Source organism: Nocardia carnea NBRC 14403, from assembly GCF_000308515.1.
GTDB lineage: Bacteria > Actinomycetota > Actinomycetes > Mycobacteriales > Mycobacteriaceae > Nocardia > Nocardia carnea.
In genome coordinates this window covers 1-57,671 of sequence record NZ_BAFV01000048.1, presented here as the reverse complement: position 1 = coordinate 57,671, position 57,671 = coordinate 1, and the positions used below count along the sequence as shown (strand labels likewise).

The 57,671-nt window shown below is 68.5% G+C and carries 48 protein-coding genes and 1 pseudogene (1 of these 49 running past the window's edge); 24 read left to right on the top strand and 25 right to left on the bottom strand.

Features of this window, described 5'->3' with window-relative positions; all coding sequences use genetic code 11:
• Positions 1-90 carry the 5' end (the start) of a hypothetical protein gene (locus ON22_RS16960; RefSeq protein ID WP_033241471.1) on the bottom strand. Its footprint begins 111 nt before the window's first position, so the window shows 90 of its 201 coding nt (coding positions 1-90); it begins with the start codon at positions 88-90; the stop codon falls past the left edge of the window.
• Positions 91-511: 421 nt separating this feature from the next.
• On the opposite strand from ON22_RS16960, the gene miaB reads away from it, so the two are divergent.
• Positions 512-2,065, top strand: coding sequence for a tRNA (N6-isopentenyl adenosine(37)-C2)-methylthiotransferase MiaB (miaB, locus tag ON22_RS16955; RefSeq protein ID WP_033241472.1), 1,554 nt, complete (start codon positions 512-514; stop codon positions 2,063-2,065).
• A complete protein-coding gene (locus tag ON22_RS16950) occupies positions 2,062-2,769 on the top strand; it encodes an Rv2732c family membrane protein (protein WP_033241473.1) in 708 nt (235 codons plus the stop codon). The genes miaB and ON22_RS16950 overlap by 4 nt, the downstream gene beginning before the upstream one ends.
• Positions 2,770-2,817: 48 nt before the next feature.
• Here ON22_RS16950 and ON22_RS16945 read toward each other — a convergent pair whose 3' ends face one another.
• Positions 2,818-4,206, bottom strand: coding sequence for a DUF349 domain-containing protein (locus tag ON22_RS16945; RefSeq protein ID WP_033241474.1), 1,389 nt, complete (start codon positions 4,204-4,206; stop codon positions 2,818-2,820).
• A gap of 365 nt (positions 4,207-4,571) precedes the next feature.
• Between ON22_RS16945 and ON22_RS16940 the strand changes: the two genes are divergently transcribed.
• The 7 genes and pseudogenes from ON22_RS16940 (at position 4,572) to ON22_RS16910 (ending at position 12,324) form a co-directional block, all read left to right on the top strand.
• A complete protein-coding gene (locus ON22_RS16940) occupies positions 4,572-5,348 on the top strand; it encodes a class III extradiol ring-cleavage dioxygenase family protein (RefSeq protein ID WP_033241475.1) in 777 nt (258 codons plus the stop codon).
• Positions 5,345-6,256 (top strand): annotated as a pseudogene (gene miaA / locus ON22_RS16935) (tRNA (adenosine(37)-N6)-dimethylallyltransferase MiaA); the annotation flags it as partial. The gene ON22_RS16940 and the pseudogene miaA, both read left to right, overlap by 4 nt.
• A gap of 320 nt (positions 6,257-6,576) precedes the next feature.
• A complete protein-coding gene (locus tag ON22_RS16930) occupies positions 6,577-7,413 on the top strand; it encodes a TrmH family RNA methyltransferase (protein WP_033241476.1) in 837 nt (278 codons plus the stop codon).
• A 46-nt stretch (positions 7,414-7,459) separates the two neighbouring features.
• Positions 7,460-8,365, top strand: a complete 906-nt coding sequence (dapF, locus tag ON22_RS16925; protein WP_033241477.1) for a diaminopimelate epimerase — start codon at positions 7,460-7,462, stop codon at positions 8,363-8,365.
• Positions 8,366-8,424: 59 nt separating this feature from the next.
• Positions 8,425-9,987 (top strand): GTPase HflX, encoded by a 1,563-nt coding sequence (gene hflX / locus ON22_RS16920; RefSeq protein ID WP_033241478.1) that lies wholly within the window; start codon positions 8,425-8,427, stop codon positions 9,985-9,987.
• Positions 9,988-10,110: 123 nt separating this feature from the next.
• Positions 10,111-11,010 carry a lysophospholipid acyltransferase family protein gene (locus ON22_RS16915; RefSeq protein WP_081595629.1) on the top strand — a complete coding sequence of 300 codons (900 nt, stop codon included), beginning with the start codon at positions 10,111-10,113 and terminating at the stop codon, positions 11,008-11,010.
• Positions 11,011-11,178: 168 nt separating this feature from the next.
• Complete coding sequence (locus tag ON22_RS16910; RefSeq protein WP_033241479.1) at positions 11,179-12,324, top strand: acyl-CoA dehydrogenase family protein; 1,146 nt, start codon at positions 11,179-11,181, stop codon at positions 12,322-12,324.
• A gap of 134 nt (positions 12,325-12,458) precedes the next feature.
• Here ON22_RS16910 and ON22_RS16905 read toward each other — a convergent pair whose 3' ends face one another.
• From ON22_RS16905 to ON22_RS16895, 3 genes are all read right to left on the bottom strand, one after another.
• Positions 12,459-13,829 carry an alanine/glycine:cation symporter family protein gene (locus ON22_RS16905; protein WP_033241480.1) on the bottom strand — a complete coding sequence of 457 codons (1,371 nt, stop codon included), beginning with the start codon at positions 13,827-13,829 and terminating at the stop codon, positions 12,459-12,461.
• A gap of 291 nt (positions 13,830-14,120) precedes the next feature.
• Positions 14,121-15,206, bottom strand: coding sequence for an NAD(P)H-dependent amine dehydrogenase family protein (locus tag ON22_RS16900; RefSeq protein ID WP_033241481.1), 1,086 nt, complete (start codon positions 15,204-15,206; stop codon positions 14,121-14,123).
• Positions 15,207-15,215: 9 nt separating this feature from the next.
• The gene (locus ON22_RS16895; RefSeq protein WP_033241482.1) at positions 15,216-16,007 is read right to left on the bottom strand and encodes an SDR family oxidoreductase; all 792 of its coding nucleotides are present in this window, start codon (positions 16,005-16,007) and stop codon (positions 15,216-15,218) included.
• Between the two features lie 112 nt (positions 16,008-16,119).
• Here ON22_RS16895 and ON22_RS16890 point away from each other — a divergent pair, with 112 nt between their 5' ends.
• A complete protein-coding gene (locus ON22_RS16890; RefSeq protein WP_033241483.1) occupies positions 16,120-17,007 on the top strand; it encodes a helix-turn-helix domain-containing protein in 888 nt (295 codons plus the stop codon).
• A gap of 88 nt (positions 17,008-17,095) precedes the next feature.
• On the opposite strand, the gene ON22_RS16885 is transcribed toward ON22_RS16890, so the two are convergent.
• Together ON22_RS16885 and lexA are read right to left on the bottom strand one after the other, a co-directional pair.
• The gene (locus ON22_RS16885; RefSeq protein ID WP_033241484.1) at positions 17,096-17,815 is read right to left on the bottom strand and encodes a hypothetical protein; all 720 of its coding nucleotides are present in this window, start codon (positions 17,813-17,815) and stop codon (positions 17,096-17,098) included.
• Positions 17,816-17,988: 173 nt separating this feature from the next.
• Positions 17,989-18,732, bottom strand: coding sequence for a transcriptional repressor LexA (lexA, locus tag ON22_RS16880; RefSeq protein WP_033241485.1), 744 nt, complete (start codon positions 18,730-18,732; stop codon positions 17,989-17,991).
• 259 nt (positions 18,733-18,991) lie between these two features.
• On the opposite strand from lexA, the gene ON22_RS16870 reads away from it, so the two are divergent.
• Positions 18,992-19,468 carry a hypothetical protein gene (locus ON22_RS16870; RefSeq protein ID WP_033241487.1) on the top strand — a complete coding sequence of 159 codons (477 nt, stop codon included), beginning with the start codon at positions 18,992-18,994 and terminating at the stop codon, positions 19,466-19,468.
• Between the two features lie 202 nt (positions 19,469-19,670).
• Positions 19,671-20,138, top strand: coding sequence for a transcriptional regulator NrdR (gene nrdR / locus ON22_RS16865; protein WP_033242242.1), 468 nt, complete (start codon positions 19,671-19,673; stop codon positions 20,136-20,138).
• Between the two features lie 28 nt (positions 20,139-20,166).
• On the opposite strand, the gene hrpA is transcribed toward nrdR, so the two are convergent.
• Positions 20,167-24,489 carry an ATP-dependent RNA helicase HrpA gene (hrpA, locus tag ON22_RS16860; RefSeq protein ID WP_033241488.1) on the bottom strand — a complete coding sequence of 1,441 codons (4,323 nt, stop codon included), beginning with the start codon at positions 24,487-24,489 and terminating at the stop codon, positions 20,167-20,169.
• A gap of 245 nt (positions 24,490-24,734) precedes the next feature.
• Here hrpA and ON22_RS16855 point away from each other — a divergent pair, with 245 nt between their 5' ends.
• Positions 24,735-25,358 (top strand): DUF5134 domain-containing protein, encoded by a 624-nt coding sequence (locus ON22_RS16855; protein ID WP_033241489.1) that lies wholly within the window; start codon positions 24,735-24,737, stop codon positions 25,356-25,358.
• A 268-nt stretch (positions 25,359-25,626) separates the two neighbouring features.
• Here the strand turns inward: ON22_RS16855 and speD are convergent, their stop codons facing one another.
• The 3 genes from speD to ON22_RS16840 all read right to left on the bottom strand — a co-directional run bounded on the left by speD (position 25,627) and on the right by ON22_RS16840 (position 29,559).
• A complete protein-coding gene (speD, locus tag ON22_RS16850) occupies positions 25,627-26,022 on the bottom strand; it encodes an adenosylmethionine decarboxylase (RefSeq protein ID WP_051157724.1) in 396 nt (131 codons plus the stop codon).
• 33 nt (positions 26,023-26,055) lie between these two features.
• Positions 26,056-28,530: a DEAD/DEAH box helicase gene (locus ON22_RS16845; protein WP_373280869.1), complete on the bottom strand. Its 2,475-nt coding sequence runs from the start codon at positions 28,528-28,530 to the stop codon at positions 26,056-26,058.
• A gap of 93 nt (positions 28,531-28,623) precedes the next feature.
• Positions 28,624-29,559, bottom strand: coding sequence for a PAC2 family protein (locus tag ON22_RS16840; RefSeq protein WP_033241491.1), 936 nt, complete (start codon positions 29,557-29,559; stop codon positions 28,624-28,626).
• Positions 29,560-29,973: 414 nt separating this feature from the next.
• Between ON22_RS16840 and ON22_RS16835 the strand changes: the two genes are divergently transcribed.
• Positions 29,974-31,326 (top strand): DUF4192 domain-containing protein, encoded by a 1,353-nt coding sequence (locus ON22_RS16835; RefSeq protein ID WP_051157723.1) that lies wholly within the window; start codon positions 29,974-29,976, stop codon positions 31,324-31,326.
• Positions 31,327-31,340: 14 nt separating this feature from the next.
• Here ON22_RS16835 and galE read toward each other — a convergent pair whose 3' ends face one another.
• On the bottom strand, positions 31,341-32,321 hold the full coding sequence (galE, locus tag ON22_RS16830) for a UDP-glucose 4-epimerase GalE (protein WP_033241492.1): 981 nt from the start codon (positions 32,319-32,321) through the stop codon (positions 31,341-31,343).
• 3 nt (positions 32,322-32,324) lie between these two features.
• Positions 32,325-33,011, bottom strand: coding sequence for an iron-dependent transcriptional repressor DtxR (locus ON22_RS16825; protein ID WP_033241493.1), 687 nt, complete (start codon positions 33,009-33,011; stop codon positions 32,325-32,327).
• Positions 33,012-33,194: 183 nt separating this feature from the next.
• On the opposite strand from ON22_RS16825, the gene ON22_RS16820 reads away from it, so the two are divergent.
• Complete coding sequence (locus tag ON22_RS16820) at positions 33,195-34,460, top strand: acetoin utilization protein AcuC (protein ID WP_033242245.1); 1,266 nt, start codon at positions 33,195-33,197, stop codon at positions 34,458-34,460.
• Complete coding sequence (locus ON22_RS16815) at positions 34,453-37,158, top strand: bifunctional acetate--CoA ligase family protein/GNAT family N-acetyltransferase (protein ID WP_033241494.1); 2,706 nt, start codon at positions 34,453-34,455, stop codon at positions 37,156-37,158. The genes ON22_RS16820 and ON22_RS16815 overlap by 8 nt, the downstream gene beginning before the upstream one ends.
• Positions 37,159-37,511: 353 nt before the next feature.
• Here the strand turns inward: ON22_RS16815 and ON22_RS16810 are convergent, their stop codons facing one another.
• From ON22_RS16810 to ON22_RS16800, 3 genes are all read right to left on the bottom strand, one after another.
• Positions 37,512-38,480, bottom strand: coding sequence for a sigma-70 family RNA polymerase sigma factor (locus ON22_RS16810; protein WP_033241495.1), 969 nt, complete (start codon positions 38,478-38,480; stop codon positions 37,512-37,514).
• Positions 38,481-38,657: 177 nt separating this feature from the next.
• The gene (locus ON22_RS16805; protein WP_051157722.1) at positions 38,658-40,175 is read right to left on the bottom strand and encodes a DUF7782 domain-containing protein; all 1,518 of its coding nucleotides are present in this window, start codon (positions 40,173-40,175) and stop codon (positions 38,658-38,660) included.
• A 52-nt stretch (positions 40,176-40,227) separates the two neighbouring features.
• A complete protein-coding gene (locus ON22_RS16800) occupies positions 40,228-40,668 on the bottom strand; it encodes a DUF3099 domain-containing protein (RefSeq protein ID WP_081595628.1) in 441 nt (146 codons plus the stop codon).
• A 95-nt stretch (positions 40,669-40,763) separates the two neighbouring features.
• On the opposite strand from ON22_RS16800, the gene ON22_RS16795 reads away from it, so the two are divergent.
• Positions 40,764-41,000, top strand: coding sequence for a DUF3039 domain-containing protein (locus ON22_RS16795; RefSeq protein WP_033242248.1), 237 nt, complete (start codon positions 40,764-40,766; stop codon positions 40,998-41,000).
• A gap of 8 nt (positions 41,001-41,008) precedes the next feature.
• On the opposite strand, the gene ON22_RS16790 is transcribed toward ON22_RS16795, so the two are convergent.
• Positions 41,009-42,091 (bottom strand): YihY/virulence factor BrkB family protein, encoded by a 1,083-nt coding sequence (locus ON22_RS16790; protein WP_081595627.1) that lies wholly within the window; start codon positions 42,089-42,091, stop codon positions 41,009-41,011.
• Between the two features lie 176 nt (positions 42,092-42,267).
• Here ON22_RS16790 and ON22_RS16785 point away from each other — a divergent pair, with 176 nt between their 5' ends.
• On the top strand, positions 42,268-44,025 hold the full coding sequence (locus ON22_RS16785) for a DEAD/DEAH box helicase (protein ID WP_033242250.1): 1,758 nt from the start codon (positions 42,268-42,270) through the stop codon (positions 44,023-44,025).
• Positions 44,026-44,288: 263 nt separating this feature from the next.
• Here ON22_RS16785 and ON22_RS16780 read toward each other — a convergent pair whose 3' ends face one another.
• Positions 44,289-44,750, bottom strand: a complete 462-nt coding sequence (locus tag ON22_RS16780; RefSeq protein ID WP_033242251.1) for a DUF6194 family protein — start codon at positions 44,748-44,750, stop codon at positions 44,289-44,291.
• A 63-nt stretch (positions 44,751-44,813) separates the two neighbouring features.
• Between ON22_RS16780 and ON22_RS16775 the strand changes: the two genes are divergently transcribed.
• Positions 44,814-45,551, top strand: a complete 738-nt coding sequence (locus ON22_RS16775; RefSeq protein ID WP_051157721.1) for a MerR family transcriptional regulator — start codon at positions 44,814-44,816, stop codon at positions 45,549-45,551.
• A gap of 135 nt (positions 45,552-45,686) precedes the next feature.
• Here ON22_RS16775 and ON22_RS16770 read toward each other — a convergent pair whose 3' ends face one another.
• Entirely contained in the window at positions 45,687-46,238 is a 552-nt protein-coding gene (locus ON22_RS16770; RefSeq protein ID WP_033241496.1) for an SWIM zinc finger-containing protein, read from the bottom strand.
• Positions 46,238-47,989, bottom strand: coding sequence for a DEAD/DEAH box helicase (locus ON22_RS16765; RefSeq protein WP_033241497.1), 1,752 nt, complete (start codon positions 47,987-47,989; stop codon positions 46,238-46,240). Before ON22_RS16765 ends, ON22_RS16770 begins: the two co-directional genes overlap by 1 nt.
• Positions 47,990-48,597: 608 nt before the next feature.
• Between ON22_RS16765 and ON22_RS16760 the strand changes: the two genes are divergently transcribed.
• On the top strand, positions 48,598-49,239 hold the full coding sequence (locus ON22_RS16760; protein ID WP_306306603.1) for a TetR/AcrR family transcriptional regulator: 642 nt from the start codon (positions 48,598-48,600) through the stop codon (positions 49,237-49,239).
• Between the two features lie 84 nt (positions 49,240-49,323).
• Here ON22_RS16760 and ON22_RS35725 read toward each other — a convergent pair whose 3' ends face one another.
• Positions 49,324-49,518: a DUF7455 domain-containing protein gene (locus tag ON22_RS35725; RefSeq protein ID WP_030521621.1), complete on the bottom strand. Its 195-nt coding sequence runs from the start codon at positions 49,516-49,518 to the stop codon at positions 49,324-49,326.
• A gap of 269 nt (positions 49,519-49,787) precedes the next feature.
• Here ON22_RS35725 and ON22_RS16750 point away from each other — a divergent pair, with 269 nt between their 5' ends.
• The gene (locus ON22_RS16750; protein WP_033241498.1) at positions 49,788-50,147 is read left to right on the top strand and encodes a DUF952 domain-containing protein; all 360 of its coding nucleotides are present in this window, start codon (positions 49,788-49,790) and stop codon (positions 50,145-50,147) included.
• Positions 50,148-50,168: 21 nt separating this feature from the next.
• On the opposite strand, the gene ON22_RS16745 is transcribed toward ON22_RS16750, so the two are convergent.
• Positions 50,169-50,840 carry a response regulator gene (locus ON22_RS16745; RefSeq protein WP_051157728.1) on the bottom strand — a complete coding sequence of 224 codons (672 nt, stop codon included), beginning with the start codon at positions 50,838-50,840 and terminating at the stop codon, positions 50,169-50,171.
• Complete coding sequence (locus ON22_RS16740; protein ID WP_033241499.1) at positions 50,840-52,060, bottom strand: sensor histidine kinase; 1,221 nt, start codon at positions 52,058-52,060, stop codon at positions 50,840-50,842. The genes ON22_RS16745 and ON22_RS16740 overlap by 1 nt, the downstream gene beginning before the upstream one ends.
• A 178-nt stretch (positions 52,061-52,238) precedes the next feature.
• Here ON22_RS16740 and ON22_RS16735 point away from each other — a divergent pair, with 178 nt between their 5' ends.
• Positions 52,239-53,651 carry an ethanolamine ammonia-lyase subunit EutB gene (locus ON22_RS16735; RefSeq protein WP_033241500.1) on the top strand — a complete coding sequence of 471 codons (1,413 nt, stop codon included), beginning with the start codon at positions 52,239-52,241 and terminating at the stop codon, positions 53,649-53,651.
• 184 nt (positions 53,652-53,835) lie between these two features.
• A complete protein-coding gene (gene eutC / locus ON22_RS16730; protein WP_051157727.1) occupies positions 53,836-54,660 on the top strand; it encodes an ethanolamine ammonia-lyase subunit EutC in 825 nt (274 codons plus the stop codon).
• A gap of 96 nt (positions 54,661-54,756) precedes the next feature.
• Here the strand turns inward: eutC and ON22_RS16725 are convergent, their stop codons facing one another.
• Together ON22_RS16725 and ppgK are read right to left on the bottom strand one after the other, a co-directional pair.
• Entirely contained in the window at positions 54,757-56,124 is a 1,368-nt protein-coding gene (locus ON22_RS16725; RefSeq protein ID WP_033241501.1) for an RNA polymerase sigma factor, read from the bottom strand.
• A 168-nt stretch (positions 56,125-56,292) separates the two neighbouring features.
• Positions 56,293-57,051, bottom strand: coding sequence for a polyphosphate--glucose phosphotransferase (gene ppgK, locus ON22_RS16720; protein ID WP_033241502.1), 759 nt, complete (start codon positions 57,049-57,051; stop codon positions 56,293-56,295).
• Between the two features lie 217 nt (positions 57,052-57,268).
• On the opposite strand from ppgK, the gene ON22_RS16715 reads away from it, so the two are divergent.
• Positions 57,269-57,671 (top strand): inositol monophosphatase family protein (locus ON22_RS16715; protein WP_373280868.1); only part of this gene is annotated, 403 nt, incomplete at its 3' end.

Sequence of the window (57,671 nt, the reverse complement as noted above, 5' to 3'; positions counted from 1 at the left end):
CGGGCGCGGGTGGATCGCCGCCGTCACCGGCCGGCTCCCGCCCCGATCGGCGGTAACCCAGTCGTCCAGCCGTGTCCCCCACAGCTCCACCTGTATCGCACCTCAGTTGATGGTCCACCTTCCCCGGGGTGGGGCCCGCCCGGTTCTGGAGCGACGGAGCGGGGGAGCGAAGCGGAGGAGCGCAGGAGTGAAGAACCGGGCCCACCAGGGCCCCACCCCTCGAGACGCGGAGCGTCTCCAAAATTACAGCCCGCCCCTTCACGGATGGTCTCTTACGGGCCGTGTAGTCAACGGGTGGTCTACCTCGAGCCTCATGGTCAACGGTGGTCTACCCCGAGCTCCGTAATCAACAGATGACCCCCCGAGCCCCGTGGTCATCAGGCCATTCCACGCGCCTGGAGCTGCCACCATGACATAGCGATGACCGGCCCGGACGAGTGCAGGGGTTGACAACGCCCCGCCCCTGCGACGCCGGAGGCGCCGACAAAATTACAGCCCGTACCCTGGACGGGTGGATTCGATCGGACAGGTAACGCTTCCTACCAGGGGCGAGGCGGCCGGAACGCGTAGTTACGAGGTCCGCACCTTCGGTTGCCAGATGAACGTGCACGATTCCGAACGCTTGTCCGGTCTGCTCGAGGATGCGGGCTACACCAGGGCCGCGCCCGGCGCGACGCCCGACCTCGTCGTATTCAATACCTGCGCGGTGCGGGAGAACGCCGATAACAAGCTGTACGGCACGCTCGGGCACCTCGCGCCGGTCAAGGCGTCGCGGCCGGGTATGCAGATAGCCGTCGGCGGCTGTCTGGCCCAGAAGGACCGCGATACGGTGGTGCGTAAGGCGCCCTGGGTCGATGTGGTGTTCGGTACGCATAATCTCGGTTCGCTGCCTGTGCTGCTCGAACGTGCCCGGCACAACGACGCCGCCGAGGTGGAGATCCTGGAATCGCTGGAGGCCTTTCCGTCGACCTTGCCGGCGCGGCGGGAATCGGCGTACGCGGGATGGGTCTCGATCTCCGTCGGCTGTAACAACACCTGCACGTTCTGCATCGTGCCGTCGCTGCGCGGTAAGGAAGTCGACCGCCGCCCGGGCGATGTGCTGGCCGAGGTACAGGCACTGGTGGATCAGGGTGTTCTCGAAGTGACGCTGCTCGGGCAGAACGTCAATTCCTACGGAGCGTCCTTCGCCGATCCCGACCAGCCGCGCGATCGTGGCGCGTTCGCGAAGCTGCTGCGGGCATGCGGCGGTATCGACGGGCTGGAACGGGTGCGTTTCACCTCGCCACATCCGGCCGAGTTCACCGATGATGTGATCGAGGCGATGGCCGAGACGCCGAATGTGTGCCCGCAACTGCATATGCCGTTGCAATCGGGTTCGGACCGGGTGCTGAAATCGATGCGGCGCTCGTACCGGCAGGCCCGCTTCCTCGGCATCATCGACAAGGTGCGGGCGGCGATGCCGCACGCCGCGATCACCACCGATATCATCGTCGGCTTCCCGGGGGAGACCGAGGAAGATTTCCAGCAGACTCTCGAGGTCGTGCGGAAAGCCCGGTTCACCAGCGCCTTCACCTTCCAGTATTCGCCGCGTCCGGGAACTCCGGCGGCGGAGATGGCCGATCAGGTCCCCAAACAGGTGGTGCAGGAGCGCTACGACCGGCTCATCGCGTTGCAGGACCAGGTCTGCCTGGAAGCCAATCAGGAGCTGGTCGGGACCGAGGTGGAGTTGCTGGTGGCCGACGGTGCGGGGAAGAAGAATGCCGCGACCGCCCGGATGAGCGGGCGCGCCCGCGACGGCCGGCTGGTGCATTTCCGGCCCGAGGGTGCGGCCGAGCCGATCCGTCCGGGCGATGTGGTCACTGTGGCGGTGACGGGCGCGGCCCCGCATCATCTCGTCGCGGACAGCGGGGTCCGCACGCATCGGCGCACCCGTGCCGGTGACGCGCACGAGGCCGGAACCACACCCAAGACCGCGCCCATCGGGGTGGGTCTCGGGTTGCCGCGGATCGGTGCGCCGGAGCCGGAACCGGTCGGCTCGGGGTGCTCCACGGGGTGCGGAGTATGACCCTGCCGGGTGACGACGATCGGGAGCCGGCGGACGAATCCGGCGCTTCCGGCCCGGTGCAGCCGCCGACCGGCGACCCGGCGGCCCGACACGACGAATCAGCGGATGGAAACGAGGATGCAGTGAATCCGGCCGAGACGACCGAGAAGTTCGAGGAGTACCGCGAGGATCTGGACGCGGTCGAACGCCGGATCGCCGGGGAGATCGACCCCGGGGTGCGCGCCATGGTGGTGGCGGGTGCGGTGTTCGTCCTGCTGGTATCGCTGGTGCTACCGCATGCCGGTGGTGCGCGCGGATTCGATGTGCTGCTCGGTTCGGAGGTGGCGAGTGTCGAGCACATCGGGTTGCCGTCGCGGATTTTCGTCTGGTTCGTGCTGGTGTTCGGGATCGGGTTCTCGCTGCTGGCGCTGATGACCCGGCGCTGGGCACTCGCCTGGCTGGCGGTGGCCGGATCGGCGATCGCCAGCGCGTTCGGTGTTTTCTCGATCTGGCATCGGCAGACACCGGGGATCGACAACTACGTGGGTGCGGGCCCGGGGTTCGGGCTGATTCTGGGCACGATCGCGATCATGGTGCTGACCTTCCACTGGGTGAAGGTCGTATGGAGCCGTACCGCCCTGCAGCTCGCCGCGGAGGAGCAGCGGCGTATCGCCGCGGCCCGCGACGAAGAGCGGGAGTGGCGCCGGCGGCTCGGCGAGGACTGACCCCCGGTGCGGGGCGCGCCGGGAAACGCCGGCGCGCCCCCGCGCTGTTCAGAGGTTGCTGACCGCGCCTTCCGCGGCTTCGGCCCACTCGCGCCACTGGCGGGCCTGTTCGAGTGCCTTCTCCGCATCGCGGGTCTTACCCGCGGCGCTGGCTTTCTCGGCCTGCTCTTCGAACTGCGCAACCCGTTCGCGGAATTGCGCTGCCCGGGCCAGCGCCTCCGGATCGGTCCGGCGCCACTGCGCGTCGGCCGCTTGGCGTACCCGCTTCTCCAGTGCTCGCAGCCGGCTTTCCAGGTCGTGCATCCGTTCGCGGGGCACCTTACCGACCGCATCCCAGCGTTCCTGCAGGTCACGCAGTGCTGTCCGGGCGCCTTCGAGATCGGAGTCGGGGTCTATCAGCGGTTCGTAGCTGCCGAGCAGTTCTTCTTTCGCGGTCGCGTTATCGGCGAATTCGGCGTCGCGTTCGGAGGCCGCGGCATTGCGGGCGGCGAAGAACACATCCTGGGCGCTCTTGAAACGCCGCCACAGCGCTTCGTCGGCCTCCCGGGGAGCCCGGCCGGCGTTCTTCCATTCGACGAGGAGCTCCCGGAACACCGCGGCCGTCGCCGGCCAATCGGTGGAACCGGACAGTTCCTCGGCGCGTACGCACAATTCTTCCTTGCGGGTCTTGGCAGCGGCGCGTTCCCGGTCGAGTTCGGCGAAATGGGCGCCGCGGCGGCGGTTGAACGCCTCGCGCGCCTTCGAGTACCGCCGCCAGAGCGCATCGTCGACCTTGCGGTCGACTCCGCGGATGGTTTTCCATTCGTCGAGGATTTCGCGCAGCCGATCACCGGCGGCCTTCCACTGGGTGGATTCCGCGGCGATCTGCTCGGCCTCGGCGGCGAGCGCCTCTTTGCGTTCGGTGTGCTCGTGCCGGGTGCGCTCTTTCTCCTCCTTGGCGTGGGCTGCCGCTTCGTCGGAGTGTTCGGCGATGGCGCGCAGGCGGGCCGCCAGCCCCTCGATATCGCCGATGACGGCGGCCGTGGGCAGCGTTTCGGCCAGGGCCAGGGCGGCGGCCTTGGTCTTGCGGGCGTCGGTGCCGGCGGCGAGGCGGGCCTCGAGCAGGGCGACCTCGGTGGCGAGATCGTCGAACCGGCGGCCGAAATGCGCGAGCCCTTCGGCGGCGTTACCGGCCTGCCAGGAGCCGACGATCCGTTCCCCGTCGGAGGTCTTCACCCATGCGGTGCCGTCTTCGTCCACCCGGCCCCACCTGCTCGGATCCGTGGTGGTGGGCACGACGACCGGGTGCGGATGCTCGGTGGCGGAACCTGCTGATTTCATCGCCGCCGGCGACGGATGCGGTTCACCGGGTTTGGGACGGTTACCGGGCTTGGGAGCGGGCGACGGGCGACCGGCGGTGCCGGGGCCGGGTTTGGCGGTTCCGTTGCTGTGGGTCATTGCTCCTCGTCCCTGCCGCGCGTCACGGCTGCCTGGTTTACGCGCTGCGCATTATGGCTATGCTCTGCTCATTCTGGCTACGCCCGCTCGATCTGGCCACATCCGCCGCTCGGTACGGCCCGCACGGGCGGGATGCCGGTCGGCCGCCCGCCGGTTGCTCGCGCTCCGGGCCGCCGCCGCGCCGAACCGGCGCATACGGCCCGACCTGCGGATCCGGACCGACCGGTACCACTTCCGGATACCTCGCACCCTAGCAATTAGCACCGGGTTTCCGGGAGAGACACTCGTACCCGTCCCCCGAGCACGGTCGGGCCGGAGCGACCGAGCGCAGCCCTGCTGTGCGGGCACGGGCTACGGTTGACGTCGTGTTCTGTCTTGCGGCTCTCATCCCCTCGCCGCCGGTTCTGGTTCCCGAACTGTGCGGCGGTGCGGCGCCCGCGGGTGCGGCGGCCCCGGTGTCCCCGGGAGAACCTGCCGTGGCCGCGTTGCGGGCTGCCGTTCTCGCCATCGGGCGGGAGCTGGCCGGGGTGGCGTCGCAGTGGACCGTGCTGGGAGTCGGCGCCACCGATCAGGAGTACGACTCCGGCGTCACGGGCACCTTCCGCGGTTTCGGCCCCGAGGTCACGGTATCGCTGGGCGGGTCGCCCGAGATGGCCGGGGCGGATCCCGATCTGCCGCTGGCGGTGCTGATCGCCGGCTGGTTACGCGGGGCGGTGGCCCCGGATGTGCTGGTCCGGGCGCAGTTGCTGGCGGCCGGCAGCGCGCCGGAGCGCTGTGCCGAGGCCGGTGCCGAATTGCGGGCCGAACTCGATTCGATGGACGAACCGCGGGCCGTTCTGGTCGTCGCGGACGGCGCCGCGACCTTGTCGACGGCCGCGCCAGGCTATTTCGACCCCCGCGCGGAGGCCGTGCAGAGCGGATTGGACCGGGCCCTGGCCGCGGGTGACCGGGCCGCGCTACTCGCCCTGGAACCCGCGCTGTGTGCCGAGCTGATGCTGTCCGGACGGGTCGCTTACCAGGCGCTGGCGGGGCTGTTCGCCGGCGACCCCGAGCCGCCGGCGGCAGCCGAGCGGTATCGGGACGCGCCCTATGGGGTCGGCTACTACGCCGGGCTGTGGCGACCGGGCGGGGTGGACCGGTGACCGAGACCGTCCGCCCGGTCGCGGTGGTCGGCCCGACCGCCACCGGGAAATCGGATCTCGCACTCGAACTGGCCGAACGGCTCGGTGGCGAAATCGTCAATATCGACGCCATGCAGCTGTATCGGGGGATGGATATCGGCACGGCGAAACTTCCGCCGGATCAGCGCCGCGGTATCCCGCATCACCAGCTCGATGTGCTCGAGGTGACCGAAACCGCGACGGTCGCCGCCTACCAGGTGGCGGCATCGGCCGATATCGAAGCAATCATGGCGCGCGGACGACTGCCGGTCATCGTGGGCGGTTCGATGATGTACGTGCAGGCACTGCTGGATCAGTGGGAGTTTCCGGCGACCGATCCGCAGGTCCGGGCCAAATGGGAGGCATTGCTGGCGGAGGGGGGTGTCGCCGCGGTGCACGCAGCGTTACGGCAGGCGGACCCGGCCGCCGCGGCCACCATTCTGCCCACCGACGGCCGCCGGATGGTACGCGCGCTGGAGGTTGTCGAACTGACCGGTAAACCCTTCGCGGCGTCCGCGCCGGCGGTCGGGGAACCGCGCTGGGGTACCCGGATTCTGGGTGTGGACCGCGATACCACCGAACTGGACGCGCGGATTGCCCAGCGGACGGCGTCGATGTTCGATACGGGCCTGGTCGAGGAGGTGCGTGGGCTGATCGGCCGCGGTTTGCGGGAGGGACAGACCGCGCGCCGGGCGATCGGATACGCCCAGGTGCTGGCCTTCCTGGATCAGGAGTACGACCTCGACGCGGCCCGGGAGCGAACATTCATCGGCACCCGCCGCTACGTGCGGCGGCAGCGCTCCTGGTTCCGCCGGGATCACCGGGTGCGCTGGGTGGATGCGGCGAACCCGGCAGCCACCGATATCGCGATATCGCTGCTGGACGATTCTGCGGGCCCAGTCACCGTGCGCCCCGGCGTAGGTGCCGGTGCCGGCGCGGGCCCTGCCACGGTGTCCGACGCGTGGCCCGCCACGGTCTCCGATGCGCAGAGCAATGCTGCGCCCGCTGTGCAGCATCCAGGCCTGTCTGCGGCGCACGGTCCTGCCGAATCGTCGTCGCACAATTCCGATGCAACGTCGGCGCACGGCCCTGCAGCATCGGTGCCGTTCGATCCCGCTGTGCCGCCGGTACCCGACTCGAACGAGCCGACGATGCACGATCCCACGGTGTCCCCGGCACAGGAACCCACAACGAAGGAGTCGACCCGGCCGTGACCCGGCAGATACACAGCCGCAATGCCGCCGTCCAGGTATGGACGGCCTACCTGGACAACCGGACCACCCGGAATCGGGACGGCCGGTTCCTGGTGCACGGGGTCCGGCCGATCACGCAGGCGCTGGACTGCGACTGGCCGCTGGAAACCCTGCTGTACCGGCTGGGCGACGATCCCGGACTGTCCTCGTGGGCACGCGATGTCCTCGACAGCAGTCCGGTGCCGGCCGTCGGGCTGGCACCGGAACTGATGGCGGAACTGGGGGAGAAGAGCGCAGGCGCCCCCGAACTGGTCGCGGTCGCCGAGCAGGTCCCTGCCGACCTGGCCGGCTACGAGGCCGGCGATCCCGGTGAAGCTCCCGTTGTCGTCGTGTTCGATCGGCCGAACTCGCCGGGCAACCTGGGCACCCTCATCCGGTCCGCCGATGCGTTCGGTGCCTCGGCGGTGGTGGTCAGCGGGCACGGCGCCGACCAGTACGACCCGCGGTGTGTCCGCGCGTCCACCGGTTCGCTGTTCTCCCTGCCGGTGTTCCGGGTGGCCGACCCGGCGGATGTGCTCGCCTTCCGGGACCGGCAGATCGAGCGGGGAATACCCACGCGGATCGTGGGAACCGACGAGCGCGGCGACCGCGCCGTCTTCGATCAGGATCTGATCGATGCCACGATCCTGGTCCTCGGCAACGAGACCGGCGGTATGAGCGCTGCGTGGTTCGCGGCCTGCGACGATACGGTCACCATTCCGATGGGCGGTACCGCCAGCTCGCTGGGTGCGCCGTCGGCCGCGGCGGTGGCGCTGTACGAAATTTCCCGGCAGCGCCGGACGTTTGCCAAGTGATGATCGCGACCGAGGAGAACCGACCGACGTGCACGGAGGCGAAGACGTGAGCACCCGCAACGGGCAGGCCGTCGAATTCACCAAGGGGCACGGCACCCAGAACGATTTCGTGGTGCTGCCCGACCCGCAGGTGCGGCTGGATCTCACCCCGGCCCGTGTGGCCGCGCTGTGTGACCGGCGTCGCGGGCTGGGCGCCGACGGTGTGCTGCGGGTCGCGCCCGCCGGCCGGCTCCGGGCGGCGGGTGTGCTGGCGGAACTCCCCGCGGGGGTGGGGCCGGACGATTGGTTCATGGATTACCGCAACGCCGACGGTTCGGTCGCCGAAATGTGCGGTAACGGAGTGCGTGTTTTCGCCCACTACCTGGCGTGCCGCGGGCTGGTCGGAAACGACCGGTTCGTGGTGGGCAGCCGGGCGGGCGCGCGCCCGGTCGTGGTGCACTCCGCCGGAGCGGTACTCGGCGAGGTGACCGTGGATATGGGCGCGCTGCGGGTCCTCGGGGAATCGACGGCCACGCTGACCGGTTGGGGTTACAGCGGGCTCGGCGTGGATGTCGGTAATCCGCATCTCGCCTGTGTCGACAGCTCCCTCACGGCCGAATCGCTGGCGAAACTGGATCTCACCGCACCCCCCGGATACGACCCGGATATGTTCCCGCGTGGAGTCAATATCGAGATCCTGACCGGGCTCGATGCCGACGGCGGTGTCGATATGCGGGTGTATGAGCGGGGCGTCGGCGAGACCCGGTCCTGTGGGACCGGCACGGTCGCGGCGGCGGCCGCCGCGCTGGTAGCCGGCGGTTTCGATCTGGCCACCGACAGCGGCGAGGTCACCGTCCGGGTTCCCGGCGGGCAGGTCCGAGTGGGTGTGCGTGACGGTGCGGCGTGGTTGCGCGGCCCGTCCGAACTCGTGGCGAGCGGCGAGCTGGCCGCGGACTGGTGGGACGGGCAGTAAGCCCCCTACCGGGAAAATCGAATGCGCCGACCAGCGCATGGTGGCAGCATGGAAGGTGTATGAGAAGCACTGACACGTCCGGGACCGGCGAATGGTCCCATGCAGCGTTCGACGCGGAATCCGCCGGATACGATCCGGACGATTCCGGGGACGCTGTCGATATCAGCGTCGCGGGTCGCGACGGCAATGATGCCGCGCCCGGTCGCCGGGGCGGCTGGGCAGCCGATCCCACCACCGGTGAGCTCCAGCTGGAGGATCGCAGCGCGCTACGGCGTATTGCCGGTCTGTCGACCGAGCTCACCGATATCACCGAGGTCGAATACCGGCAGCTGCGCCTGGAGCGCGTGGTACTGGTCGGAGTCTGGACCGAGGGCAGCGCCGCGAGCGCGGATGCGAGTATGGCCGAACTGGCCCGGCTCGCCGAAACCGCGGGCTCCGAGGTGCTCGAGGCGCTCATCCAGCGCCGTGACCGTCCCGATCCGGCCACCTATATCGGTTCCGGTAAGGCCGAGGAACTACGTGCGGTGGTGTTGTCCACCGGCGCGGATACCGTTATCTGCGACGGTGAGCTCACACCCGCCCAGCTGACCGCGCTGGAGAAGGTCGTCAAGGTCAAGGTGGTCGATCGGACCGCGCTGATTCTCGATATCTTCGCCCAGCACGCCACCTCACGCGAAGGTAAGGCGCAGGTCGCGCTGGCGCAGATGGAGTACATGCTGCCGCGGCTGCGCGGCTGGGGTGAGTCCATGTCGCGGCAGGCCGGCGGCCGGGCCGGTAGTAACGGCGGCGTGGGTCTGCGCGGCCCCGGTGAGACCAAGATCGAGACCGATCGGCGCCGGATCCGGGAGCGGATGGCCAAACTGCGCCGCGAGATCCGCGAGATGAAAACCGCTCGCGACACCAAACGCGCGCGTCGCACATCGAGTGGTGTGCCGGCCGTGGCGATCGTGGGCTACACCAACGCCGGTAAATCGAGCCTGATGAACGCGCTGACCGGTTCCGGGGTACTGGTGCAGGACGCGTTGTTCGCCACGCTGGATCCGACCACGCGCCGGGCGCAGCTCGAGGACGGCCGCGAGGTGGTGTTCACCGATACGGTCGGGTTCGTTCGGCATCTGCCGACCCAGCTGGTCGAGGCATTCCGCTCGACGCTGGAGGAGGTCACCGGCGCCGATCTGCTGTTGCACGTGGTGGACGGTTCCGATGCGCTGCCGGTCGAGCAGATCAAGGCGGTACGCGAGGTCGTCACCGATGTGGTGCGCGAATCGGGTCTGCCGGCGCCACCGGAGTTGCTCGTGGTCAACAAGATCGACGAGATCGATCCGGTGGAGCTCACGCGGCTGCGCGGGTTGCTGCCCGGTGCCGAATTCGTCTCCGTCCACAAGGATCTCGGTATCGATCGGCTGCGGACCAGGCTGGGCGAGGTGCTCGGCGGGCTGGATGTGGAAGTGAGCGTTTTGCTTCCGTACAGCCGCGGCGATCTGCTGGCCCGGATCCACGCCGACGGCCGGATCTCGCAGTCCGAGCACACCGAGCAAGGCACCCGGGTGCAGGCGCGAGTACCGCAGGCACTTGCGGCTGCGCTGTCCGATTACGCGCATGCGGGGGCCGCTGGAACGTAACGGTTACCGGCGCGCGTCGGGCACGCTGATTCCGGCCGCTGGAGTGTGGTACTTCGCATAACCGGGTGTGAATACCGCTGATGTCGATTCACAATCAATATCGATCGACTTCAGGAGGGATTCATGGGGAACACGGACGTACGCTGCACGGCCGGCCGGGACCGGCAGCACGATGATGCGGCCCTGCCGCGGCTCAGCGACGGGGCACCGTTGTCGGTCGACCTCGGCGGCGCCGATCTCCGGTTCCTGGAGGCACTGCTGGCGCCGGTGCGGGCATGGAGTGACCCCCGGTTCTTCGGATTGTCGAACATCCCCGACTCCGGCCCCGTGCTGCTGGTCGCGAACCACAACCTGCTCGGCCTGATCGACGCTCCGCTGCTGCTGCCGGAGGTACTGCGGCGGCGGGGCAGGCTGATCCGCGGGCTCGCCGAGAATGTGCTGATCCGCGTTCCGGGCGTGCGGCATATGCTGCACTATTACGGTTCGGTGCGTGGCACCCGGGAGAATTGCCGGACGCTGCTCGAACACGGTGAAGCGGTGATCGTTTTCCCCGGCGGCGGCCGCGAGGCGATCCGCCGCAAGGGGGAGAAGTACACGCTGCGCTGGGAGGGTCGCACCGGTTTCGCCCGGATGGCGATCGAATGCGGGGCGCCGATCCTGCCGGTGGCGATGATCGGAATCGACGATGCCTACGACATCCTCGCCGATAAGGACGATCTGCTGTTGCGTCCGTTGCGGCGGGTGGTCGAGGCGCTCGGGATCCACACCGAACTCACCCCGCCGTTGGTGCGTGGGCTGGGGCCTACCCTTATCCCGCGTCCCGAGCGCTTCTATTTCTCGGTCGGTACCGCGATCGATCCGCAGCCGTGGCAGGAGGCGCACGATCTCGACGAGGCCGCACAGCAGCTGTCGCTCATGCTGCAGAAGGCCGTCCGTGAGGAATTGACCTTCCTGCTCGGTGAACGCGACCGTGACCGCGGCCGTACGCTCACCGGGCGGCTGCGCGAACTGCTCCCGGTCTGAGCGCCGCACCCGCCGTGGGTGAATGGTACGGCGGAGCGGAGATCGATCCCGGACTAGGAGCACCAGCGAATTCCAGGCGCGAAGTAAACAACCATTCGCACTCCGGGTACGGTGGATCACAGCGACGGGCCGGTGCGGCCCCGTCGGAGTGTTCACTAGGAGGTAGGTGTGGAGCGCACACTGTTCGAACCCGAGCACGACCTGTTCCGGGAGTCGTACCGCAAGTTTCTCGAGACGCATGTGGCGCCGTTCCACGACCAGTGGGCGGAACAGGGCGCCGTGGACCGTTCGGTCTGGCTCGAAGCCGGTAAGCAGGGCTTTCTCGGTATGGCGATGCCGGAGGAGTACGGCGGCGGCGGGGTGAAAGATTTCCGCTACAACTCGATCATCACCGAGGAGACGGTACGCGGACAGTACTCCGGCCTCGGCTTCTCGTTGCACAACGATGTCATCGCGCCGTATCTGCTGGAACTCTCCAACGAGGAGCAGAAGAAGCGCTGGCTGCCCAAGTTCTGTTCCGGTGAGCTCATCACCGCCATCGCCATGACCGAACCCGGTACCGGTTCGGACCTGCAGGGCATCAAGACCCGCGCGGTCCGCGACGGTGACGACTGGGTCCTCAACGGCGCGAAAACCTTCATCACCAACGGCATCAACTCCGATATCGTCATCGTGGTCGCGCAAACCGACCCGGAGAAGGGCGCCCAGGGCTTCAGCCTGCTGGTGGTCGAGCGCGGTATGCCGGGCTTCGAACGTGGCCGCAACCTCGACAAGCTGGGTCTGAAGGCGCAGGACACCGCCGAACTCAGCTTCACCGATGTCCGGGTGCCCGCCGCGAACCTGCTGGGTCAGGAGGGGATGGGCTTCATCCACCTGATGCAGAACCTGCCGCAGGAGCGGCTCTCGATCGCGGTCATGGCGGCCGCAGCGATGGAAGCCTGCCTGGATATGACCTGCCAGTACGTCCGGGACCGCAAGGCCTTCGGTAAACCGATCGGCGCGCTGCAGAACACCCGCTTCGTGCTGGCCGAGCTGGCCACCAAGACCACCGCGGTGCGGGTGCTGGTGGACCGCTGCATCACGGAACTGAACGCGGGCACCCTGTCGGTCGAGGACGCGGCCATGGCCAAATGGTGGAGCACCGAGGAGCAGGTCGCGCTGATCGATCGCTGCCTGCAGCTGCACGGCGGGTACGGCTATATGCGCGAATACCCGATCGCCCAGGCCTACCTGGATGCGCGCGTGCAGACCATCTACGGCGGCACCACCGAGATCATGAAGGAGATCATCGGGCGCAGCCTGAAGCTCTCCTGACCGGTTCCGGGCAACGCGCCGGGATTCGCCGGCGAATACACCGAGGGGCAAGGTATCCGCGGATACCTTGCCCCTCGCCGTATGGTCAGCGCCGTGCGGCCGGACCCTCGTACCGGGTCACGCTGCGCACCGGCTCATTTCGCTTCGGCCCGGATATCCAGGCTCTGCTTGCGATCGAAATAGGCCCTGGTCTCTCGGTACACCAGGGGGGACAGAATCAGCAGGCCGATGAGGTTCGGCAGTGCCATCAGGCCGTTGGCGACATCGGAGAACAGCCATACGGTCTCCAGTTCCCTGGTCGCGCCGATGAAGACCACCAGGATGAACACGATCCGGTACGGGACTACCAGCGCATTGCCGAACAAGAACTCGATGCAGCGGTCGCCGTAGTAGGACCAGCCGAGGATGGTGGAGAACGCGAAGAAGACGATGCTGACCGTCACGATGACACTGCCCCAAGTTCCGGGCAGCGCATCGGCGAACGCGGTGGCAGTGAAGGTCGCCGGCGAGGCGTCGGTCTTCCAGACTCCGGTCACCACGATCACCAAACCGGTGAAGGAGACCACAACCAGAGTGTCGATGAAGGTCTGGGTCATCGACACCAGGGCCTGGCGCACCGGATGGGTGGTCGCGGCCGCGGCCGCGGCGATACCGCCGGTGCCGAGCCCGGACTCGTTGGAGAAAATACCCCGGGCCACGCCGTACTGGATGGCTGCGGCCACACCGGCTCCGACGAAACCGCCGGTAGCGGCGGTCCCAGTGAAGGCATCGGTGACGATCTCACCGATCGCCGCGGGGAGTTCCTCGATACGGAAGATCAGTACGGCGAGGGCGCCCAGGATGTAGAGCACGATCATCACCGGTACGAAAATGCTGGCGACCCGGCCGATCCCCTTGATGCCGCCGAGGATCACCGCTCCGGCCAAGACGGTGATGATCAGCCCGGTGATCCAGGGCGCCAGGCCCCATTCCGACTCGACGTTCGCCGCAACCGTATTGGCCTGCGTCATATTGCCGATGCCGAACGACGCCAGCACTCCGGCCACCGCGAAGAATCCGCCGAGGAAGATACCCACGGGCCCCTTGATGCCCTGCTTCAGGTAGTGCATCGGGCCACCGGCCTGTTTACCGGCGGCGTCGGTGCGCCGGAACCGGACACCCAGGAATGCCTCGCTGTATTTGGTGGCCATGCCGACAAGCCCGGTCAGCCACATCCACAGGACCGCGCCCGGGCCACCGAGCGAGATCGCGGTGGCGACACCGGCGATATTGCCGACGCCCACCGTTGCCGCCAAGGCGGTCGACAAGGCCTGATAGTGGGAGATATCGCCTTCGGCGCCGGCATCGGTGCGTTCGACGAAGCCGAGGCGGAACGCGAGCGCGAACCGGCGGAACTGTATTCCGCGCAGCAGCACGGTCAGATATAGCCCCGTCAGCAGGAGCAGGGGAATCAGCAACCAGGGGCCCCAGATGAAGCCACTGGCGTTGCCGAGGAACTCTTCCATACGGAAAACAACCGCCTCATGGTACGGACCGCGGCCGGCGCGGCCGTGCAGTCACCGGGTCACCGCTCGCCGGTGACATTCCGGATCGCATTCAACCACTCCGAGCCGATCGGGGTGCGACGAGAGTCCGAGTGGGTGGAATGCGCGTAGCGGAATCCGGTATACCGAAGTACCAGGTGGCCCGGCGTAGAGGCCGGGCGCGCCAGGAGCAACCGGCGATGCGTCAATAGGTCTTGTCACGGCGGGTGAGTGTGCCGGCTGCGGCATGCCTCACCCGCCGTGCGTGCCGAATCATGAACTGGGGGCGCTCATTTCCCGGCCGGGACCGGTGATCAGGGGAAGATCCAGGGTGGTGCGGATACCCGGTGCCGCCGCCACCACCGCTGGAATGGCATTGACCACGCGCATCGCCGTGGCCACTAGTCCGGCGTGGTTGTGATCGCCCTGGTCGCTGGCCAGGCAGATATCCATGCTGTAGTGCGGTTCACCGGTGATCTCCACCCGGTAGGAGCCGCCCTCCTGTGCCGGTTGCGGCCAGTCCGGGGCCAGGTCGGCGCGCAGCCGGGTGACGTGTTCCAGCACCGTGACCACCTCGTCGCCGACCATCCCGCGAACCTCGAACCGCAGTCCGGCGGTGGTGCCGGCCGCTATCGCGCCCGCCGCGATAGTGAAATCCTCCGGCGCGGGGATCCGTTCATGGGTTTCGGTGACGCTGTCCAATTCCACCCCGAGCCCGGCCGCCAACTGCCGCACCACACTGCCCCAGGCCAGCGACAGCACCCCGGGCTGGAGCAGCATGGGGGTTTCGTCCAGGGGTTTCCCGAAGCCCATGATGTCGAACATCACGGCCGCGTTGTCGTAGGTGGCGTAGTCGACGATCTCCATACAGCGGATCCGGTCGACCCGGCGGCAGGTACCGGCGAGCGCCAGGGGCAGGAGATCATTGGCGAACCCCGGGTCGATACCGTTGACGAACAACGAGGCGCCGCCCGCCGCCGCAGCCTCCTCGACGGGGCGCAGCAGGTCGTCCGGCAGGACTTTCCACGGGTACTGCAGGAACACCGGAGCGCTGGCCACGATGTCGATACCCGCCGACAGAATCGTCCGCAGATCGCCGAGAGCCTCCATGAGCCGGTTATCGGTCATGGCGGTGTACACCACCACATCGGGCTTCGCGGCCAGCAGCGCCGCCGTATCGGTGGTCGCCGATATACCGGTCCGGACCTCGAGGCCGGCGAGCTCACCGGCGTCGCGACCCTCCTTCTCGCTGCTGGACACTCGCACGCCGACGAGCTCGAGCCGCGGGTCGCCGATGATGCCGGCCAGGGCGTGTCTGCCGACATTGCCGGTGCCCCAGTGCACTACGCGATAGGTCATGATGTCACCTCACAGATCCGGGATCGGCATATCGAGATTCGGAGCGATCAGTCCGCCATCGGTTTCGATCACCTTGCCGGTCAGGTAACCGCCCGCGGGGGAGGCGAGGAACAAGGCAGTGGCAGCGATATCGGCCGGATCGCCGATCCGGCCCAGCGGGGTCGCCTTCTCCAGCGCGCCACGCAGGTTGTCGTCGTCGGCGACCACCTTCAACGAGGAGGTCGCGATGGAGCCGGGGGCGATGGCGTTGACCCGGATACGCGGGCACAGATCCATCGCGGACAGCCGGGTGTAGTGCGCGAGCGCGGCCTTCGCGGTGCCGTAGGCGGCGAAGGCCCGGCCGGGCAGCCGGCCCATGGTCGAGGTGATGTTGATGATCGAACCGCCGTCGGCGGTATCCAGCATGACCGGTACGGCGGCCCGGATCAGGGCATGGGCATTGGCGACATTGAACTCGAATGCCTCCGTCATGGTTTCCGGGGAGGTATCGAGCAGGGGTTTCGGCATGGCGCCGCCGACATTGTTCACCACGATATCGAGCCGGCCGAATTCTTCCGCAGCGGTGCCGGCCAAGGCGGCGCAGGCGTCGGCATCGGAGAGGTCGGCCACCACGGTATGGGCTCGCCGGCCGAGGTCGCGGATCTGCCCGGCGACCGCGTTCAGGTCGGATTCGGTGCGGGCGGCGATCACTACGTCCGCACCGGCCTCGGCGAAGCCCAGCGCGATCGCGGCGCCGAGACCGCGTCCGGCGCCGGTGACGATGGCGACTCGGTCGTCGAGCCGGAACCTGTCCAGAATCATTGGGCTCCTCCTGAAGGTCTACTACGCTGATGACGACTATTCGACAAATCGATATCGAATAGTCGATGCAGTGTAGGGCCCGCCTGGGCCTGCGACAAGGGAGCAGATCGAGATGGCGGCTTCGGAATCCCCGCCCACCCGGCGGGTGGTGGCGGTGGTCGAACTCCTCGCGGAATCGTCGCGGGCGCTCACGGTAACCGAGATCGTGGACCGGCTCTCGCTGGCGCGGGCGACGGTGACGGCCGTACTCACCGAACTGTGCGCCGCGCAGTGGGTGACCCGCGATGCGAGCCTGGCGTACCGGCCGGGACCGGCCCTGGCGCGGCTGGCCGGCACCGAAGCCGTCGAGGCGGGCGGGGCCGTCGGCGCGGAACTCGCCGCGCTCGCGGAAGCGGCCGGATGCGGGGCGACGCTGAGCCGGATCGCCGGCGACCGGCTCACCATCGTCGCGAAACACTATGCGGGCGAGACGATCGTGCCGGGCCTGTCGGTGGGGCAGTCGATTCCGCTGGCATACCCGGCCGGGGCGGCGGTGATGCCGTGGCGGCCGGCCGGTGAACGGGAACGATGGTTGCGCTCGGCGGCCGGCCGCGAAGGCGCCCGGGATCTGCTCTACTTCGTCACCACACACGGATTCGCGATGTTCCGGCCGAAGGATGACGATGCCGGGCTGGTCGATGTGCTCACCGAACTGTTCGGCGCGCTCGGCGCCGAACTCCTGCAGCCCGCCCTGCGCGCGAAACTGCTGCGCCAGCTTTCCCGGCTGACCTCGCGCGCATACACCGCAGCCGATATCGCGACCCCCCGATCGCTTCCGGTCAGTTACGTCTCCGCGCCGGTGTTCCGCGGCGACGAGGTGCCGTACGAAGTTCAGTTCGGCCCGCTGCGAGCGGAGGTGGGGCCGGCCGACCGGGAGCGCTATGCGCACCTCATCAAGGTGGGAGCCCAGGCGATCTCGGTGGCGCTGGAAGCGCGCGAGCAGGCGAGCCCCGGGTCCTGATCGGTCACAGCGAGGCCGACCCGAGGCCACGCCGGTTCTGTAGAGGGCGGCGTGGCCGGCCTCGTCACGGCAGAACTGCCCGGCCGGGTCAGTCGTCGCGCAGTAATTCGGCAACCATGCGCGGGGTCCAATACCCTGCCGCGCCCGGGCGAGTGGCGAGATAGGCGGCCGTATCGGTATCGGACCAGTGGTGCGCCGCCCGCAGGCCGATGGCGATCCGGCGCAGATAGGCCGGCGCCGGTGGGTTTCCCGGCAGGTCGCGCCAGCGCCGGTCGGCAGTGCAGGTCACGATCGGCACACCCTCGTAGGAACCCGGGCACACCAGGGTTTCGTAGCGGCCGGGTCCGAACCGCGACCGGCCGGTGCGCAGTGCCTCGGTGAGATCCAGATCGGTGCCGGGCGGCCGGTACATCTCCTGCGCGGCGACATCGCTGAACTGGGCGCGGGTGAGCAGATAGGCGCGAGCAGGTGTTTCGGCGGGCGTTGCGGGATCGTAGAAGGCCCGGCCGCCGGTCCAGATCGCCGATTCGGTAGCGAAATAGAGCACTCCGGGTAGGACGATTCCGATCGACCGGGCGGGCGGCGTACTGTCCCGGCAACCGCGAACGGGCGGCCGGTCGGAACCGTCCGCGCTCGATACTGTGCCGGGCGTAGTCATCGCGCCGTCCGGGGTGTCACCGACGAGGTAACAGGTCAGACGGTCCGGGTCCGCATTCGACCCGTAGGCCGCGTACCACACCAGTTCGGGCGGGCCGGTGTCCTCGGTGTCGCAGCGTGGGCGCGCTACCGGAATGCTGTTACCGGCCATCCGCGTTCACCCAGTTCCGTCGCTCACCGAACCCGGTACTCCGTATGCCGGGCCGGCGAGCCCGGCATACGTTCCTGCCGCAGGCCGGGTCCGGCCACTCGAGTGGGAAGGTTTCCGGTGCCGCGACCACATCCCTGCGGGTGATTCGCGACGACCGGCAGGGATATGGGCGCTCAGATCTTGCGGATCACCGTGACGACCTTGCCGAGGATGCGTGCGTCGTTACCCGGGATCGGTTCGAACAGCGGGTTGTGCGGCATCAGCCAGACATCCTCACCGCTGCGTTTGAACGTTTTCACCGTGGCCTCGCCGTCGAGCATCGCGGCGACGATATCGCCGTTGTCGGCCACGTTCTGCTGGCGCACCACCACCCAGTCGCCGTCGCAGATCGCGGCGTCGACCATGGACTCACCGACCACCCGCAACAGGAACAGCGAGCCGTCACCGACCAGTTCGCGCGGGAGCGGGAATACATCCTCCACCGCTTGTTCGGCCAGGATCGGGCCACCGGCGGCGATCCGCCCGAGTACCGGTACGTAGGTGGGGACGGGCTGATCGGCGTTGCCGTCCTCGGTGGCCGGTACCGCACCCGCGGTATCGGCAGGCGCCAAGGTGGTGACCGAACGGACGGCTTCGTCCATACCGCGTACATCCACGGCGCGCGGGCGGTTGGGGTCGCGGCGCAGATAACCCTTGCGTTCCAGGGTGCGCAGCTGGTGGGCGACCGAGGAGGTGGAGTTCAACCCCACCGCGTCACCGATCTCGCGGATGCTGGGCGGGTAGCCGCGCAGGCTCACCGAGGAACGGATCACGTCGAGCACTTTGCGCTGACGCACGGTGAGATCCGCCCCGGTTGCCGCCGGCTCGGGGCCGGCGCCGGTCTCGGCCCCGTCGCCCGTGTCTGATTGGCTCACCACAACCGCCCTTTCTCGTCGGTCTCCGCGCCCGGTGGACCCGTGCCCGGCGGGCGGATCCGCTCCGGACGTACCCGAAGTTCATACCGTGCAGTGAATCTAGTCCGACCGCTGCGATCTATCAAACATCTGTTCGAGGTATGTCCGGCGTTGCTACTGACATCATCCCCCTTCGCGTGGTAGAAATCGAACATCAGTTCGTCGAACATTTGATCGAATACCGCCCGAGGTTCCGCGAGCGACCAGCACGGAGGTCCATCCGATGAACACTGCGATCAGCGTGACCGGCACCGGTGCGTGGGAAGACGTCACCAGCCGGACGGCACCGGTTCCCCGCCCACCGGGGGACACCGGAATGCGCCGTCCGGGTGAGGGCGAGTCACCGGTGCGGCTCTCGCATCCCGGCCGCGCGCCCCGGCCCTGCGCCGCGGTCGCGCGGCCGGGGTCGTGGCCCGGCGGCGGTGCGCCTGTCGCTCTGCGCACCGAAGCCGCCGCTCTGCGCACCGAACCCGCCGCCCGGGGCCGGGCCGTCGTGCCGGAACCTGCCGAACTCGTTCAGTGCGCCCGTGCCGGGTTCGCGGCGACAGCGGCGACGGCCCTGTTCACAGCCGGGGTCGTGGCGGGGTTCCTGGCGCTCGCCCATCTGCGCGCCCCCGAGCCGCCGCCGGCCCCGGAACTGCCCGGAATTCCGGCCGTGGCGGTGCCTGGGGCGCCCGGTGGCCCGGCGGCAGTCCGGTAGGTCGTGCACCCGTCCGTGTGCCGTCCCGGGGTGAGGGAAAGCGCGGCACACCCCATGCCGGTATCCTCGATGTGTTATGCAGATGAGCCGGTGCCTGTCACCGGCCCTCCCGGTACCGGGCAGCCACCCGGTGCCAGCGCTCGCCGGACCCGCGACCGCCGCCGGTTCGGCCGCGAGCGTTCGCAGCGACGAAGGACCCCGGATGCATTGCCCGTACTGCCGACACCCCGACTCCCGGGTCGTCGACTCGCGACTGGCCGACGAGGGCGCCGCCATTCGCCGCAGACGCGCATGCCCGGAATGTGGCCGCCGCTTCACCACCGTGGAAACGGCGATTCTCTCCGTGGTCAAACGCAGCGGAGTCACCGAACCCTTCAGCCGGGAAAAGGTTATTCGCGGCGTGCGCCGTGCCTGTCAGGGCCGCGAGGTCGACGACGATGCACTGAACCTGCTGGCACAACAGGTCGAGGACGCGGTCCGGGCCAAGGGTTCGCCCGAGGTGCCGAGCCATGAGGTCGGGCTGGCGATACTCGGGCCGCTACGCGAACTGGACGAGGTGGCGTATCTGCGCTTCGCCTCGGTGTATCGATCGTTCACCTCGGCCGACGATTTCGAACGCGAGATCCGGGAGATACGCCGGGCGCGTGCGGCGGTCGCCGCGAACGACTGATCCGGTGCGGCCGCACACCTGGCCGCCTTCAGCGCCGGGCGGCGTCGGCTGCTTTCTGGATGCGTTTCACCGAGACCGGATACGGTGTGCCGAGTTTCTGTGCGAACAGGCTCACCCGCAATTCCTGGAGCATCCACCAGATCTCGGCGACCTCGGGTGCCCGCCGCCGCGATTCCGGTGAACCGGCGATCAGGCGATCGTAGACGGCGGACGCCGCATCGAGTTCCGACATGGCCCGGCGGTCGCGATCGGCCGAACCGGGCAGCGCCGCGAGCCGGGCGGCGGCGCCCCGGAGGTAGCGGGGGAGTTCCCGTAACCGCGCCGGGCCCCACTCCGATACGAAACCGTCGAATACCAGTTCCGCCAGCTGCTCTCGCACATCGTCGGCGATATCGGATTCCCGGACCCCCGGCAGAGCGGCCGAAACCTCGTGTGCCGCGGCGAGTACCGGGACCACCAGGCGGACTATCCGGGCCACGACCTCGTTGAACTTCGGCCGGATCCCCGTCACGAGCCGGTCGAACCGATCCGGGTCGCGGACCGGTCCACCGGCGGCGGCGATGAGCTGATCCGCGGCCGCCGCGCGGCAATCCTCCACCAGTGCGTCTACCGATCCGTACGGGTTCTGGCTCAGTACCAACCGGTCCGCCGGCGACAGGCCGGCGGTCACCGCACGGGCGGAGGTCGGGATCGCGGCCAGCACCAGTGCCCGCATTCCGGCGCGCATGGCCCGGGCCTGTTCGCCCGGTGTCTTGAGCACGCGGACCGCGACACCGTCGGCTTCCGGTACCAGCGCGGGATAGCCGGTGATCGGCTGACCGGCGACCTCCCGGCGCACCGTCGCGGGCAGGGTGCCCAGCGATTCCGATGTCCACACCGTGGCGGCGGCCCGTTCGGCTCCGGCCGTCGCCGCTGCCACCGACGCCGAAACCTGATCGGACAGCCGGGTTCTGAGCTCGGCCAGGCTTTTGCTGGTATCCAGGATCCGGCCATCGGTATCGACGGCGGCGAAGGTCATGCGGAGATGGTCCGGGAGCGCGGCGGGGTTCAGATCGGCCGCGGTGATGGGGATTCCCGCCAGCCGGGTGAGCTCCCGGGCCAATCCGGCGCGTAACGGTTCGGCGCGGGCAGTGAGCGCGGCCAGCGCGGCGGTGGCGAAATCCGGGGCGGGTACCACCGTCCGCCGCAACTGTTTGGGCAGGGTTTTGATGAGCGCCGCGGCCAGCTCCGCCCGCAGCCCGGGCACCAGCCAGTCGAATCCGACCGCCCGGACATGGGCCAGCTGCGCGACCGGAATCCGCACCGTCACACCGTCGTCGGCCTGCCCCGGCTCGAACTGGTATGTCAGCGGGAACGATAACTCTCCCTGCCGCCAGGTGTCGGGGAAAGCCGCCGGGTCCAGCCGGTCGGCGCCCTCGTTTACCACGGCGTCGGTGGTGAAATCGAGCTGGTGCGGGTCGCTGCGGCGGGCGGTTTTCCACCATGTGTCGAAATGCCGGACCGAGACGATATCGGCCGGTATCCGCTGATCGTAGAAATCGAACAGCACCTCGTCGTCGACGAGGATATCGCGGCGCCGGGCCCGGTGCTCCAAGTCGGCGATATCGTCGAGCAGGGCGCGGTTGCGGTGGAAGAACTCGTGCCGGGTGTCCCATTCGCCCTGGACCAGCGCATGCCGCAGGAACAGTTCCCGGGTCGTTTCCGGGTCGATCCGGCCGTAGTCGACGAGCCGGCCGGTGACCAGCGGAACCCCGTAGAGCGTTACGCGTTCGTAGGCGCGCGCGGTGCCGCGCCGCGACGACCAGTGTGGTTCCGAGTAGTGGCGTTTCACCAGATCCCCGGCGAGCCGTTCGGCCCACTCGGGTTCGATCCGGGCCGCCATCCGGCCCCACAGCCGGGAGGTTTCCACCAGTTCCGCCGCCATCACCCAGCGCGGCGGTTTTTTGGCCAGCCCGGATCCCGGGAAGATCATGAACTTGGCATTGCGCGCACCCAGGAACTCGCGGGATTCGGCCTCGCGGACACCGATATGCGACAGCATGCCCGCGAGCAGCGCCTGATGGATCGCCGTCGAATCCCAGGGATCGGTATCCGGTGTCATCTCGTCGAGCGTCCGCGGGCCGGACAGGGGGCGAGCGGCGGCGGTATCGCGGCCGCCCTCTGTACGCTCCGGTTTCCTGGTGTGGCGGCCCCGCCGCCGGGAATTGCCGGCCTTGCCGGCTGTTTCCCCCGCGGCGGTGCGCTGCGCCGGCGCGGAATCGGCCGAGCCGTCGTGCAGCGACCAGCCCATCCCCTTGGTGATGGTGCGTAACTGGCCGTAGAGATCCTGCCATTCCCGGATCCGCAGGTAGTGCAGGAACTCCTCCCGGCACATCCGCCGGAACCGGTTGGCCGACAGGGCCCGTCGCTGACCGTTGAGGTACTCCCACAGCCGCAGATAGGCCAGGAAATCCGAATTCGGCACACTGAACCGGGCATGAGCGGTATCGGCGGCCTGCTGCTGATCGGCCGGCCGTTCGCGGACGTCCTGGATCGACAACGCCGCCACGATCACCAGCACATCGGCCAGACAGCCGGTGCGGTGCGCCTCGACGAGCATGCGGCCCATCCGGGGATCCACCGGCAGCCTGGCCATCTCGCGCCCGGTCGCGGTGAGCGTATGCCCCGAGCTGCCGGTATGTGCGGTACGTCGGCCCGGACGGGATTCTGCGGGGTCCGCGTCCGGAGCAGCGGCTCCGGACGGTTCGCCCTGCGAAACGGCGGCGGACCGGATGCCGGTGCCCGGTCGGCCGGTGGCGCCCGCCTCGGTCGAGTCCGGACTGCGCGCTTCGGTGGCGGCCGCATCGTCTCCGGCCCGATGGTGCGAAGTGCCGGCCGGACCGCCGCCCCGTGTGTCCGCCGGCCGGCGAGTCAGCGCGCCGAGTTCCTCGAGCAGCGCGACACCGTCGCGGACCGCCCTGTTGTCGGGCGCCTCGACGAATGGGAATCGTTCGATATCGCCGAGGCCGAGCGAGGTCATCTGCAGGATGACCGCGGCGAGATTGGTGCGCAGGATCTCCGGATCCGTGAACGCCGGGCGCGCGTCGAAATCGTCCTCGGAGTACAGGCGGATGCAGATACCGTCGGCCACCCGGCCGCAACGGCCCGACCGCTGCCGCGCCGAGGCCTGGGAAATCGGTTCGATCGGCAGCCGCTGCACCTTGGTCCGCATCGAGTACCGGGAAATCCGCGCGGTACCGGGGTCGATGACGTAGCGGATCCCCGGGACCGTCAACGAGGTCTCGGCGACGTTCGTCGCCAGGACCACCCGGCGCCCGGTATGCGGTGCGAAGACACGGTGCTGTTCGGCAGCCGACAGCCGCGCGTACAGCGGCAGGATCTCGGTGCGGGGGAGTTTCAGATCGATGAGGGCATCGGCGGTATCGCGGATCTCCCGTTCGCCGGACAGGAAGACCAGCACATCGCCGTCGCCCTCGGCGAACAGTTCGACCACGGCATCGCAGATCGCGTCGACCGGGTCGCGATCCACCGCGCGGTCCTCGTCGTCGTCGGTATCCGCCGCGACCGGCAGTGCCAGCGGACGGTACCGGAGCTCGACGGGATACGAGCGGCCCGACACCTCGACGATCGGTGCCGGATTACCCGCCCCGTCCGCGAAATGCCGGGCGAACAACTCCGGATCGATGGTGGCCGAGGTGATGATGATCTTCAGGTCCGGCCGGCGCGGTAGCAGCTGCTTCAGATATCCGAGCAGGAAGTCGATATTGAGGCTGCGCTCATGGGCCTCGTCGATGATGATCGTGTCGTAGGCCCACAACATGCGGTCGCGCTGGATCTCCGCGAGCAGGATTCCGTCGGTCATCAGTTTGACCAGTGTGTGCTCGGCGGCCTGATCGGTGAACCGCACGGTGTAGCCGACCGCGTCACCCAGTTCGGTGTCCAGCTCCGTGGCGATCCGCTCCGCGACCGTACGGGCCGCCAGCCGGCGCGGCTGGGTATGCCCGATCGCTCCGCGGACACCCCGGCCCAATTCGAGGCAGATCTTCGGGATCTGCGTGGTCTTACCGGACCCGGTCTCCCCGGCGACCACCACCACCTGGTTGGCGGCGATGGCGGCGGCGATATCGGCGCGCCGCGCCGTCACCGGGAGTTGCTCCGGGTAGGTGATCGCGGGAAGCGCCGCGCGCCGCGCGGCGACGCGTTGTTCGGCGGCACCGATCTCGGATTCGATCGGGGTGAGATCGCCGCCGCGTACCCGGTCGAGCCGTTTGCGCAGCCGGTGTTCGTCGCGGAGGGTGAGTGAGGCCAACCGGGTACGAAGCTCCCGGTGAGTGACTGCAGTCCTGGTCATTGCGACAACCAGCGTAACGAAACCCCGGGCAGCCACCGGCGGCGGTCGCGGTGGGTCGCCATGCGATCGACGGCCGGGCGGGCTGCGCCACCGCACAGCGCGCGAATCAGGGCCACGCCGGGCGGCCGGCAGCCGAGCGCCGGTGCGGCACGCTGGTTGTGTCCGTTCCGATCGAACCCGTGCCCTGGCCGGGGATGCCGTGCGACGATACTCGCTGGCACTCCCTTCGTGAAAGGTAATGCGGCATGGGCGAATTCGGGATCGACCAGACGGCGGTACGGGTTTGTGTCGCGCTCGCCTTCGCCGTCGCGGCCGCGGTGGTGCTGGTCCGGGTGACGCCGCGTCCGGCGCGGGCGGGGCCGCCGGCCGCGTCCGGCGCGGGCTGCGGAAGTGCGGACGGCGACCACGAATCGGATGCGGCGCATTTGTTGATGTGCGCTGTGATGTCGGTCATGGTGTTGTTTCCCGCCGAGGTCCACGCTCACGCGTTACACGGTGTGCTGCTCGCGATGACGCTGGTATTCGGTGTGCTGTCGGCGGCACGGCTCGTGCGCAATCGCGCAGCCGGTGCGGGACGGGCCGGCGCCCTCGGTTATCACCTCGGCGCGGCCGGGGTGATGCTGGTGACCATGTCCGGACATTCCGCTGCCGGACACAGCGGTGGGCCGGGGGTGGTGCCGGTGACCGTCCTCGCGCTGTTGTTCCTGGGCGATGCGGTCGCGGTAGCGGTGACGGCGCTGCGCGGAGGCCGTTTGTGGTGGGCGGCGCATCCGGACCCGCCGGGTCGCGGGTTCCCGCTCGGGGTACTACCGCACGTGATCATGGACCTCGGGATGGCCTACATGCTGGCTGCCGCCGCGATCGGCTGAGCCGACCGATCCCGACAGTGCTCGGCCGGTAGCGCCCAGGACGGGCTCGCCGACGCCTCCGCCTGCTCACGGTGCGCAGGACCCGGCTCGCCGCGTGCCCACCGTGCCCCCTCGGTGAATCGGACCGGGGCCGGAGCCGTCACCCGTGTATGACAAGCCTGCCGTCCGACTGTTGCGGGCCACGACCGAACCGAGACCGATCGCTGCGGCCGCCGGTCCGGCGTGCGCGAAGGTACATATTGCCGGGACAGACGGAGCGACCGGCGAGTCATCCGCCGAGGACTCCGGCCCCGTCCCTGTCGGCTACAGGTGCTCGGCCGCGCCGCACCGTGGAGACCCGCACCTGGCGCGGTGACAATGCGGCGCGCAGATGCTCGGCGACGGCTTCGGCGCTGTCGGCGGAGGTACCGCAGGTGAAGACATCGACGAAGATGTCACCGGTCTCCGGGTATGTATGTAGCGAAGCGTGGGACTCGGCGAGCAGCGCCAGCACGGTGACCCCGTGCGGTTCGAACTGCTTGCTCACCATTTCGCAGATGGTGACACCTGCGGTGGTCAGCGCCGCGTGCAGGGCTGCCGTGAGCCGGTCCAGATCGTCGCACAGCGCACTGTCGACCCCGCCGAACTCCGCCAGCACATGCCGGCCGGTGAACTCCGCCGTCACAACCCTTCGACCTCGCTCATTCGTTCTCGGCGGTCACCCGGATACCACCGTGACCTCGTCGAACACCACATCGCCCGCGGCATCGGATTCGGCCAGGTCCACGGCGGCGACAATCGCCCAGCCGTGATCGCCGGCCGGGTCGTCGATGATCTGCCGGACCTGCCAGAACCCGGGGCGTGTCTCGATCCGGAAAAGCTGCGGACCGCGGGCGTCCGGGCCGGTGCCGATACCGTCGTATTCGGCGAAATAGGGTTCGAGATCGGCCGCCCAGTCCGGGCCCGGGGACAGATCCGCCAGCTCGGCCCAGCGGCGGCGGGCCGCCAGTTCGACCCGGCGGAACATCGCGTTGCGCACCATCACCTTGAAGGCGCGTTCGTTGGCCGTGATGGGACGGACGGTTTCGGCACCGAACGCGAGCTGCCCGGCATCGGTTTCGGCGCCCGCGCCCGTCAGCTGCTCCCATTCGTCGAGCAGGCTCGAATCCACCTGGCGCACCAGCTCACCCAGCCATTCGGTGAGATCGTCCAATTCCTCGGTCCGGGCCGCCTCCGGCACGGTGCGCCGCAGCGCCCGGTAGGCGTCGGCGAGATACCGCAGGACAACACCTTCCGACCGGGCCAGCTCGTAATAGGAGATCAGCTCGGTGAAGGTCATCGCCCGTTCGACCATATCGCGGACCACCGATTTCGGAGACGGTGCGAACTCCGAGAGCCACGGGTGCCCGGTCCGGTAGGTCTCGTAGGCGGCCTCGATCAGTTCCGCCAGCGGTTTCGGCCAGGTGATCTCCTCGAGCAGTTCCATCCGCTCGTCGTAATCGATCCCCTCGGCCTTCATCTCGGCCACCGCCTCGCCACGGGCCTTGTGCTGCTGGGCCATCAGCAGCTGGCGCGGATCCTCCAGCGTGGCCTCGACCAGCGACACCATATCCAGCGCATAACTCGGCGAATCCCGGTCGAGTAGTTCGAACGCCGCCAGGGCGAACGGCGACAGCGGCTGATCCAAGGCGAAATCGCGCTGGAGATCCACGGTGAGGCGGGCATAACGGCCCTGCTCGTCGGGTTCCGGCAGCTGCTGCACCACCCCGGCGTCCCGCAGTGCCCGATACAACCGCACGGCCCGCAGAATATGCCGCCGCTGCGCCGGCCGCGGCTCGTGATTGCCCTCCAGCAGATGGCGCATCGCCTCGAAACAGTTGCCCGGGCGCGCGATCACGTTCAGCAGCATCGCGTTGGTCACCGCGAACCGCGACACCATCGGTTCGGGTGCGGCGGCGACCAGACGCTCGAAGGTTTCCTCGCTCCACGATACGAAACCCTCGGGCGGTTTGCGCCGCTGCACCTTACGCATCTTCTTCGGATCGTTACCGGCTTTCGCCAGCAGCCGGGTGTTCTCGACCTCGTGCTCGGGCGCCTGCACCACCACGGTGCCCATCGTGTCGTAACCCGCCCGCCCGGCCCGGCCGGAGATCTGATGGAATTCGCGGGCCTTGAGCCGCCGGGTCCGGACACCGTCGAACTTGGTGAGCCCGGTCAGCAACACCGTGCGGATGGGCACGTTGATGCCCACACCGAGTGTGTCGGTACCGCAGACGACCTTCAGCAGTCCGTCCTGCGCGAGGCGTTCGACCAGGCGCCGGTACTTGGGCAGCATTCCCGCATGGTGCACACCGATCCCGTGCCGGATCAGCCGCGACAGCGTCCGGCCGAAGCCGGAGGAGAACCGGAACTCGCCGAGTGCCTCGGCGATCGCATCCTTTTCGGCCCGGCTGGCGAAGTTCGCACTGGTCAGCGCTTGTGCCCGTTCCAGCGCGGCGGCCTGGGTGAAATGGACGACATAGACCGGTGCCTGGTGGGTGGTCACCAGTTCGGTGAGAGTTTCGGTGATCGGTGTCCGGGCGTAGGAGAAGCTCAGCGGCACCGGGCGTTCGGTCCCGGCCACCACCGCGGCACTGCGGCCGGTGCGTCGCTCGAGGTCGGTCGCGAAGAAATCGACCTCGCCGAGCGTCGCGGACATGAGCAGGAACTGTGCGTGCGGTAGCTCCAGCAGCGGCACCTGCCAGGCCCAACCCCGGTCGGGGTCGGCGTAGAAATGGAATTCGTCCATCACCACCTGGCCGATATCGGCGTTCGCGCCTTCGCGCAGCGCGAGGTTGGCCAAGATTTCGGCGGTGGCGCAGATGATCGGAGCGGTCGGGTTGACCGCCGCGTCGCCGGTCACCATGCCGACCCGTTCGGCGCCGAACACCTCGCACAGCGCGAAGAATTTCTCGCTCACCAGCGCTTTGATGGGGGCGGTGTAATACGTACGCCGCCCGCCCGCCAGGGCGAACAGGTGCGCGCCGACCGCGACGAGTGATTTTCCCGAACCGGTCGGGGTGGAGAGAATGACATGGGCGCCGGAAGCCAGTTCCATCAGCGCCTCGTCCTGCGCCGGATACAGCGGTGTGCCCTGATCGGCTGCCCATATCGCGAACGACTCGTACAGTGCGTCGGCGTCGGTTCCCGGTATCTCCAGCAGTTCGGTCAGATCCACCCGGGACACCCTACGTCGTGCCCGGTCCCGGGCACCGGCACGGTGGTCGTGTGCCGGTGATCGGCTCGCTCAGTTCTGCTCGTCGTCGGAGTAGCCGCCCTGTTCGGCGAGGAAGCGTTCGAACTCGGCACCCAGCTCCTCCCCGCTGGGCAGCTCGCCCTCACCGACCAGCAAACTGGACTGGCGTTCCTGAGCGGTGACGAAGGTGTCGTACTGACGCTCCAGCGCCTGGACGACCGTCTCCACCTCGGCATTGCCGGCGATATGTTCGTTGACCTGCTCGCGGACCCGCGCCGCGGCCTCCCCGAGGGCAGCCAGCGGGAATTCCAGCCCGGAGTTCTCGCCGAGGTGTTCGAGCAGGGTCTGCGCGGCCTCGGGGTAGGACGTCTGCGCCAGGTAATGCGGAACGTGTACCGAGAACCCCAGCGATTCGTGGCCGTGCTGGGCCATCCGGTACTCCAACAGGGTGGAGGCACTGGCCGGAACCTGCAGTTCACCGGGCCAGCGCTGATTGTCCGGGATGAGATCGCGGTTGGAGGAATGCGCCGTCACACCCAGCGGACGGGTATGCGGAATCGCCATCGGAATGGCGCTGAGACCGATACTGCGGCTCACCCCGAGCTGTTCGGCCAGCAGCCGCACCGCGGTGGTGAACTTCTCCCAGCGCAGGTCGGGTTCCATCCCGGCGAGGAGCAGGAACGGCGTGCCCGCGGTATCGCGCACGGCCCACAGATTCAGTTCGGGTTCGGCGTAGTCGGCGAAATGATCCGTTTTGAAGGTCATCAATGGGCGTCGCGACCGGTAGTCGAGCAGTTCGTCGACATCGAACGACGCGACCAGCTCGCTTTCCAGGCTTTCCCGCAGATGGGTCGTCGCAAGCCGGACGGCGTGGCCGGCGTCGGAGTAACCCTCGAGGCCGTGCACCAGAACCGGCCCCGAGCCGTCGTCGGAGGACAGCTGCGGAGCGGGGAACTCCAGTTCGTACATTCGCGACTCGTAGTCCATCGCGTACTCCTTCCTGCGCGATCCGTCGGCGGGCCGGTCGGGCAACTGCTGTGTCCGCTGCCGCGCCGCGAGCCGCGAATCACACTGTATTGTCCCCCATGACGATGAACGGCCACGCGGGGCCGTGCATCGGCTCTCTGCGGTGACAACAGCGACCACCTCCGGTGAATTCCCGGCCCCGAGCGGCCTCGATGCCGGACCGGGGGTGGTGTGCGGCCGATGAACGAAGGGAGTGTGGCACAGCCCTCGCGCGGACGTACTGCTTTCGGCCTCGATGGTTGTCCCAGCCGCATACCCGGTCCCCGGACGAGCGAATCCGTGCACAACCAGAAGTTATCCACAGACTTGTCTGTTTCCGGCATCGTCCCAGCTCACGGCGGCGAACTGGGAGAACACCCGCCGCATGATCGGCTCATGACACCCGCAGCGACCTCCGTCTCACAATCTCCCGCCGCCCGACTCGACGCCCCCGATCATCCGGGGCCGGCCCCCGCGGACCGGGCAGCCACCGGAACCGGCACCGATGGCCGTTGCCCGACCGCCCGGGCACTGGCCGCCCGGGCAGTCGCGCCGACAGCTGCCGCGCCCGGGCCGCCACCCGTCCGGGCCGGCGGTCAACCGGCCGGCTCCTCACTGCTCCGCTGCGCCGAGGGAACAACGGGCGAATACGACCGGCTGACCCGGCCCGCTCCGGCCCGGCTCGACGATCCGGGCGATCTCATCGCGGCGATTCCCGCCATGCTCGGTTTCCGGCCCGAACGTTCGCTCGTGCTGGCTGTACTGTGTGCCGCACCCGATGCCCCCGACAGCGCAGTCATCGATCTCGTCGTCCGGTTCGATCTCCGGCAGCCCGGTACCGGGCAGACGGCCGATGAAGGCACCGTCGCCGCGGCGGCATCGCGGGTATGCGGCCGGCCTGGTGTGGTGGGCGTGCTCGTCGTCCTCGTCGACGAGGAATTGCCGTATCCGGAAGGCTCGCTCCCGCAACCGATCCCGGTCCTCACCGCATTGCAGCGCCGGATGGCGGCCGCCGCAGTCCCGGTGCGGGCGGTATGGGCGGCCCACTCGATCGGTGGCGGCCGGCCCTGGTGGAGTCTCACCGATCCGGGCAGACGCGGTTTGATCGCCGATCCGGTGGCCTCCCGGGTCACGCTGAATCGAGTCCTGGACGGGCGGCCGATCCGGCGATGCCGAGACGAACTCACCGCACTGGTCGCGCCGGATCCCGCAGCACGCGCCCAGGTTTCGGCCGAGCTGGGCGCCGCGCAGGCCCGGGCCAAGGATCGGTACGCCGCGGCCGCTCACCGTGGGGACCCGATCGGATTCCTGCGCGGCGAACTCGTCACCGTGCTCTGGTTGATTTCGAACACCGAATCCGGCGCCGATCTCGCCGCCCGCGAACTCGCCGATATCGCGGTGGCATTACGCGACAGGGAACTGCGCGATTGCATGTTCGCGCTTGCCGCAACCGTGCACGCCGAGGCGGCCGAGCAGGTGTGGTCCCGGCTGGCGCGGGCGCTCGGCGGCGCCGACCGTGCCGAAACAGCCATGCTGCTGGGCTATTTTGCCTACGTCCGCGGCGACGGTCCGTTCGCCGGGATCGCCCTGGACGCTGCCCTCGACGCGGACCCGCACCATTCCATGGCCACCCTGCTGCACACCGCGCTGGAGGCCGGGATGCGCCCGGAGCGCCTCCGCGACCTGGCGCGGTGCGGCAAGGACTGTGCCGTCACCCTCGGTGTGGATATGGATGCCACGCAGTGGTGAACGGTGTACCGGGATCAGCGGGCGCTGTGTGCGCGGGAGCCGAGGCTCTGCAGATAGGCCCACGCGGCGGAGACGATCTCGTCGAGATCGTTGTGCTCGGGCCGCCAGCCGAGCTCGTCGACCGCCCGCCGGCTGGAGGCGATGAGAACCGCCGGATCACCCGCGCGACGGGGCGCATCCACCGCGGTGATCGGACGGCCGGTGACCCGCCGGCACGCGGCAATCACCTCGCGCACCGAGAACCCGGTGCCGCTGCCGAGATTGAACACCCGGTGGCTGCCCGCGGTAGCGGTTTCCAGGGCCAGCAGATGCGCCTGCGCCAGATCCAGGATGTGGATGTAATCGCGCACCGCGGTCCCGTCGGGCGTGGGCCAATCGGTACCGAACACCGAGATGGAATCCCGATGGCCCGCCGCGACCTGCAACACCAGCGGGATCAGATGGGTTTCCACCACCCGGTTCTCGCCGAGGCCGCCGTAGGCGCCGGCCACGTTGAAATAGCGCAGACTGGTGGCGGCCAAGCCGTGCGCCACCGAATACGACGTGATCGCATGATCGATGGCCAGTTTGGACGCACCGTAGGGATTGGTGGGCCGGGCAGGGGCATCCTCGGTGATCGGAACCTGCTCGGGTTCGCCGTACACCGCCGCGGTCGAGGAGAACACCAGCCGCGGAGTTCCGGTCTCCCGGATGGCCTCGAGCAACGTAAGGGTTTTCACCACATTGCCGTGCCAGTATTTTTCCGGCTGCTGCACCGATTCACCGACCAGCGACTGCGCCGCGAAATGCAGAACACCGTCGAAGCCCCGGGTGCGCAGCAGATCCGGCGCGACCTGCGCCACATCACCTTCGACGAATTCGACACCCGCCGGCACCCCGTCCGCATTACCGGTCGACAGATCGTCCACCACGACCACGTCGTGTCCGTGCTCGCGCAGAACGAGCGCGCATACCCCACCCACATAACCGGCACCGCCGGTGACCAGAAGTTTCATGGATCAGACCAGCTTCACCTGGACGGCGTGGGCCATTTCGTCGGGAAGTTCGAAACCCCCGTGCCCCGGAACGGTGATCACCACGGCCCCAGGTTTGCTCTCGACCGTGACGCGGGCATCGGGTACGACACCGGCCTCCCGCAATCGGCCGATCACTTCCGGATCGGTCTGGATATGTTCGGCCAGCCGCCGCACCACCACGGCATGGGTACGGCCCTGCGGCAGCTCGGAGAGCCGCTTCAGTGGTTCCTCGAGGAGATCGGCGGCGTTGATACCGAGTTCGTCCAGGCCGGGGATGGGGTTGCCGTACGGCGAGGTGGTGGGGTGGTTGAGCACCTCGACCAGCCGCCGCTCGACGTCCTCGCTCATCACATGTTCCCAGCGGCAGGCCTCTGCGTGCACGTTCTGCCAGTCCAGGCCGATGATATCGACGAGCAGACGTTCGGCCAGACGGTGTTTGCGCATCACGGCGACCGCCATACTGCGCCCTTTGTCGGTCAGCTCGAGATGCCGGTCACCCGCGACCAGGAGCAGCCCATCGCGTTCCATCCGTGCCACCGTCTGGCTCACCGTCGGCCCGCTCTGCTCGAGGCGCTCCGCGATCCGGGCGCGCAGGGGTACTACGCCCTCCTCCTCGAGGTCGTAGATGGTACGGAGATACATCTCCGTGGTGTCGACCAGATCCTTCACTGTTGCCCCTTCGTCGGCACGAATTCTACCTGCGCACCAGCGACCCCGGTCGGACGGAGCGGGTCGCGTGACGCGATGGGAATACCGGCGGCGCGCGGTTCGGCGCCGCTGTCGCACATACATGTATTTCTACTGCATGACAACGTCGGATGGGGTTCCGCCCTTCCCGATACGGTTGCGATCATGGCCACTTCAGCACCGCAAGCAGAATGCGGCGACCCGCATGCGGCGACCGTCGTGTGGACCGACAGGTTTCTCGAGTACTCGTGGACGCCCGAACACCCGATGAAACCGGCCCGGCTGCGGTACACCATGGCGCTGGCGCGTGCGCTCGGCGTGCTGGACGGTATCGAAACGCTGGAGCCGGGCGCGGCCGGTACCGGCGAACTGCTCCGCGTACACACCGGGGACTACATCGAGGCGGTACGCCGGGCCGTACCCGCGGCGGTACCCGGCGAGGAACCGGCGGACCCGCCCTACGGCCTCGGCTCCGCCGACAACCCGGTCTTCCCCCGGATGCACGAGGCCTCGTCGGTGATCGTGGGCGGCACGCTGGCCGCCGCCCGGGCGATCGCGGCAGGAACCACCCGGCGTGCGGTGAGCATCGGCGGCGGGATGCACCATGCCATGCCGGGGCGGGCTGCCGGCTTCTGCGTCTACAACGACGTTGCGGTGACCATCTCCTGGCTGCTCGACCACGGTTTCGACCGGATCGCCTACCTCGACGTGGACGTCCACCACGGCGACGGCGTCCAGCACGCGTTCTACAAGGATCCGCGCGTACTCACCCTCTCGATCCACCAGCACCCCGCGACGCTGTGGCCGAATACGGGATGGCCGGAGGAAACGGGCAGCGGGGCCGGTGACGGCACCGCGATCAACCTGCCGTTGCTACCGGGTACCCGCGACCCGCAATGGTTGCGCGCCTTCCATGCGGTCGTGCCCGGTGCGATAGCGGCGTTCCGGCCGCAGCTGATCATCAGTCAGTGCGGAGTCGACACCCACCGGGAGGATCCGCTGGCCGATCTCGAACTCGGTATCGAGGGCCAGGTGGCCGCCTTCGCCGCCATGCGGGATCTGGCCGACCGGTACGCCGAAGGCCGCTGGCTGGCGGTCGGCGGCGGCGGGTACGGCTTGGTCCGGGTGGTGCCGCGGGCGTGGACCCAGCTCCTGGCCCTCGCACTGGACCGCCCGGTGGACCCGGCGACCGCGATACCGCAGGATTGGATCGATCTCGTGCACACCGAAAGGCCGCGGATATCGCCGCCCCGCACGATGGGCGACGGTGTGGATATCGCGTTCCAGCGTTGGGACGGTCCAGGGGGGACCGCGGAAACCGGGGACGCCCGGATCGATCGCGCGCAGCGTGCGGTCGATACCGCTGTCCTCGCCACCCGCCGCGCGTGCTTCGGCCCGCTCGGCCTGGATCCGGAGGACCCGCGTGACTGAACCGGCCGAAACCGTTCCCGACGACCCGGCCCCCGCGCCGCAGCACTGGTACGCCGATGTCCTGGCCTCCGACGGCGGTGTGGTGCGGTTGCGCCCGATCACCCCCGCGGATGCCGACGAACTGCAGCGGTTCCACACCGCACTCTCCGATCGCACCCGCTATCTGCGCTACTTCGGGCCCTACCCCCGGATCTCCCCGAAGGATCTGTACCGCACCACCCACGTGGACTATCGCGATCGGGTCGGTCTGGTCGTCGTGCTCGGGGATTCGATCATCGCCGTGGGCCGGTACGAACTGCTCGACCGCTCGGGTAAGCGTGCCGCGGAAGTGGCCTTCGTCGTGGCGGACGGTCACCAGGGCCGCGGCCTCGGTTCGATTCTGCTGGAGCATCTGGCGGGGGCGGCGGCGGAGAACGGGATCGAAACCTTCGTCGCGGAGGTGCTGGCGGAGAACACGGTGATGGTCACCGTGTTCCGGGAGGCCGGTTACCAGGTGGAACGCAGCCGTGACGGGTCGGTGCTGCACCTCGAATTCGCCATCGATCCCACAGAGGCGCTGCGTTCGGTCCGGGATGCGCGCGAACGGGCCTCGGAGGCGCGCAGCGTCGGCAATCTGCTCGCGCCGCGTTCGGTGGCGGTTATCGGTGCCACGCCCAGTACGGGGCGGGTCGGTGGGGTGGTCCTGGCGAATCTGCTCGACGGTTCGTACCACGGTGCCGTGTACCCGGTGAATCCCGGCCGCCGTTCGGTCCGCGGGGTGCACGCCTATGCCACGGTGCGGGATATCCCCGACGAGGTGGATCTGGCGGTGGTGGCGGTACCGGCCGCCGAGATCGGTTCGGTGCTCGACGACTGTATGGCCAAGGGCGTCAAAGGTCTGCTGGTGTTGTCGGCCGGATTCAGTGAAACAGGGGAGCAGGGCCGCGGGCCCGAAGCGGAACTGGTCGCGGCTGCCCGCGGTCACGGGATGCGGGTGGTCGGCCCCAGCGCTCTCGGTATCGCCAACACAGATCCCGCGATCGGCCTCAACGCAACCTTGGCCACGGTGTTACCCGGCCGCGGGCGAATCGGGTTCTTCTGCCAGTCGGGCCCTTTGGGCGTGGCGATCCTGGCCGAGGCGGCGACCCGGAACCTCGGCCTGTCCACCTTCGTATCCGCCGGTAATCGCGCCGACGTCTCCGGTAACGACCTCCTGCAGTACTGGGATACCGATGCCGATACCGATGTGATCCTGCTGTACCTGGAGAGTTTCGGTAACCCGCGAAAGTTCTCCCGGATCGCGCGCCGGGTCGCGCGGAACAAGCCGATCGTCGCCGTGAGCCCGAGCCGGCTGGCGGCGCGCGGGGATTCGGGCGGGGAACTGGACCGCGCCGTCGTCCGTGATCTGTTCGCACAGTCGGGTGTCGTTCAGGCGGAATCGATCTCGGAGATGTTCGACTGTGCGGCGCTGCTGGGGTACCAGCCACTACCGCGCGGTCCACGCCCGGCCATCGTGGGAAACAGTACGGCCCTCAACTGGCTCACCGCGGACGCCGCGCGCAGCGAGGGGCTGAGCGCCGCGGAACCGGTCGATCTCGGGCCGCAGGCAACGCCCGAGGATTACCTCAGCGCCGTCACCGCGGCCCTGCGCGCGAGCGCAACCGACGCGGTGATCGTTATTTTCGCGCCGCCGATCCCGTTGCCGCAGACCGGTTATGCGGAAGCGATCCGGACCGCGGTGGCCACCGTATCCGGTGATAAGCCGGTGCTCACCACGTTCGCCAGCGGGGACGGCATTCCCGATCTGCTCGCGGTGCGCGGTCCCGGAGCGGCGGCGATCCGCGGCTCCATCCCGTCGTTCCCGGATCCGGCGCGTGCGGTGCGGGCATTGGCCCGGGTACAGCGTTATGCCCGCTGGCGCGATCGCCCGGTCACGCCGGGGTACGAGGGCACCGGCCGGCCCGAAGCCGTGCAGTGCCGGCCGGCCGGGATCGACAGCGAACGAGCGGTCGCCCTGATGGCCGGATGGATGGGCGATTCGGGTGGCGGCCGCCGGCTGGCCGACGACGAGACCGTCGCCCTGCTTGCCTGCTACGGAATCTCCGTTGTCGACTTTCGCGCGGTCCGCGATGCCGATTCGGCGGTGGCCGCGGCTGCGGAACTCGGATATCCGGTGGCTGCGAAGGCGACGAACGAGAGCTGGCGGCGGCGGCCCGATATGAGCTGGGTCCGTTTGGACTTGTGGCGGCCGGAAGCAGTCCGTCAGGCCTACCACGACCTGGTGGAGTTGTGCGGTGATCCGCTGCTGCATATCCAGCGCATGGCGCCCAAAGGTGTCGGCTGCGTGCTGCGGGTCCAGGACGATCCGGCTTTCGGCTCGGTCATCGAGTTCGGGCTGTCGGGACCGATCATCGAATTACTGGGGGACCGGGCCTATCGTGCGCTGCCGCTGTCGGCAGAGGAGGCCGCCGCCCTGATCGACGCGCCCCGAGCCGCGCCGCTGCTGAACGGCACACCGGCCAGTCCCCGGGTAGACAAGGCCGCCCTGATCGACCTGACCCGGCGTATATCGGCCCTGTTCGACGATCTCCCCGAAATGCGGGAACTGTCCTGCGAGCCGGTATTGGCCAGCCCGGAATCGGCCGCGATCCTGTACGCCCGAGCCCGGATCGGCCCGCAGCCGAGCCGTTTCGACACCGGTCCCCGGCGCCTGGGCTGAGCTCATATCGACGGCCGACATGGTGCCGTCCGCCGGGCGGGTCGGCCCGGGCTCGATCCGGGTCGTCGCGGGGCCACGGTGTGCTCGGGCTCCATCCGCCGAGCCACCGAGGTGCACACACCGAAGCGACCGTTTTGGGCTGTTGGCGGCTCTCCGGACGGCGTGTCACCGAAATCCGGGTGCAGATCTCGGCGGGCGCTGTGGAGAGGTGAACCGATCAGGCCGGACGCGAATGCGGCGAGCTCGTCGGGTCCGGCTCCTCCCCGCCGCCGGATGAGAGCCGATCCCCTCCAAACGACCGATGACCGGCCGAGGCGGCCGGTCATCGTTGCTTTTCTGCGGGTATTCGGTGCTCAGCTGGCGTAGGCGCGCAACCGGTCGGCTCGTTCGCCCTTGCGGAGTTTCGACATGACCTCGCGCTCGATCTGGCGAACCCGTTCACGGGACAGACCGAACAGTTTGCCGATCTGATCGAGGGTGCGCGGCTGCCCGTCGTCCAAACCGAACCGCAATCGGATGACCTGCTGTTCGCGTTCGTCGAGGGTGTTCAGCACGCTGCGGACATCGTGGTGCAGCAGGCCGGCGATCACGGCGCTTTCGGCCGATGTCGCCTCGGAATCCTCGATGAAATCGCCCAGCGGGGCTTCCTCGTCGTTGCCGACCGGCATATCCAGGCTCACCGGATCACGGCTGTGGTCGAGAAGATCGGAGATCTTCTCCACCGCGATACCCGATTCGGCGGCCAGTTCCGCGTCGGTGGCTTCCCGGCCGAGCTGCTGATGCAGTTCACGCTTGATCCGGGCGAGCTTGTTGACCTGCTCCACGAGATGAACCGGGAGCCGGATGGTGCGGCTCTGATCGGCCATACCGCGGGTGATGGCCTGGCGGATCCACCAGGTGGCATAGGTCGAGAACTTGAAGCCCTTGGCGTAGTCGAACTTCTCCATCGCGCGGATCAGGCCGAGATTGCCCTCCTGGATCAGGTCCAGTAGTGGCATCCCGCGGCCCGTGTACCGCTTGGCGAGCGAGACGACCAGTCTCAGGTTGGCTTCCAGCAGGTGCGACCGTGCCGCTTGGCCCTCCCGGACGACGATCGCCAGATCACGCTTGCGGGTCGCCGACAAACGCTTGCCGGTCTCCAGCAGGTGCTGGGCGTAGAGACCCGCCTCGATGCGCTTGGCCAGTTCTACTTCGTCGGCGGCGGTGAGCAGCGCGGTCCGTCCGATCCCGTTCAGGTACACGCGTACCAGGTCGGCGGCGGGGCTCTGGGCGTCGAGGTCCATATCACTGGGGCGCACACGAGTGGTGGCGGGGCTTGTCATGACTTGCCTCCTGTCGGTGGTGTCTCACTCCGAACAACGGACCCGACATAGGGAAAGTTCCCTCGCCAGGCGCGGATAAACCGCTCTGAACTGCGGTTTTCGGCGTTGCGTTCTGAGAAGTTCCTGAGAACAGAACGGGCCGGGACACCGGAACGGCCACCGCCGCAGGGTGAGCGTCTAGACCGGGTGCACCAGTCCGTGCCGCACCAAGCTCGTGACCACCCCCAGCGCCGCCGCCGCGAATTCCGGGTCCACCTCGTCGGATCCCTGGGACAATGCCAGCAGTTCGATCAGTTCGTACAACGGCAGACCGTCGGATCGCATTCCCGCCAGCAGGGAGACGGTGGTCTCGTCGACCTCGTGTTGCCAGCGCGGCCCGTCACCGCGGTGCAGGCGGGTCACCTGCCTGTCCCAGCCGTCCTCGCCGGGCAGGTAGACCCGTTCCAGCGCCGTCGCCGGATCGACCCGGTAGCGGGATTTCCACGCGCGCGCCGGCTCCGCTGCCACCGCACGCAACCACGCGGACCGTTCGAAATGGGCGAGCGCCTCCGCGCCGAGCGGGTCCTCGAAGCCGTGGGTCAGATCTTCGGCCAGAATCTCGGTCGGCCCGTCGAACGCACGCAGGTAGACGAACCCGAACCCGATCCCGGTCACGCCGGCCCCGTCGAGGGCCGCGAGCCATTCCGCGGCCCGTTCCTGGGCCGCCGGGCTCCGCGGATCCAGGCCCGCGTCGCGTAGCCAGGTGCCGACGTAGAGCGCGGGATCGGCGATATCGCGCTGGACGACCCAGGCATCGATACCGTAGGCGGGCAGCCAGCCCGAAACGCGCTGCCGCCAGTCCTCGTCCTCGGTGTGTACCCAGGCAGCGAGTACGGCCGCTGTCCCTCCGGGCGCGAGCAGGTCCGGGATATGGGAGAGCACCAGTTCGCTGGCCCCGTCGAGGGCGAGCCCGGAATCCCGGTAGGTGTGCTCGACCCGCGCCGGACCGACGACGAACGGGGGATTGGCAACCACCTGATCGAACGTGCGCCCGGCCACCGGCTCGAACCAGGATCCGGGGAGGAATTCGAGATCGAGTTCGTTCAGCGCGGCGGTGGCTTCGGCCAGCCACAGCGCGCGCGGATTGATATCGGTGGCGGTCACCGAACGGGCGTAACCGGCGGCATGCACCGCCTGGACACCGCAGCCGGTACCGAGATCCAGCACCGAACCGACGGGGGCGGTCGGTGTCGCCCGCAGCAACGACAGCGAGGCATGACCGACGCCGAGGACGTGGTCCTCGGTCAGTGTCCGGCGATGCATCGAATCGTCGAGATCGGACAGCACCCAGCGATTACCCGCACCGGTATCGAGCGGGCGCAGGTCGAGGGCCGCGCGCACCAGATCACCCTCGGTGGACAGGAGGCCGGCCGCGACGGCGTCGGGCACCGCGACCGGCGCCAGTGCCGCGGCAACTTCGGTTTCCGGGACCGCATCGCCGAGCAGCAGTAGCCGCACCAGCGTGCCCAGATCGCCCGCGGTACGGGCGACGCGCCGCACGGGGACCGGTTCACCGCGACCGAGAGCGCGGTGTACCTCGGGGCCCAGGACTTCGAGCAGAGTGTCGGCGTCGTAGCCCACACGGGTAAGGGCCGCACGCAGGTCCGGGCACAGTGCAGTCAGGGGTGAGGTGGCGGTCGGTCCGTGTATGGGCACAGCAGTACTCTGCCACTCGCGTGCGGTGCTGCCGGTGTCCGGACGCCGGCAGTTATCCGTCGATTGCGTCGTGGCGGCGTTCCTCGAGCGCGGTGCGCGGTTGGTCCCAGCGGCTGGGTTCGTTCTTGTCCCGGGGCGGGCGGTCGTTGGCGATGAGCACCGCCACCCACGGCAGGGGTACGGATGCCGCCATGATCAGGATCGCGATCAGGGCGTTCCCGAAGACGGAGTACGAGATACCGGCCAGGATCAGTGCGGGAATCCGGAACGCCATGATGATCGTGTAACGGCGTACCCGGGCGCGATGCTGGTCTTCGAAGGACGGCGCCGCCTCGGTGATCAGTGCCGCGTGTTTCGCGTCGTCACCGGGAAAGTATCCGGACGAACGGGTGGGACGGGCCGGTCGCGGTGCGCCGATGTCTTCACCGAGACCGCTCGCACCGGCGTCGATATGCTCCGAGCCGCGCCCGGAGTCTTCGCCGTGCTGCTGCATACCTTCGAGTCTTGCACTACCGCGGCGTGGGCGTAACCCCGGTGGGTACCCGGCGGTGCGTGAGGACCGCCGCGCGGTACGGCATCATGGAGTGCGTGAGTACCGATACTCTGGTTCGCCCCGATACGACCACCGACGAAACCACCGGTGACGACACCCCGAAATTCTTCCACTACGTGAAGAAGGACCGGATCGCCGAAAGTGCCGTGATGGGCACGATGGTGGTCGCGCTGTGCGGTGAGGTCTTCCCGGTGACGCGCTCGGCGAAGCCCGGCTCGCCGGTCTGCCCCGAATGCAAGAAGGTCTACGAGCAGCTGCGTAAGGGCGACTGAGCGCCGTATCAGCGCATGGTCGACGGCGCCGGTTTGCCACCGGTGCCGTTGTGGCGTCCCTGCCCGCGGTGGTGCGGCGGGATCCGGTGCGAACCCGGTTCCGGCGGCTCCCGCTCTTCTTCTCCCGGCGTTGTATCGCGTCGTTTGGCCAGCCACGCCTTGAACTGTTCGATCCGGGTGGCCCGCGCCGGCCAGAACTCCTGTACGGCGGCATTGAACTCGGCGCCGAGGATCACCGCGAAACCGAGGAAGAATGTGAACAGCAGGAAGGCGATCGGGGTGGCCAGCGCGCCGTAGGTGACCCCGGTACGGGTGACCAGCGTGAGGTAACGGCGCAGCACTTCGCTGGCCGCCATGAAGAACACCCCGGCCAGCAGCGCACCCCAGAACAGCCGGTGATACGGCAGTGAACTGTGCAGAGCGAATTTGTAGAGCGTGGCCAGGCCGACGATGAGCAGTAGGCCCACCGCGGGGTAGTAGAAGGAATCGATCAGCCGCAGCCCGGGTTCGCGCCAGGTGTCGGGCAGGATCCGGCCGATCAGTACCGGTCCCAGCGCGATCAGCGGCAGGATGAACACCGCCGCGATCAGGAACTGCACGTACAGCAGCAGGGCGAAGATGCGCTGCCAGACAGGGTGGCGTGCGTCCTGCTGGCCGTGTGCTTCCACGATCGCGTCGACGAAGGTCGCCATGGCCGACGAGCCCGCCCAGAGCGAGAGCACGAAGCCGACGGAGACGAACGCCGCGCGGCCCTGCCCCAGGACATCGCGGACGGTCGGCTCGATGAGATCGGTGACGACGCTGGGGTTGAACAGATCACGGCTGAAGGTCAGGATTTTCGATTCGACGATCTCGACGGTGTCGGGTCCGAACAGGCCACTGACGTACCCCAGGCCGCCCAGCAGGCCGAACAGTAGCGGTACCAGCGATAACGTCTGCCAGAATGCCGCAGAGGCGGATTTGGCGAAGATCGAATCGTTCCAGGACTTCACGGCCACCCGGACGATCAGCCGCCGGGTCTGGGCCAGGGCATGCCGCAGCCACGAGGTATCCCCGCGCGGGCTCCCGTGTCCGTTCCCGTAGCTGTGCATGATCAGTCCAGCATCTCCTACCCGCGCACCCTGTGGCGTGGCGCATGGTGAACGTGTCGGCGGTCGGCAGGTGAATCACCGGTTACCCGGCGCGGCGCGATCGAGTGTGTGACACCCGTCGCGACGGCCGCGCCGGTTTGGCACCATCGCGGCGGCGGCCGCTAGTGTTTGTCTCCGTGACCGATACGAGCGGCGCCACGGCGACGGCAGTTCCGGGCGCATCCCTGCGTGCCTGGCAGCGGCGCGCCCTGACCCGTTATCTGGCCACCAAACCCCGTGATTTCCTTGCCGTCGCCACTCCGGGCGCCGGTAAGACCACGTTCGCGCTGCGGGTGGCCGCCGAACTGCTGGCCGATCGGACGGTGGACCAGATCACCGTGGTCGCGCCGACCGAGCATCTGAAACACCAGTGGGCCGCCTCGGCGGCGCGTTCGGGGATCGCGCTGGATTCGAATTTCTCCAATACGACCGGCGCCACTTCGGGGGACTATCACGGAGTGGTCGTCACCTACGCCCAGGTGGCAGCGCATCCGTTCAAGCATCGGGTGCGCACGGAGAACCGCCGCACTCTCGTGGTCCTGGACGAGATCCATCACGCCGGTGACGCCAAGAGCTGGGGTGACGCGGTGGCCGAGGCCTTCGGCGACGCCACCCGGCGGCTGGCGCTCACCGGTACCCCGTTCCGCAGCGACGACAGCCAGATCCCGTTCGTCACCTACGAACCCGACGAAGCCGGGCTGCCGAGGTCGCGGGCGGATCATTCCTACGGCTATTCGGAGGCGCTGGCCGACGGTGTCGTGCGCCCGGTGGTTTTCCTCGCGTATTCGGGTGAGGCGCATTGGCGCGACAGCGCGGGCGAGGAGTACACGGCCCGGCTGGGTGAACCGCTGAATGCCGAGCAGACCGCCCGGGCATGGCGCACCGCGCTCGACCCCGCGGGCGACTGGATCTACGCCGTCCTGCGCGCCGCGGATATGCGGCTCGCGCAACTGCGCGAACGCGGTATGTCGGACGCGGGTGGTCTGGTGATCGCCTCCGACCAGGAACGCGCCCGGTTGTATGCCGAACTCCTGGAACATCTCACGGGTAACAAGCCCGTACTGGTGCTGTCCGACGATCCGACGTCCTCGGCCCGGATCGGTGAGTTCGCCACCGGTAACCAGCCGTGGATGGTCGCGGTGCGCATGGTGTCCGAAGGTGTGGACGTCCCGCGGCTGGCGGTCGGGGTGTACGCCACCAGTGCCTCCACACCCTTGTATTTCGCGCAGGCCATCGGGCGTTTCGTGCGTGCCCGCCGCAGCGGTGAGACGGCAAGTGTGTTCCTGCCCTCGGTCCCGGTTCTGCTGGATTTGGCCGCGCAGCTGGAGGTGCAGCGTGACCATGTGATCGGGAAACCGCATCGGGAGAAGGACGGTCTCGACGACGAGCTGCTGACCGAGGCGAACAAGCAGCGCGACGAACCGGGTGAGGAAGAGAAACGGTTCGTACCGCTGGCCGCCGACGCCGAACTCGACCAGGTGATCTACGACGGGTCCTCGTTCGGCACGGCAACGTTCTCCGGTAGTGCCGAAGAGGCGGATTATCTGGGTATCCCGGGACTGCTCGACGCCGAGCAGATGCGCGCCCTCCTACGGGAACGTCAGGCGCGCCAGGTCGCCGAACGGTCCAAGACCGAACCGGTTCCCGCCACACCGGTTCCCGACCCCAACGGTAATGCCGGTGCCGGTAATGCCGCCGAGCGAGTGGCAACTGCCGACAAACTGGGTGAACTGCGCCGCGAATTGAACAGTCTCGTCGCGATGCACCACCACCGCACCGGTAAACCGCACGGAGTCATCCACGGCGACCTGCGCCGCCAGTGTGGTGGCCCGCCGACGGCCCTCGCCACGGCAGATCAGCTGACCGAACGTATCGCCGCGTTACGGCGGATGTGATCTGCCGGCGGGCCGGGAGTCCACCGTGAACCCGGTAGCCCGGATCCATCGATACCGGCTGGGCGCAGCATGACGGGAACTTCGTCACGGCCGGCAGCGGTGCGAATGGGTGACGCGGTGCGGGGCTCGGTGTACTTGTGCCGGATGACCGGGGCACGGTCGGCGACCGTGCCCGAGTGCCGATCGACATGTGTGTGGACCCGTCGGTCCGGCCGTTCACCGGCGGCTCACCGGGAGCGGAAGCCGGCCGCCGACAGGGTTCGTTACGGTGTCTTTACCGTGCGCGAGCGGGCGCGGCCGTGCGCAGTCCGGAGCAGCTCATGAACCGCCTCGGCGGTCCGTGGTCCCGGGTCCACGACCGCCAGCCAGCCCGCGGTTCCATACACGGGATGGGCGATCACGGTGTCGCGAGCGCTCGGGTCGTCTTCGACAGAATTCGCATCGCGCGGTGTGTGGCCGGTCCACGTGCGGAAGGCTTCCGGTCCGGCGCTGATATTCAGGCGAAAACTGCCCGGACGGTCGAGCTGTGACAGTTCGTCGCCCGGATAGTTCTTGGTCACGATGGTGGCGAACGGCTGCGTCCGGGCCGGGACTGCGCTGTCGGGTGCGTAGTAGAAGAACGAATCGCCCCAGGAGAGTTCGGGAGAGCCGTCGCCGGGGCCCGGCCGCAGCGTCAGGACGCCGTCGAGTGCGGTGAGGTAATCGATGATCTCGTCGATGGTCATGTATTCAAGCGTTACATTGAAGTCCTTGTGGAGACTTTCGGTCATATATCGACAGGGAGTGATGTGGAAAGCCGCAACTCACGTGGTCTGCGAACTGTGGAGGTCGCGCGGCGCACCGGATACTCCGTTCAGCAGTTACGCAATCTGGAGCGCGACGGTGCGCTGCCCGTGGCGACGCGGACCGCGACCGGTTACCGGGTGTACGGCGAGGCCCACATATGGTCGGCGCGCGCATATCGCGCGCTCGCCGCGGGGATCGATCCGGGCTCGGCGAAGGCAATCCTGCGCGCGGCGCACGAACGAGATCTGCGACAGATGTTCGCGCTGCTCGATACCGCGCATGCCCGCCTCGACCGTGAACGCCGGGACCTCGACGCGGCACGTACGGCGGCCCGGGCCGTCGCGGACGAACCGATCGCCGACACCCACCCCACCGACGCAATGAGTGTTTCCGAACTGGCCCGGGCGCTGGGCGTGCGCCCCTCGACGCTGCGGCACTGGGATGCCGCCGGTGTGGTGGTGCCGCGCCGCACCGGCGCGCGGGAAACCCGCGTCTACACACCCGACGATGTCCGGGCCGCGCGGCTGGTGCACCAGCTCCGCCTGGCCGGCTACGGTATCGAACCTCTGCGGCAGTTGGTTCCCGAACTCCGGGGGTGGCGCCGCTGGGACGATCTGGCGGCGGTGCTGACGGCGCGCGATGCCCGGATCGACTCCCGTTCGAATGCCCTGTTGGAGGGTGCCACCGCGCTGAGCGCCCTGCTCGGTCTCTTCAGGGACGGGCGACCACCCGACACGTGATGGGTGGCCGCTGCTGCGCACCGTAACCGGCCGAAGGGATGGCCAACCGAGGTCGCGCGTCCTGGATCGGACTGTCCAGCGATGATGCCCGCCGAACGAGGTAGCCGGTGATTCCCACCGCATCGAACACGTTGTTCAGATCTCGAAGTACGTGGCGGGATCGACGGTGTTGAGCGGTATCCAGCGTGGAGACTCGGCGGGAGCCGCGGGATCGTCCGGCCCCGGGTCGTAGCCGTAGCCCTGTAGGTCCAGCCCGAACCGGGGGTTCTCGTCCACCTGGCGCGCCACTGCGTAAAAGGTGGCCAGAACGTGCACACATCGGTCGGTCCGGGCGGTACAGGAGCAGTCGATGGCCACCGGAACCGGAGCCACCGGCAGGCCCGCATCGGCCGCGGCGGCGTACATCTCGTCGGTCGGCACCGTCGGTGCGGTTCCCACGATAGGGGCCAGCGCGGTCACAACAGGCCGGGGGAGCGGCGTGAGTTCGATATGGGTGACCGATGCCTGACCGCCGCGGTGGATATACGCCCGGACGATCCGGCCCTCGGCCTCGGTGCGAACGCCGTTGTTGCGGGCGATACTGCGGGCGCGGGGCAGCAGCGGGTCCGGACGGGTCTGGCGCAGTGGTTCGGCCAGGCGCACCCAGTCCATTCCCCAGCGGGTGTAACCGAATTCGTTGTCCGCCATCAGTTGCCTCGTTTCCGTCGCAGGATCTCCACCAGCCGGTCGTCGTCGAGCCGGGCCAGCTCGGCGATACCGGTACCGGCGCCGAAATCGGTCAACGCGGATTTCCGGCGCTGCATATCCGCGATATGTTCCTCCACGGTGGTCGACGAGGTGAGAGTCGTCACGGTCACGGTGCGGGTCTGGCCGATGCGGTGTACCCGGTCGGAGGCCTGGGATTCGACCGCGGGATTCCACCACCGGTCGAAATGGATCACATCGGCGGCCCGGGTCAGGGTGAGCCCGGTGCCGGCCGCTCGCAGGCTCAGCACCAGCACCGGCGGGCCTTCGGGGGACTGGAATTCGTCGACGATGGTGGCGCGTTCGGTCTGCGAAAGCCCGCCGTGGAAGAAGGGCGCGGTGATCGCGAAATGTTCGTGCAGATGCCGGACCAAGAGCTCACCGGTGCCGCGGTACTGGGTGAAGATCAGTGTCGGCGCGGCATTGTCGAGGTTGTTGGCGACGATATCGGTGCACAGGTCGAGCTTTCCGGATCGCCCGGCGAGTTCGGTCGTTTCGCCGCTGATCAGTCCGGGATGGTTGCACACCTGCTTCAAGGCGGTCAGCGCCGCGAGGATCCGGGTCTGCCGTCCGGCGCCGGTGCCGAAACCTTCGTCCACGGCCCGGTCGAGCAGGCTGTCGTACAGCCGTTCCTGCTCGGGGGTCAGATCGCACAGCAGATCCGAGTGGATCTTCGCGGGCAGTGAGGCAGCGACCTGATCCTTGCGCCGCGACAGCAGAACGGGTTCGACCGCATCCCGCAGCCGCGCGGCAGCGTCGGATGACCCCTGCTCGATGGGTTTCACGAAACGCCGCCGGAACTGGGTGCGGTGCCCGAAGATCCCCGGTGCGACGAGATGCAGGAGCGCCCACAGTTCGTCGAGGTGATTTTCGACAGGCGTTCCGGTGAGGGCGACGACCGCGCCGGCGGACAGTGCCCGCGCTGCCTTCGCCACCTGGGTTCGCGGGTTCTTCAGCGCTTGGGCTTCGTCGTAGGCGATGGTTGCCCATTCGGTCCCGGTGAGCCCGCTGCCGTGCCGGCGCAGCACGGGATAGCCGGTGACGACGACGGTTCCGGGTGCGGTTTCCAGCTGCCCTCCCCGCCAGGGGACCGGCCGCAGACCCGGTGCGAAGCGGTTGATTTCGTGTACCCAGTTGCCGACCAGGGAAGTCGGGCACACCACCAGTTGAGTGCCCTGCTCGGCGCGGTCGGCGAGTAGTCCGATGGTCTGCAAGGTTTTCCCCAGGCCCATCTCGTCGGCCAGGACCGCGCCGCCGTGGCGCGCGACGGTGTCCCGCAGCCAGGCGATCCCGCGTACCTGATAGGGGCGCAGGTCGGCCTTCAAGCCGGCCCGCATCCGGTCGGCCGTCTCGGCGGTATCGCGCAGGACCGAGAGGGTGTGCTCGGCGTCCACGATCGCGGTGCCCTGGGCGTTGGGGACCGCGTGTGCGGCCACCGGAAGCCGCGTCGCGATACCGGCGAGATTCGATTGCCATGCGCGGGTGGAGTTTCCGGGACGGTCGACCGGGAGAGCGGCGAATCGTTCGGGTTCCACCAGAGCGCAGTGGACCGGCACGACTTGGAGGTGGGCGCTGCCCGCGCGGAGTTGCGCGGTGGTGCCGCCGGGAACGATCAGCGGCAGCATCGCGGAATCGCCGAGTCCCGGTGGCGGCTGTCCGGTATCGCGACCCGTCCACGTCCACAGTGCGAACATGTGCCGGTCGGGCAGGTAGGTGGTTTCGACGGTCGGCAGGGGGCACCCCCAATATCATCGTATTGCGTACGGAGTAATATTCGGAACGCGTACGGTACCGGATTTGTTCCGGGCGCTGCCGCACGGCCGGCGCCCGCACCGAGAACAGGGAGATCCATGGAGGGCTATGCGCATCGGCCGACCGCCGGAGCCATCGTCCGGTGCACCGCTCGGCGGTGGCGCACGGACAAGTCTGCCGCACCCCGGCCGGCGTTGGGCTCGCCGCGGCACCGGAGCCGGCCAGGGCCCGCCGTGAGCATCTCCGGCGAGGCGAGGGCAGGGAAGAGTCACCGCGAAGGGGCCTCGCTCATGACCGGCGGATTCAGCGTGAGCGAGTCAGGTCGGGTGGTGGTCGCCGAGTGTCACAGTCTGGGGCCTCGCTCTCGCCCGGTGGGCACAGCGTGAGCGAGTCGGTACCTGATGCGGCTGAGCACGGCCAGGCGGAAGCCTCGGCCCGGAGCCGGGAAAGCGGCACGAAGCGGGCCGGCGACCCGGCACGAACCCTGCTGGAGCTCTTGTGGCGGCACAGCCTACCCCCGCGGACGGGTGGACGTGGCCCCCGTCAGACCGTGAGCGTCGACGATGTCGTCACCGCGGCAATCGGCTTGGCCGACCGGGAGGGCTACGAGAAGGTGTCCATCCGCGCCGTCGCCGCCGAACTGGGGCTGCGGCCCATGAGCTTGTACACCTATGTACCCAGCAAAGAAGCGCTCACGGTGCTCATGGTCGATGCGGTCGCCGCTGCCGACGCACCGTTGCCCACCGACGTACCGGCCCGGGAACGGCTGTCCGCCATCGCCCGGCAGGTCCGCGACGAATACCTGGCACATCCGTGGCTGTTCGAGGTGCCGTCGTGGCGGATGGTGCTGGGGCCGGGCCGGACGCGGCGCTACGAGCAACAGCTGGCGGCCGTGGACGGTATCGGTCTCGACGATCCCGGGATGGACCGGGTGATCTCGGTCCTCACCCAGTTCGCCACCGGGAACGCCCGCACCGCGCTCGCCGCGGCCCGCAGCACCCGCGAGCAATCCGACGCCGATTGGTGGGAGACCTACGGGCCCCTGCTGACCGAGGTCATGCCCGCCGCCGAATATCCGCTGTCGACGCGGGTGGGGGCCGCGGTCGGCGAGCTGTATCAGGCACCGGGCGATCCGGCCGGCGATTTCGAATACGGGCTCGCGCGGTTGATCGAGGCGATCCTGCCCGGATGAGATGTGGCGGGCGACCGGAGGGTCGCCCGCCACGAATAAGCGGTGTTCTGTTGTTCGATGCTGTTGTGTCGGACGCGCGGACGGTCAGAGGGCGGGAGCGGACTCCGTGTCGATTACGGCGTCCAGCTCACGCAGTCGTTCCATATGTTCGTTCGCGTGATGCTGGCAGAAGAGCAACTCGCCACCTGCGGGCAGAACGGCACGCACACGGGCCGCCGCCCCGCAGCGATCGCAGCGATCGACCGCGGTCAGTGGGGTGCTAGTCAGGGTTCCTGGCATGACTCCTCCGTCCTGGCTTCCGGCACAAAGACCGTTCACCTGGTGTGAGGCCCGTGGTCACTCCGCGGGCTCGCTTCCGCTACTTCCCAGCAGTGGTATGACTACTCTGTCAGACGTTCCGGGCATCGGGATTGTTCCCTGTGGGGAACGACTGTGTTTTCCCTAACACGACCAGCGGTTTCCGCCTGTGGCGAACACCCCGGCCGGGCGTGGAATACCGGTGTCCCGCTGCCCGGTACGACTGTCGAGTTGTGTATCGGAGGTTACCCGTGCCCTGTGACACTCACACCCTTGTTCACCTCTGTTCTCCCGGTGAGTGGGCCACCGCGCGGCAATGGGGTGCGCATCGGCCGGCCTCCCTGGCCACGGAGGGCTTCGTGCACCTGTCCGCGCCGCACCAGGTGCACCTGCCGGCAAACCGGCTTTTCGCCGGCCGATCCGATATGGTGCTGCTCCGGCTCGACCCCGCGCGACTGGACGCCCCGGTGCGGTGGGAGCCGGGCGTTCCCGGTGACGATCCCGCGCTGCGGTTCCCGCACCTGTACGGCCCGCTGCCGGTCGCGGCCGTAATCGGCGTGGAACCGTATCGGCCCGGCCCGGACGGGCTGTACCCGCCACTGACCGGCTGACCGGACCGATTGCGCCCGGTGTTACCGCCGGGCGCCCGATTCGTCCTCCGGTTCCTCTGCCAGCTCCCGGGCGAGGATCGCGGCCTGTACCCGGGACCGGAGTCCGAGCTTGGCCAGCACCCGCGATACATGCGTTTTCACCGTCGTCTCCCCGATGAACAGCCGGACGGCGATCTGCGCGTTGGACAATCCGGCGCCCAGGCAGTCCAGGACCTCGCGTTCCCGGCCGGTCAGATCCGCCACACCCGGGGGCACCTCCGGCCGGGGCGCGGAGTTCGTGCTTGCGAAGGCCTGGATCACCGCGCGGGTCACCTCCGGTGCGAGAACACCGTCCCCGGCGGCGACCGCCCGGACCGCCTCGATCAGCGCAGGCCCCGACGCGGATTTCAGGACGAACCCGCCGGCTCCCGCACGGAGGCTGCCGAACACGTATTCGTCGAGGTCGAAGGTGGTCAGCACGAGAACCCGGGCCAGATTGTCGCCGGTGATCCGGGCGGTCGCGGCGATACCGTCCACTCCCGGCATCCGCACATCCATCAGCACCACATCGGGCCGCAGGGCGCGGGCCTGAGTGAGGGCGACCGCGCCGTCGGCTGCCTCGCCCACCACTTCGATATCGCCGGCAGTGTCCAGGATCATGCGCAGCCCGGCCCGGATCGCCGCGTGATCGTCGGCGATGAGCACCCGGATCATCACAGCGGTTCCCCCACGGGTTCCGCGGTCGCGGTGAACGGCAGCCGGGCCTGCACCGACCAGCACCCGGATTCGGGTCCGGACCGGAAGGTGCCGCCCAGCGCCGTCGCGCGTTCGCGCATATTCGCCAGGCCGCGCGGCTCCAGGCCGGTATCGAGGGCGGCCGGCGCTGCTTCCTCGGCCGGGAGCCGATTACGCACCGTCAGGACGAGCGTCCCGGTCTCGGTGTGCACCTCGATATCGACCTCCTGACCGGGTGCGTGTTTCATCGCGTTGGTCACAGCCTCCTGGACGATCCGGTACGCCGCCTGATCGACCGCGCCTGCCACCGGGTGGCCCACCGCGTCTTGGTGTATCCGCACCCGCATACCCGCCTGCCGGGCCACTGCGACCAGCCCCGGCAACTGGGCCAGCCGGCCCGGCGCGGTGGTTTCGGTCGCATCGTCGTCACGGCGCAGCAGCCCGATCATGGTCCGCATTTCCTGCAGACCCTCGACACTGTTGGTGCGGATCGCGGTCAGGATGCCGGTGAGCCGCGGATCGGTGCCGGTTCCGTTCAGCCCCGCCAGTGCCGCTTCGGATTGCAGGGCGATCGCCGACAGATGCCCGGCGATCACATCGTGCAGATCGCGGGCCATGGCCTTACGTTCGTCGGCCACCGCCGCCCGGCGGTCCAGTTCCGCCACCTGAGTCAGCGCTTGCCGCCGGGCGCGTTCGGCCGCGGCGGTGTCCATATGTGCGCGGACCGTGAGTCCCCACCACAGCGAGGTACCGACGAAGGCCGCCGCCATGATCAACGCCAGCACCATGAAACGCCAGTTCTCGGTCATCGCCAGCACCACGCCCGCGGCCGTCGCGGACAGCGCCAGCCACGCCACCACCGCTCCCTGCATCTGGCGGCGGGTGCCGTAGACGACCGCCGCGTAGATCAGGTCGGAGTAGACGAGCCACACCGGTAGCGTCGGCCCGAGCATCAGATCGAATGCCAGCGGGATCAGCCCCACCACCATGGCGGTGATCGGCGCTCGCCGCCGCACCAGCAGTACCGCGCACACCATCGCCAGCAGTGCGAAACGTGGAGCCAGTGGTGTGGACGGGCCGTCGGCGGAGATGAACAACATATGGAAGCCGGCCAGATACAGCAGCGAGCCGAACGCGAACCAGACGATCGCGATGACGATATCCTTGCCCGTCGCCGATAATGCCGACCACCGTTGCATTCCTCAATCTCAGCACACGGTTCGCCGCGGGGAGTCCATCGAAATAACGATCCGCCGTCGCAGGCGAACACACCCCCGCATCGCTCGGTATCGTTCATGATCACGGCGTATTTCGGCCGTCTGCGTTCTCGGCGCCCGCGGTGCCGGCCGCAGCGGCCCGGGCGGACGGGACCGGCGGATGACTGTCTACACCCAGCAGTTGGGCGGTACGAGTTATCGATTCGACGGTCTGGTGGAGGTGCTGGCCAAGGCCACTCCGCGCCGAAGCGGTGACGAACTGGCCGGATGCGCCGCGGCCACGGATGCCGAGCGGGCCGCAGCCCAGTGGGTGCTGGCCGATCTCCCGTTGACCGAATTCCTGGAACAGCCGGTCGTGCCGTATGAGACCGACGAGGTGACCCGGCTGATCATGGATACCCACGACCGGGTCGCGTTCGCGCCGATCGCCTCGTGCACAGTGGGGGATCTGCGTGACCGGCTGCTGAGTATTGCGGCCGGTGAAGGAATCTCGGATCCGGCCGCAACTCTGCGCGATCTGGCGCCCGGTCTCACCCCGGAGATCGCCGCGGCGGTCGCCAAGATCATGCGGAACCAGGATCTCATCGCGGTGGCGCGGGCGGCCCGGGTGCAGTCGGCCTTCCGGACGACCATCGGGCTGCCCGGTACGCTCGCCACCCGATTACAGCCCAATCATCCGACCGATGATCCGCGCGGTATCGCGGCCGCCGTGCTGGACGGGCTGCTGCTCGGCTGCGGTGACGCCGTGATCGGGATCAATCCCGCCACCGATTCCCCGCGGGCCGCGGCCGATCTGCTGGCGCTGCTCGACGATATCCGCACCCGTTTCGACATCCCCGCTCAGTCCTGCGTCCTGGCCCATGTCACGACAACCATCGATCTGATCGCCGCGGGGGCGCCGGTGGATCTGGTGTTCCAGTCGGTGGCGGGGACGCAGGCCGCGAACGCCGCGTTCGGAGTGGATCTGGCGCTGCTGCGGGAAGCCGAGGACGCCGGGCGTTCCCTGCGCCGCGGTACCGTCGGCGATAATGTCATGTATTTCGAAACCGGCCAGGGCTCGGCATTGTCGGCGGGCGCGCATCTGGGTACGGGCGGGAAACCGGTCGATCAGCAGACGCTGGAGGCGCGGGCCTATGCGGTGGCCCGCGAACTGCGGCCGCTTCTGGTGAACACCGTAGTCGGGTTCATCGGGCCGGAGTACCTGTACGACGGCAAACAGATCGTCCGCGCGGGTCTCGAGGACCACTTCTGCGGCAAACTGCTGGGCCTGCCGATGGGGGTGGATGTCTGCTACACCAACCACGCCGAGGCCGACCAGGACGATATGGACACCTTGCTCACCTTGCTGGGGGCCGCCGGATGTGCCTTCGTCATCGCGGTGCCCGGCGCCGACGATGTGATGCTCGGCTATCAGAGCCTGAGTTTCCACGACGCGCTCTACGCTCGCCGGGTGCTCGGTCTGCGACCGGCCCCCGAATTCGCGGGCTGGCTGGACCGGCTCGGAATGCTCGACGATACCGGCCGGGTGCGGGCGATCCCGCCGTCCGCCTCACCATTGCGCGCCCTGTTGTAGGCCGCGGCAACCGGATTCGAACTCGGCGTCGCCTGCTGCCCGGAGCGGTGGCGTAATTCCGGCCGGAGCGCGGCACGTATGTCGCGGGCGTGTCCACGACTCCGCCGGTGCAGGTACCTACGGCGGAGCGCGGCGCAGGAGGTTCGGGTGGATGATGGATCCGGGCGGAAAGGGCACGGTGACCATGGGGATCGGTAGCGATGGATATCGGGCGGAGACCGACTCCGGCCATACGTTCTGGACCGGATTACGCACGCTCACCCAGGCACGGATCGGCCTGGGCCGGGCCGGTGACGCATTGCCGACCCGGCGGGTGCTCGAATTCGCCGCGGCGCATGCCCGCGCCCGCGACGCGGTACACACCGCACTGGATGTGACCGCGCTCTCGGAGCGGGTTGCCGCCCTCGGGCTCGGCGAACCGCGCCACGTACCGAGCCGGGCACGCGACCGTGCCGAATACCTCCGCCGCCCCGACCTGGGCCGGCTGCCGGCCGAGGGGCCGATTCCACTCGACCCGATCCCGTCCGGCCCCGAAAACGGGCCTTCGATCGGCGTGGTTCTCGCGGACGGTCTTTCGGCCCGGGCTCTCACCGAGCACGGGCCGCCACTGCTCGAGGCGATCGTGGAACTACTGCGGCCGCGCTATTCGGTCGCCGTGCCCGTGGTGGCCACCCAGGCCCGGGTCGCGCTCGGTGACCATATCGGTGCCGCGCTCGGAGTGGCGACCGTCCTCGTACTGATCGGGGAACGCCCCGGCTTATCGGTCGCGGACAGTCTCGGTGTCTATCTCACCCATCGACCGCGGCCGGGCGCCACCGATGCGGACCGTAACTGTGTTTCCAATATCCACCCGCCGGAAGGCCTGGATTACCGGCGGGCCGCGGAGGTGACGGCGGGCCTGGTCGACGGCGCGCACCGGCTCGGCCGCTCCGGTGTCGAGCTGAAGGATACGTCCCGGGATCCGGTGTTGCCGGGGCCCGCGGGGACCCTCGACGACGGCGAACGGTGACCCGGGTACCGATACGCCACGGCCCCTGAGCATCGCGGGAACCGGTGGTTCCGGCGAGTTCAGGGGCCGTGGCGCGGAGCAGGTGCCCGAAGTACCTCAGTCGAGGTAATCGCGCAGGACCTGGGAGCGGCTGGGATGGCGCAGCTTGCTCATGGTCTTGGATTCGATCTGTCGGATTCGTTCACGGGTGACCCCGTACACCTGGCCGATCTCGTCGAGGGTCCGCGGCTGGCCGTCGGTGAGACCGAACCGCAGCCGCACCACACCCGCCTCGCGTTCGGACAGGGTCTCCAGCACCGACTGCAGCTGATCCTGCAGCAGGGTGAAGCTCACCGCGTCCACCGCGACCACGGCCTCGGAATCCTCGATGAAATCACCGAGCTGGCTGTCGCCTTCGTCGCCGATGGTCTGATCCAGCGAAATGGGTTCCCGGGCGTACTGCTGGATCTCCAGCACCTTCTCCGGGGTGATATCCATTTCCTTGGCCAGTTCCTCCGGGGTGGGTTCGCGACCCAGATCCTGGAGCAGCTCGCGCTGGATACGGCCCAGCTTGTTGATGACCTCGACCATATGCACCGGGATACGGATGGTGCGGGCCTGATCGGCCATGGCGCGGGTGATGGCCTGCCGGATCCACCAGGTGGCGTACGTGGAGAACTTGTAGCCCTTGGTGTAGTCGAACTTCTCCACCGCGCGGATCAGACCCAGGTTGCCTTCCTGGATCAGATCCAGGAAGGCCATACCGCGGCCGGTGTAGCGCTTCGCGAGCGATACCACCAGGCGCAGGTTGGCCTCGAGGAGGTGATTCTTGGCGCGGTTGCCGTCGCGGACGATCCAGTTGAAATCGCGGCGGATCGCGACCGGCGGCTTTTCTCCGGCCTCGGTGAACTCGCGCATCTTCTCGGCCGCGTAGAGGCCGGCCTCGATTCGCTTGGCGAGTTCGACCTCCTCCTCGGCATTGAGCAGCGCGACCTTACCGATCTGCTTGAGGTAGGCGCGTACCGAATCCGCGGAGGCGGTGAGTTCGGCGTCCTTACGGGCCTGGCGCAGCGCCTCGGATTCTTCCTCGTCCCAGACGAAATCACCGGAGGCCTTATCGGCCGCGGTGGGTTCGGCGGTCTCGGCCTCGGGTTCCTCGGCAACCTCGGCCACCAATTCGTCACCTTCTTCGGTGAGATCGTCCTCGGAGACCTCGAGATCTCCGAGGTCGGCAACATCCAGCGACTCGTCGTCCGGCTGCTCCTCACCCGGGCCGGGCGCGCCTGCGCTACCGGCCTTCTTCGCAGGGGCCTTCTTGGCCGCGCCCTTCTTGGCGGCCGCCTTTTTCGCGGGAGCCTTCTTGGCGGCGGCTTTCTTGGCCGGGGCCTTTTTGGCCACGGCCTTGCGGGCCGGGCGTGCCGCGGGAACTTCCGTGGCCTCGGCGTCGGCCGATTCGGCTGTCTGACGGGTATTCGTGGCTACCACGTACGCCCTTTCGTGACGGTCTCGTGCGGCGTCACGCCAGAGTAGTATTCCGGCGGAGCGGTCTGTCGGGTTTACCGGCTAAAACGCCGGTCGGGTGTCCGGCTCACCGCCGGGGTCCTTCCATTGTAACGATCCACCAGTGTGCCCCTGCCTGCGCGGCGGACATCTTCAGGGGGTGATTCCGGCATCGACAGCCATGGCCGCGCCTACGATACCCGCTGTGTTGCGCAGATCGGCGGGGATCACCCGGGTGCGGTTGGTGAGCAGCGGAATCCACTGGTCGGCATCGCGGCTGATCCCGCCACCGGCGACAAACACCGTCGGCCAGAAAAGATCTTCCAGCCCGCGCAGTACGGTGCTGACCCGGGTCGCCCATTCGGGGTAGCTCAGATCTTCGCGTTCCTTCACCGAGGCCGCGGCCCGGTGTTCGGTTTCCATACCGCCGATCTCGAGATGGCCGAGTTCGGTATTCGGGACCAGGGTCCCGTTGTTGAGCAGTGCCGAGCCGATTCCGGTGCCGAAGGTCAGCAGTAGGACCAGGCCGTCGATATCGCGGGCGGCACCGAAACGGTCCTCGGCCAGCCCCGCGGCATCGGCATCGTTGAGGACCGTGACCTCCCGGCCGTCGAGGGCGTCGGAGAACAAGGTCCGGGCATCGGTGCCGATCCAGGATTTGTCGACATTGGCGGCGGTGTGAGCGACGCCGTCGAGGACGACACACGGCAGCGTGAGCCCCACCGGACCGTCCCAATCCGCCTGGGCGATGAGTTGCGCGACCGCCGTGGCGACCGCGTCCGGAGTGGACGGTTGCGGGGTGGCGATCTTGATGCGTTCGTGCCGGAGTTCCCCGGTTTCGAGGTCGACCGCGGCGCCCTTGACGCCGCTGCCGCCGATATCGATCCCGAACGCGTGCCGTCGAGCGGACATGCGGGTTTCCCTCGTTCCCTGTGCTGGCTGCTGTCGTCCGGCGCCGGGGCACGCGGAGTACCCGAACGGCGCTGATCCGCCACTCGGCCCCGCGCTCGCCGCCCCCGTGCCGACTCGGGCCGGTGTGGTGTGCACGACAAGAGTAATGTGCGCGCCCGGATGCCCGGCCCGCAGGATCTGTGCTGCGATGGTGGGCGTGCCGGAATCGATTTGGTCTCTGACCGCTGCCACCGAACCTGCTCCCGCCGATGCCGTGCTGCTGCGCCGGATCGCGACCCATCTCGCCGGTATCGCCGCTGCCCATGTCCGGGTCCGCCGGCCCGAGGTATTCGGACCCGCCGGCACGGCGGATGGCGCCGTCCGCACCAAGAGCACCCCGACCGACCCGGTGACCGTCGTCGATACCGAAACCGAACAGCTGATCCGCGACGAACTGGCGCGGCTGCGCCCCGGCGATCACATCCTCGGTGAGGAAGGTGGCGGCGACCTGTCCGCGGCCGGCGACGACGACGTGGTCTGGGTGGTCGACCCGATCGACGGCACGGTCAACTTCCTGTACGGGATACCGGCGTACGCGGTGTCGGTGGCCGCCGTACGCGCCGGCCGTCCGGTGGCCGGCG

Bases quoted from the DNA above. Each gene is read 5' to 3' on its own strand.
- ON22_RS16950 (WP_033241473.1), top strand. From the start codon at position 2,062: ATGACCCTGCCGGGTGACGACGATCGGGAGCCGGCGGACGAATCCGGC.
- ON22_RS16945 (WP_033241474.1), bottom strand. From the start codon at position 4,206: ATGACCCACAGCAACGGAACCGCCAAACCCGGCCCCGGCACCGCCGGT.
- hflX (WP_033241478.1), top strand. From the start codon at position 8,425: ATGAGAAGCACTGACACGTCCGGGACCGGCGAATGGTCCCATGCAGCG.
- ON22_RS16915 (WP_081595629.1), top strand. From the start codon at position 10,111: ATGGGGAACACGGACGTACGCTGCACGGCCGGCCGGGACCGGCAGCAC.
- ON22_RS16905 (WP_033241480.1), bottom strand. From the start codon at position 13,829: ATGGAAGAGTTCCTCGGCAACGCCAGTGGCTTCATCTGGGGCCCCTGG.
- ON22_RS16900 (WP_033241481.1), bottom strand. From the start codon at position 15,206: ATGACCTATCGCGTAGTGCACTGGGGCACCGGCAATGTCGGCAGACAC.
- ON22_RS16895 (WP_033241482.1), bottom strand. From the start codon at position 16,007: ATGATTCTGGACAGGTTCCGGCTCGACGACCGAGTCGCCATCGTCACC.
- ON22_RS16890 (WP_033241483.1), top strand. From the start codon at position 16,120: ATGGCGGCTTCGGAATCCCCGCCCACCCGGCGGGTGGTGGCGGTGGTC.
- ON22_RS16885 (WP_033241484.1), bottom strand. From the start codon at position 17,815: ATGGCCGGTAACAGCATTCCGGTAGCGCGCCCACGCTGCGACACCGAG.
- ON22_RS16870 (WP_033241487.1), top strand. From the start codon at position 18,992: ATGAACACTGCGATCAGCGTGACCGGCACCGGTGCGTGGGAAGACGTC.
- nrdR (WP_033242242.1), top strand. From the start codon at position 19,671: ATGCATTGCCCGTACTGCCGACACCCCGACTCCCGGGTCGTCGACTCG.
- hrpA (WP_033241488.1), bottom strand. From the start codon at position 24,489: ATGACCAGGACTGCAGTCACTCACCGGGAGCTTCGTACCCGGTTGGCC.
- ON22_RS16855 (WP_033241489.1), top strand. From the start codon at position 24,735: ATGGGCGAATTCGGGATCGACCAGACGGCGGTACGGGTTTGTGTCGCG.
- ON22_RS16840 (WP_033241491.1), bottom strand. From the start codon at position 29,559: ATGGACTACGAGTCGCGAATGTACGAACTGGAGTTCCCCGCTCCGCAG.
- ON22_RS16835 (WP_051157723.1), top strand. From the start codon at position 29,974: ATGACACCCGCAGCGACCTCCGTCTCACAATCTCCCGCCGCCCGACTC.
- galE (WP_033241492.1), bottom strand. From the start codon at position 32,321: ATGAAACTTCTGGTCACCGGCGGTGCCGGTTATGTGGGTGGGGTATGC.
- ON22_RS16820 (WP_033242245.1), top strand. From the start codon at position 33,195: ATGGCCACTTCAGCACCGCAAGCAGAATGCGGCGACCCGCATGCGGCG.
- ON22_RS16810 (WP_033241495.1), bottom strand. From the start codon at position 38,480: ATGACAAGCCCCGCCACCACTCGTGTGCGCCCCAGTGATATGGACCTC.
- ON22_RS16800 (WP_081595628.1), bottom strand. From the start codon at position 40,668: ATGCAGCAGCACGGCGAAGACTCCGGGCGCGGCTCGGAGCATATCGAC.
- ON22_RS16790 (WP_081595627.1), bottom strand. From the start codon at position 42,091: ATGCACAGCTACGGGAACGGACACGGGAGCCCGCGCGGGGATACCTCG.
- ON22_RS16780 (WP_033242251.1), bottom strand. From the start codon at position 44,750: ATGACCATCGACGAGATCATCGATTACCTCACCGCACTCGACGGCGTC.
- ON22_RS16770 (WP_033241496.1), bottom strand. From the start codon at position 46,238: ATGGCGGACAACGAATTCGGTTACACCCGCTGGGGAATGGACTGGGTG.
- ON22_RS16765 (WP_033241497.1), bottom strand. From the start codon at position 47,989: ATGTTCGCACTGTGGACGTGGACGGGTCGCGATACCGGACAGCCGCCA.
- ON22_RS35725 (WP_030521621.1), bottom strand. From the start codon at position 49,518: ATGCCAGGAACCCTGACTAGCACCCCACTGACCGCGGTCGATCGCTGC.
- ON22_RS16745 (WP_051157728.1), bottom strand. From the start codon at position 50,840: ATGATCCGGGTGCTCATCGCCGACGATCACGCGGCGATCCGGGCCGGG.
- ON22_RS16740 (WP_033241499.1), bottom strand. From the start codon at position 52,060: ATGCAACGGTGGTCGGCATTATCGGCGACGGGCAAGGATATCGTCATC.
- ON22_RS16735 (WP_033241500.1), top strand. From the start codon at position 52,239: ATGACTGTCTACACCCAGCAGTTGGGCGGTACGAGTTATCGATTCGAC.
- eutC (WP_051157727.1), top strand. From the start codon at position 53,836: ATGGGGATCGGTAGCGATGGATATCGGGCGGAGACCGACTCCGGCCAT.
- ppgK (WP_033241502.1), bottom strand. From the start codon at position 57,051: ATGTCCGCTCGACGGCACGCGTTCGGGATCGATATCGGCGGCAGCGGC.